The 57,671-nt window shown below is 41.0% G+C and carries 50 protein-coding genes and 1 pseudogene (2 of these 51 running past the window's edge); 26 read left to right on the forward strand and 25 right to left on the reverse strand.

Translation table 11 applies throughout. The features are described 5' to 3' along the window. Together ACYQ3L_RS20100 and ACYQ3L_RS20105 are read left to right on the forward strand one after the other, a co-directional pair. Positions 1-496: the 3' portion of a GNAT family N-acetyltransferase gene (locus ACYQ3L_RS20100; RefSeq protein ID WP_379999974.1), read on the forward strand. Its footprint begins 32 nt before the window's first position; 496 of the gene's 528 nt are visible here — the last part of the coding sequence; the start codon falls outside the window, past its left edge; the stop codon is at positions 494-496. Between the two features lie 15 nt (positions 497-511). After that, positions 512-1,093 (forward strand): DNA-3-methyladenine glycosylase I, encoded by a 582-nt coding sequence (locus tag ACYQ3L_RS20105; RefSeq protein WP_379999972.1) that lies wholly within the window; start codon positions 512-514, stop codon positions 1,091-1,093. 33 nt (positions 1,094-1,126) lie between these two features. Here ACYQ3L_RS20105 and ACYQ3L_RS20110 read toward each other — a convergent pair whose 3' ends face one another. Then, complete coding sequence (locus ACYQ3L_RS20110) at positions 1,127-1,999, reverse strand: pyridoxamine kinase (RefSeq protein WP_379999970.1); 873 nt, start codon at positions 1,997-1,999, stop codon at positions 1,127-1,129. A gap of 130 nt (positions 2,000-2,129) precedes the next feature. On the opposite strand from ACYQ3L_RS20110, the gene ACYQ3L_RS20115 reads away from it, so the two are divergent. Further along, positions 2,130-2,672, forward strand: coding sequence for a hypothetical protein (locus tag ACYQ3L_RS20115; protein WP_379999968.1), 543 nt, complete (start codon positions 2,130-2,132; stop codon positions 2,670-2,672). Here ACYQ3L_RS20115 and hypB read toward each other — a convergent pair. The 4 genes from hypB to ACYQ3L_RS20135 are packed head-to-tail and all read right to left on the reverse strand — an operon-like array spanning position 2,669 to position 6,570. After that, positions 2,669-3,349 (reverse strand): hydrogenase nickel incorporation protein HypB, encoded by a 681-nt coding sequence (gene hypB / locus ACYQ3L_RS20120; protein WP_379999966.1) that lies wholly within the window; start codon positions 3,347-3,349, stop codon positions 2,669-2,671. The two genes, ACYQ3L_RS20115 and hypB, sit on opposite strands and share 4 nt — an antisense overlap. A 1-nt stretch (position 3,350) precedes the next feature. After that, positions 3,351-3,707 carry a hydrogenase maturation nickel metallochaperone HypA gene (hypA, locus tag ACYQ3L_RS20125; RefSeq protein ID WP_380000107.1) on the reverse strand — a complete coding sequence of 119 codons (357 nt, stop codon included), beginning with the start codon at positions 3,705-3,707 and terminating at the stop codon, positions 3,351-3,353. Between the two features lie 58 nt (positions 3,708-3,765). Beyond that, positions 3,766-6,021 carry a carbamoyltransferase HypF gene (hypF, locus tag ACYQ3L_RS20130; RefSeq protein WP_380000105.1) on the reverse strand — a complete coding sequence of 752 codons (2,256 nt, stop codon included), beginning with the start codon at positions 6,019-6,021 and terminating at the stop codon, positions 3,766-3,768. A gap of 3 nt (positions 6,022-6,024) precedes the next feature. After that, positions 6,025-6,570, reverse strand: a complete 546-nt coding sequence (locus ACYQ3L_RS20135; RefSeq protein WP_379999964.1) for an FmdE family protein — start codon at positions 6,568-6,570, stop codon at positions 6,025-6,027. A gap of 266 nt (positions 6,571-6,836) precedes the next feature. Between ACYQ3L_RS20135 and ACYQ3L_RS20140 the strand changes: the two genes are divergently transcribed. From ACYQ3L_RS20140 to ACYQ3L_RS20170, 7 genes are all read left to right on the forward strand, one after another. Next, entirely contained in the window at positions 6,837-7,082 is a 246-nt protein-coding gene (locus ACYQ3L_RS20140; protein ID WP_379999962.1) for a HypC/HybG/HupF family hydrogenase formation chaperone, read from the forward strand. Further along, complete coding sequence (gene hypD / locus ACYQ3L_RS20145) at positions 7,079-8,170, forward strand: hydrogenase formation protein HypD (RefSeq protein ID WP_379999960.1); 1,092 nt, start codon at positions 7,079-7,081, stop codon at positions 8,168-8,170. The genes ACYQ3L_RS20140 and hypD overlap by 4 nt, the downstream gene beginning before the upstream one ends. Positions 8,171-8,245: 75 nt before the next feature. Further along, positions 8,246-9,283, forward strand: a complete 1,038-nt coding sequence (gene hypE / locus ACYQ3L_RS20150) for a hydrogenase expression/formation protein HypE (RefSeq protein WP_379999958.1) — start codon at positions 8,246-8,248, stop codon at positions 9,281-9,283. Between the two features lie 599 nt (positions 9,284-9,882). Next, complete coding sequence (locus ACYQ3L_RS20155) at positions 9,883-10,998, forward strand: hydrogenase small subunit (protein WP_379999956.1); 1,116 nt, start codon at positions 9,883-9,885, stop codon at positions 10,996-10,998. Between the two features lie 12 nt (positions 10,999-11,010). Next, the gene (locus ACYQ3L_RS20160) at positions 11,011-12,729 is read left to right on the forward strand and encodes a nickel-dependent hydrogenase large subunit (RefSeq protein WP_379999954.1); all 1,719 of its coding nucleotides are present in this window, start codon (positions 11,011-11,013) and stop codon (positions 12,727-12,729) included. A gap of 127 nt (positions 12,730-12,856) precedes the next feature. Further along, on the forward strand, positions 12,857-13,606 hold the full coding sequence (gene cybH / locus ACYQ3L_RS20165) for a Ni/Fe-hydrogenase, b-type cytochrome subunit (RefSeq protein WP_379999952.1): 750 nt from the start codon (positions 12,857-12,859) through the stop codon (positions 13,604-13,606). Beyond that, positions 13,603-14,049, forward strand: coding sequence for a HyaD/HybD family hydrogenase maturation endopeptidase (locus tag ACYQ3L_RS20170; protein ID WP_379999950.1), 447 nt, complete (start codon positions 13,603-13,605; stop codon positions 14,047-14,049). Before cybH ends, ACYQ3L_RS20170 begins: the two co-directional genes overlap by 4 nt. A 630-nt stretch (positions 14,050-14,679) precedes the next feature. Here the strand turns inward: ACYQ3L_RS20170 and ACYQ3L_RS20175 are convergent. After that, positions 14,680-15,153: a hypothetical protein gene (locus ACYQ3L_RS20175; RefSeq protein ID WP_379999948.1), complete on the reverse strand. Its 474-nt coding sequence runs from the start codon at positions 15,151-15,153 to the stop codon at positions 14,680-14,682. 305 nt (positions 15,154-15,458) lie between these two features. Between ACYQ3L_RS20175 and ACYQ3L_RS20180 the strand changes: the two genes are divergently transcribed. Further along, positions 15,459-15,896 carry a hypothetical protein gene (locus ACYQ3L_RS20180; protein ID WP_379999946.1) on the forward strand — a complete coding sequence of 146 codons (438 nt, stop codon included), beginning with the start codon at positions 15,459-15,461 and terminating at the stop codon, positions 15,894-15,896. 16 nt (positions 15,897-15,912) lie between these two features. Here ACYQ3L_RS20180 and ACYQ3L_RS20185 read toward each other — a convergent pair whose 3' ends face one another. Together ACYQ3L_RS20185 and ACYQ3L_RS20190 are read right to left on the reverse strand one after the other, a co-directional pair. Next, positions 15,913-18,546 (reverse strand): hypothetical protein, encoded by a 2,634-nt coding sequence (locus tag ACYQ3L_RS20185; RefSeq protein ID WP_379999944.1) that lies wholly within the window; start codon positions 18,544-18,546, stop codon positions 15,913-15,915. 151 nt (positions 18,547-18,697) lie between these two features. Further along, the gene (locus ACYQ3L_RS20190) at positions 18,698-19,867 is read right to left on the reverse strand and encodes a PBSX family phage terminase large subunit (protein WP_379999942.1); all 1,170 of its coding nucleotides are present in this window, start codon (positions 19,865-19,867) and stop codon (positions 18,698-18,700) included. 439 nt (positions 19,868-20,306) lie between these two features. Between ACYQ3L_RS20190 and ACYQ3L_RS20195 the strand changes: the two genes are divergently transcribed. Continuing rightward, positions 20,307-20,537: a winged helix-turn-helix domain-containing protein gene (locus tag ACYQ3L_RS20195; RefSeq protein ID WP_291110218.1), complete on the forward strand. Its 231-nt coding sequence runs from the start codon at positions 20,307-20,309 to the stop codon at positions 20,535-20,537. A gap of 89 nt (positions 20,538-20,626) precedes the next feature. On the opposite strand, the gene ACYQ3L_RS20200 is transcribed toward ACYQ3L_RS20195, so the two are convergent. Genes ACYQ3L_RS20200 through ACYQ3L_RS20210 form a run of 3 tightly spaced genes read right to left on the reverse strand, consistent with a single transcriptional unit; the run spans position 20,627 to position 24,789 of the window. Further along, positions 20,627-23,545 carry a hypothetical protein gene (locus ACYQ3L_RS20200; protein WP_379999939.1) on the reverse strand — a complete coding sequence of 973 codons (2,919 nt, stop codon included), beginning with the start codon at positions 23,543-23,545 and terminating at the stop codon, positions 20,627-20,629. Then, the gene (locus ACYQ3L_RS20205; protein WP_379999937.1) at positions 23,542-24,087 is read right to left on the reverse strand and encodes a hypothetical protein; all 546 of its coding nucleotides are present in this window, start codon (positions 24,085-24,087) and stop codon (positions 23,542-23,544) included. Before ACYQ3L_RS20205 ends, ACYQ3L_RS20200 begins: the two co-directional genes overlap by 4 nt. Positions 24,088-24,120: 33 nt before the next feature. After that, entirely contained in the window at positions 24,121-24,789 is a 669-nt protein-coding gene (locus ACYQ3L_RS20210) for a hypothetical protein (protein ID WP_379999935.1), read from the reverse strand. A 1,002-nt stretch (positions 24,790-25,791) separates the two neighbouring features. Between ACYQ3L_RS20210 and mutA the strand changes: the two genes are divergently transcribed. From mutA to ACYQ3L_RS20245, 7 genes are all read left to right on the forward strand, one after another. Continuing rightward, positions 25,792-27,678 (forward strand): methylmalonyl-CoA mutase small subunit, encoded by a 1,887-nt coding sequence (mutA, locus tag ACYQ3L_RS20215; protein ID WP_379999933.1) that lies wholly within the window; start codon positions 25,792-25,794, stop codon positions 27,676-27,678. An 88-nt stretch (positions 27,679-27,766) separates the two neighbouring features. Further along, positions 27,767-29,914: a methylmalonyl-CoA mutase gene (scpA, locus tag ACYQ3L_RS20220; protein WP_379999930.1), complete on the forward strand. Its 2,148-nt coding sequence runs from the start codon at positions 27,767-27,769 to the stop codon at positions 29,912-29,914. Positions 29,915-30,041: 127 nt separating this feature from the next. Further along, positions 30,042-30,476: a hypothetical protein gene (locus ACYQ3L_RS20225; RefSeq protein ID WP_379999927.1), complete on the forward strand. Its 435-nt coding sequence runs from the start codon at positions 30,042-30,044 to the stop codon at positions 30,474-30,476. A 306-nt stretch (positions 30,477-30,782) separates the two neighbouring features. Next, on the forward strand, positions 30,783-31,646 hold the full coding sequence (locus ACYQ3L_RS20230) for a helix-turn-helix domain-containing protein (RefSeq protein WP_379999925.1): 864 nt from the start codon (positions 30,783-30,785) through the stop codon (positions 31,644-31,646). 246 nt (positions 31,647-31,892) lie between these two features. Continuing rightward, positions 31,893-32,534 carry an HAD family hydrolase gene (locus tag ACYQ3L_RS20235; RefSeq protein WP_379999922.1) on the forward strand — a complete coding sequence of 214 codons (642 nt, stop codon included), beginning with the start codon at positions 31,893-31,895 and terminating at the stop codon, positions 32,532-32,534. A gap of 139 nt (positions 32,535-32,673) precedes the next feature. After that, positions 32,674-33,102, forward strand: a complete 429-nt coding sequence (locus tag ACYQ3L_RS20240) for a DUF2147 domain-containing protein (RefSeq protein ID WP_379999920.1) — start codon at positions 32,674-32,676, stop codon at positions 33,100-33,102. A gap of 233 nt (positions 33,103-33,335) precedes the next feature. Next, entirely contained in the window at positions 33,336-33,728 is a 393-nt protein-coding gene (locus tag ACYQ3L_RS20245; RefSeq protein WP_379999918.1) for a hypothetical protein, read from the forward strand. A 62-nt stretch (positions 33,729-33,790) separates the two neighbouring features. Here the strand turns inward: ACYQ3L_RS20245 and yidD are convergent, their stop codons facing one another. After that, a complete protein-coding gene (gene yidD / locus ACYQ3L_RS20250; protein WP_379999916.1) occupies positions 33,791-34,012 on the reverse strand; it encodes a membrane protein insertion efficiency factor YidD in 222 nt (73 codons plus the stop codon). Then, a complete protein-coding gene (gene rnpA, locus ACYQ3L_RS20255; RefSeq protein ID WP_379999914.1) occupies positions 34,009-34,428 on the reverse strand; it encodes a ribonuclease P protein component in 420 nt (139 codons plus the stop codon). The genes yidD and rnpA overlap by 4 nt, the downstream gene beginning before the upstream one ends. Positions 34,429-34,669: 241 nt before the next feature. Here rnpA and ACYQ3L_RS20260 point away from each other — a divergent pair, with 241 nt between their 5' ends. Next, complete coding sequence (locus ACYQ3L_RS20260; protein WP_379999911.1) at positions 34,670-36,991, forward strand: TonB-dependent receptor; 2,322 nt, start codon at positions 34,670-34,672, stop codon at positions 36,989-36,991. Between the two features lie 175 nt (positions 36,992-37,166). On the opposite strand, the gene ACYQ3L_RS20265 is transcribed toward ACYQ3L_RS20260, so the two are convergent. The 6 genes and pseudogenes from ACYQ3L_RS20265 to ACYQ3L_RS20290 all read right to left on the reverse strand — a co-directional run bounded on the left by ACYQ3L_RS20265 (position 37,167) and on the right by ACYQ3L_RS20290 (position 43,049). Further along, entirely contained in the window at positions 37,167-37,478 is a 312-nt protein-coding gene (locus ACYQ3L_RS20265; protein WP_379999909.1) for a hypothetical protein, read from the reverse strand. A gap of 154 nt (positions 37,479-37,632) precedes the next feature. Continuing rightward, positions 37,633-38,856: a CinA family nicotinamide mononucleotide deamidase-related protein gene (locus tag ACYQ3L_RS20270; RefSeq protein WP_379999907.1), complete on the reverse strand. Its 1,224-nt coding sequence runs from the start codon at positions 38,854-38,856 to the stop codon at positions 37,633-37,635. Between the two features lie 773 nt (positions 38,857-39,629). Further along, positions 39,630-40,175, reverse strand: a pseudogene (locus tag ACYQ3L_RS20275) (hypothetical protein); the annotation flags it as partial. Positions 40,176-40,265: 90 nt separating this feature from the next. Then, on the reverse strand, positions 40,266-41,507 hold the full coding sequence (locus ACYQ3L_RS20280; protein WP_379999905.1) for a M48 family metallopeptidase: 1,242 nt from the start codon (positions 41,505-41,507) through the stop codon (positions 40,266-40,268). Between the two features lie 124 nt (positions 41,508-41,631). Then, positions 41,632-42,648, reverse strand: coding sequence for a tRNA (adenosine(37)-N6)-threonylcarbamoyltransferase complex transferase subunit TsaD (gene tsaD, locus ACYQ3L_RS20285; protein WP_379999903.1), 1,017 nt, complete (start codon positions 42,646-42,648; stop codon positions 41,632-41,634). 53 nt (positions 42,649-42,701) lie between these two features. Continuing rightward, complete coding sequence (locus tag ACYQ3L_RS20290; RefSeq protein WP_379999901.1) at positions 42,702-43,049, reverse strand: hypothetical protein; 348 nt, start codon at positions 43,047-43,049, stop codon at positions 42,702-42,704. Positions 43,050-43,145: 96 nt separating this feature from the next. Between ACYQ3L_RS20290 and gldB the strand changes: the two genes are divergently transcribed. Beyond that, a complete protein-coding gene (gene gldB, locus ACYQ3L_RS20295) occupies positions 43,146-44,138 on the forward strand; it encodes a gliding motility lipoprotein GldB (RefSeq protein ID WP_379999899.1) in 993 nt (330 codons plus the stop codon). Positions 44,139-44,316: 178 nt separating this feature from the next. Beyond that, positions 44,317-45,843 (forward strand): replicative DNA helicase, encoded by a 1,527-nt coding sequence (gene dnaB / locus ACYQ3L_RS20300; RefSeq protein ID WP_379999897.1) that lies wholly within the window; start codon positions 44,317-44,319, stop codon positions 45,841-45,843. Positions 45,844-46,451: 608 nt separating this feature from the next. Here the strand turns inward: dnaB and secDF are convergent. The 4 genes from secDF to ACYQ3L_RS20320 form a co-directional block, all read right to left on the reverse strand. Beyond that, the gene (gene secDF / locus ACYQ3L_RS20305) at positions 46,452-49,421 is read right to left on the reverse strand and encodes a protein translocase subunit SecDF (RefSeq protein ID WP_379999895.1); all 2,970 of its coding nucleotides are present in this window, start codon (positions 49,419-49,421) and stop codon (positions 46,452-46,454) included. 360 nt (positions 49,422-49,781) lie between these two features. Continuing rightward, on the reverse strand, positions 49,782-51,428 hold the full coding sequence (locus tag ACYQ3L_RS20310; RefSeq protein WP_379999893.1) for an AMP-binding protein: 1,647 nt from the start codon (positions 51,426-51,428) through the stop codon (positions 49,782-49,784). Positions 51,429-51,528: 100 nt separating this feature from the next. Then, entirely contained in the window at positions 51,529-52,083 is a 555-nt protein-coding gene (locus ACYQ3L_RS20315) for a helix-turn-helix domain-containing protein (protein ID WP_379999891.1), read from the reverse strand. 126 nt (positions 52,084-52,209) lie between these two features. Beyond that, the gene (locus ACYQ3L_RS20320) at positions 52,210-53,160 is read right to left on the reverse strand and encodes an RluA family pseudouridine synthase (RefSeq protein WP_379999889.1); all 951 of its coding nucleotides are present in this window, start codon (positions 53,158-53,160) and stop codon (positions 52,210-52,212) included. Positions 53,161-53,376: 216 nt separating this feature from the next. Here ACYQ3L_RS20320 and fabD point away from each other — a divergent pair, with 216 nt between their 5' ends. The 3 genes from fabD to ACYQ3L_RS20335 all read left to right on the forward strand — a co-directional run bounded on the left by fabD (position 53,377) and on the right by ACYQ3L_RS20335 (position 55,895). Next, positions 53,377-54,258, forward strand: a complete 882-nt coding sequence (fabD, locus tag ACYQ3L_RS20325; RefSeq protein WP_379999887.1) for an ACP S-malonyltransferase — start codon at positions 53,377-53,379, stop codon at positions 54,256-54,258. Between the two features lie 154 nt (positions 54,259-54,412). Next, positions 54,413-55,303, forward strand: coding sequence for a dTDP-4-dehydrorhamnose reductase (gene rfbD / locus ACYQ3L_RS20330; RefSeq protein WP_380000103.1), 891 nt, complete (start codon positions 54,413-54,415; stop codon positions 55,301-55,303). 37 nt (positions 55,304-55,340) lie between these two features. Next, positions 55,341-55,895 carry a hypothetical protein gene (locus ACYQ3L_RS20335; RefSeq protein WP_379999885.1) on the forward strand — a complete coding sequence of 185 codons (555 nt, stop codon included), beginning with the start codon at positions 55,341-55,343 and terminating at the stop codon, positions 55,893-55,895. A gap of 300 nt (positions 55,896-56,195) precedes the next feature. On the opposite strand, the gene ACYQ3L_RS20340 is transcribed toward ACYQ3L_RS20335, so the two are convergent. After that, positions 56,196-56,345 (reverse strand): hypothetical protein, encoded by a 150-nt coding sequence (locus ACYQ3L_RS20340; protein ID WP_379999883.1) that lies wholly within the window; start codon positions 56,343-56,345, stop codon positions 56,196-56,198. Between the two features lie 70 nt (positions 56,346-56,415). Between ACYQ3L_RS20340 and ACYQ3L_RS20345 the strand changes: the two genes are divergently transcribed. Continuing rightward, entirely contained in the window at positions 56,416-56,844 is a 429-nt protein-coding gene (locus ACYQ3L_RS20345; RefSeq protein ID WP_379999881.1) for a DUF3788 family protein, read from the forward strand. Positions 56,845-56,933: 89 nt separating this feature from the next. Here the strand turns inward: ACYQ3L_RS20345 and ACYQ3L_RS20350 are convergent, their stop codons facing one another. Further along, positions 56,934-57,671 carry the end of a RecQ family ATP-dependent DNA helicase gene (locus tag ACYQ3L_RS20350; RefSeq protein WP_379999879.1) on the reverse strand. The gene runs 1,170 nt beyond the window's last position, so only the last 738 of its 1,908 coding nucleotides appear in the window; its start codon lies beyond the right edge, outside the window; it ends in the stop codon at positions 56,934-56,936.

Raw genomic sequence — 57,671 nt, forward strand, 5'->3', positions numbered from 1 at the left:
CGATGAAATTGATCAATTACAAAAAATCAGCAGACAAACTTTTTATGAAACATTTTCGGAAGTAAATACTGAAGAAAATATGGCCAAATATCTAACTGAGAAACTCTCATCAGAAACACTGTCCATTGAGCTTAACAACAAAAACTCAGAGTTTTATTTTGCCATATCCGGAGGAGAGATAATCGGCTACCTGAAGCTAAATTCAGGGCAATCGCAAACAGAACTCCATGATATTAAATCACTTGAAATAGAGCGAATTTATGTATTGAAAGAATTCCACGGAAAAGGTGTGGGACAATTACTCTATCAGAAAGCTATACAAAGAGCGCAGGAAACAGATGTCGACTCAGTATGGCTAGCTGTTTGGGAAGAGAATCCGAGAGCAATAAGTTTTTATAAGAAGAATGGCTTTGTCAGGTTTGATAAACACATTTTCACACTAGGCGATGACGAACAGACAGATATCATGATGAAACTGGAATTAAAAGATAAATAATAAACAATGAATCTTATGGACAACAATACAGAGATAACCCGCTGCGGATGGGTAGGAAATGATCCTTTATACATAAAGTATCATGACGACGAATGGGGTACGGAAGTGACAGATGACAAAACTATGTTCGAATTCCTTGTCCTCGAAAGTGCTCAGGCCGGACTGAGCTGGATAACGATCCTCCGGAAACGGGAGGGTTATAAAAAGGCCTTTGCCGGATTCGATGCCGGAAAAGTGGCAAAATTCACAGACGAAGATGTGGAACGGCTCATAAAGGATGAAGGTATTATCCGGAACAGACTGAAAGTAAAAGCGACAATATCCAATGCCCGACTTTTCCTTGATGTACAAAAAGAATTCGGTAGTTTCTGCAACTATATGAAATCGTTCCTGCCTGACGGAAAACCAATCATCAACCATTGGAAAACATTGGCCGAAGTACCTGCATCAACGCCACTCTCGGATGCCATCAGTAAGGATATGAAGAAACGGGGATTTAAGTTTTTCGGCACAACGATCTGTTACGCGCACCTGCAAGCCGTAGGCTATGTCAACGACCACTTGACCGGCTGTATATGCAGGACTAGTAAACAGTAAGCTATAACGAGTGACATCATGTTGAAATCTTAATTATATCAACTCATATGTGCTTACCTGAATCGGAATATGCAGATTATGCAAAACCTTTTCGAGCAGGATACCTTCGCGCGAATCGTATTCATAACCGAATGTAGCCCTTATACCCTGATAACAAAACTGGGTGGCACGGTCCAAAGCCATGGGTAGGCTGTCGCCCTGCATCATAGCTCCGGTGATAACGCTGGTAAATGTATCACCCACACCGGGATAATGGGCAGGCAGATAAGGACAGGTCACTTTCCAGAAACGGCCGCCATTGCGGTTATAAGCATATACGGATGTCTGATGCGGATCATCAGCCACAGGCACACTGGTAATAATGACTATGGAAGGCCCTTTACCGGAAAGGGCTAATAAGTATTCCTTGAGCCTTTCGTCCGTATATTCTTTTTCGTAAGGTATATCCAGCAAATAAAAGAGTTCGGTCAGATTAGGAGTCACTATATCAGCCACGGTTACCAACCGCCTCATCTCCTCTACGATAGTGAGATCGAAGCCTGTATATAGCTTACCATTATCCCCCAGTACAGGATCTACAACAACAAGGTTATTCTCTTTGCGAAATTCTTGTATGAAGTCCTTCACGATCTGTACCTGTTCGGGAGAACCCAGGTAACCGGAATAAAATGTATCGAATCCCAGATTCAGTTTTTTCCATTCGGTTATGATTTTCCGCATCTCATCTGTCAGATCGAGGAACGAAAAATGCGGATATTGTGTATGGCTCGACAAGATGGCCGTTGGTAAAGGACTTACATGAAATCCCATAGATGTAAGTATGGGAATTACAACTGTGAGCGATACCCTTCCTATACCCGAAAGGTCGTGTATGGCAACAATTTCTTTTGTCTTACTGAAATACATATTGTTATATAATTTATACCGGTAATAAGGAAAATGCAAATATAGCTTATTGAGATGGAGAATTACTTCTTTATTTGTAAAAAGAATTATACCTTTGCTTTATAAACACACACCTGTAAAACTGACATAAATGAGACGGAACTTTTGCCTTTTCTTCTGTGCGATCTTCATAATAAGCATTTTTTCTTCTTGTTCATTACCCGAACCAGATATCGCGCTTCGCTTAAAAAACCGGAAGCAGGCTATTGACAGCATTATAGCCAAAGGTGAATGCCCATCCCATTTTGTCGCAGTACTAACTGAAAGCCAAGAAATTAACTGCTACTATCAATTATTCCACGATGATTCTAATGGTTTGGCCAGAGCTTCGGAAACATACACACGGAATAATAAGACGAGCGACACCACCTTCGTTTATTACTTCGACGAGCATGAAAACACCATCGCTTTCCAGGTAAAAATAGCCGCAAACAATGACAGTATTTTCAATTCGGTAACAGCATTCTACAACAGAGATATGGACGTGATAAGAAAAGAGTATGCTACCATCGACAATTGCGATATCCCTGTAAATGGCACGGATTCATTATCCATCGATCTTACTGCATATAAGATCCCGCCTAATGTAAGCACTTTTGCGCAACGGAAAAAGATAATATTGCAAAACGACTAATCATTGCGACTTAACAGCCAGCGGCACCATTTGTCCATGCCTTGTCCGCGTAATGCCGACAATTCGAAGAACTGGAGGTTATGGTTCACTTTCAGAGCATTGTCCCGTAATATGGCTATATCTGTATTCAGGTAAGGAGCCAGATCCACTTTATTGATGATACAGACATCCGCCTCCTGGAACATATAAGGATACTTCAAGGGTTTATCATCTCCCTCGGTAGTACTCACAATAACCACTTTCTTAGCTTCACCGAGGTCATACATAGCCGGACAGACCAGATTCCCTACATTCTCAATAAAAACAATGGCTCCGTTTTCAGGATCCAGTTGAAGCAGGGCTTTGCTTATCATATCAGCTTCGAGATGGCATCCCATACCGGTATTCACCTGATAGGCTCCCACTTCTAACGCCGCAATACGGTCGGCGTCATTCGAAGTTTGCTGGTCACCTTCTATTACATAAACGGGAATTTGTCCCTTTATCCTGCGAATGGTTTCTTCCAGCAGGGTGGTTTTACCCGAACCGGGGGAACTCATCAGATTGAGACAGAGTATATTCTTCGATTCAAAATATGTCTTGTTCTGGTCGGCAATCGCATTATTCCGTGAAAAAATATCTTCCTCCACAGCTATAATCATCTTTTCGTCCACAATGTATTTATCCTTTCCGTCCATCCTATTCTTTATTTTTCGATTTAACGACTATTGACTTCACTTTCAGTTCCTTTCCCCTCACAATCTTTACATAGTATGAGCCACATTGCGGACAAGGTGAAAATAATGTTTCTACCGGGAATACCGCTTCACAATCACCGCACCTCGCCTCTCCGGCTATATCGTGACGTACTATACGCGCTCTTTCCAGCATAGTACCCTTTACGGAACTTTCGAGAGCAAACATGAGAGTCTGTAATTCTACTCCGGCAAGGCTTCCAATTTCGAGTTCCAGCTCTTCTATTTCGCTCGCCTGATGCTTGCGGGCTTGTTGCTCGGCAAGTTGTACTATACTTTGTGCAATGGATAATTCGTGCATGGTATTAATGTGCCAGTTATTTGATGTGCCGGTATGCCAACAATAAAACATTGGCATATTACTTTATTAATTTATTAGTTGCAGCTATTGCCATTTGCCCTACTGCTATACCTCCGTCATTACATGGAATTCTTGAAGGAATGTACAATGGTATTCCTTCCTGCGAAAATAACGATTGCAAATGTTCTGTCAAACGTTTATTCTGAAAACATCCACCTGAAACGACAATCTTTTTCACACCGGTTTGTTCGAGCAACCGCTTCGACTCCTCCAATATAATAAATGCCAGCGAGTTATGAATTTTTGCTGAAATAAGAGTAATATCCATTCTATTATCCATATCCCTCAATACACCTTCGAATATCGTTTGGGTAGAAATCACGTCAGAACCGGTATGGATATCATAACAGGCCGTATTATCATCCGATGCCGCCTGTTCCAGTAACACAGGTGCTTCTGCCTGTCTTGTCGCCACATCACAAAGCCCCAATAAGGAAGCAAAAGCATCGAATAAACGCCCCGCGCCTGATGATAAAGGTGAGTTGATCCCCTTATCAATTAGCTGTTTTAATGCTTCAATCCTATCCATCCCTACCCTATCGGCAAAAGAGCGGGGAAAAGGTAAACCATAATGGTTCAGATAAGCGACAGCCATACGCCACGGCTCATCAGATACCTTATCGCCGCCCGGCATCGGTATATAATCGAGATGCGAAAGGCGGATATAACCCTTCCTGTCGCAAAGAAAAAACTCCCCACCCCAGATATTCCCATCATCACCCAACCCCGTACCATCCCACACTGCGGCGATAACCTCTTCGTGTATCCCGTATTCGAGCATACAGGCGGCGGCATGCGCATGATGATGTTGTACTTTGAACAAAGGTAAACTATTTTTAGCCGCAGTCTCCTCCGCTTCACGGGTCGACATATAGTCGGGATGCAGGTCACATACCAATTGTTTGGGAGTAAAGCGGAAAAGATGTTGAAAACGATCCAGTGATTCTTTATAAAAGCTAAAAGTCTCCCAATTCTTCAAATCACCGATATACTGGCTTTGTATAACTGTATCAGCTTTTCCTAAAGCGAATGTATTTACCTTTTCTGCACCGAAAGCAAGTATCCCTTCCACATCCACATCAGCAAACAAAGGCTCGGGAACGTACCCGCGTGAACGGCGTATCATACAGGGCTGATTATCAAAAATATGCATCACTGAATCATCGACACGATTGTGTATCGGACGGTTATGGTGCAGAATCAATTCTACTTTATCCCCGAACTGTCCGGTAACCTCTTCCTGTGAGATAGTTATAGGTAAATCGCTCAGATTCCCGCTGGTCATCACTAAAACGGGCGTATCTATATGCTGGAACCAGTCGTAATGTACCGGCATGTATGGCAGCATACAGCCTAATGTTTTCATTCCGGGATTCACTCCGGATGCCAAACCTCTGTACTGTTTCAATAAAACAACCGGCCTGCGCCACGATGTAAGGCTATCTCTCTCTGCATCATTCAGGTTAGCGTATTCCCGGATACTTTCCTCATCACGGAACATGACAGCGAAAGGCTTGGTATCCCTGTGTTTTATTTCACGTAAATGCTTCACGGCGTCTTCATTCGTGGCATCGCAAACCAAATGATAACCACCGGTGCCTTTTACGGCTATTACTTTACCGTCATTGAGCAGTTTCGATGTCAAGACCAGTAAAACACTATAATCTGTCTGTTTCACCCCCAGATATTCCGTATAATATACCGGCCCGCAATGATTACACGCGATGGGTTGGGCATGGAAACGGCGGTCGTGTATATCCGAATATTCTTTCTCACAATCGGTACACATTATAAATCCCGTCATTGTTGTATTTATCCTGTCGTACGGCAAATCTCTGATAATAGAAAAACGTGGGCCGCAGTGAGTACAATTAATAAACGGATAGCCGGTACGATGCGCCTGCGCTTGCCTGTCGCGGAGACATTCATCACAGACCGCTATATCAGGAGCGACCTGTGTTACCACATCTGATGAAGACCGGCCGGAGATAATTGCAAAGTCAGTATAGTTTTTTTCCGATTCTGTCTCATGGACTTCAATCTTATGTATGCCAGCTGCTCCGGGACATTCATCCTGTATTCTGCGTATAAATAAATCCCGCTGAGATTGCGACAGCTCAGCCTCGACAACCACCCCGTTCGTATGATTTGCGACCGTACCTTTTATTCCCATCTTCTTTGCCAGCAGATAGATAAAAGGGCGGAAACCAACGCCTTGCACAAGACCGTATATCGTTAACCGGGTTATCAAAATCACTTATATTTTTACAGGTTCAACCTCGAAAATCTCTTTCCTGTCCAAATCGGACCAATACCGGACAGCCAGTTTCCGCACGTGTCCCCAATAACCGGGAGCATGCCCCCAGCGTTCAGCGGCGCTTTCTATTTCGTTCCCTATCCTATTCGATATCCTGTCTTTGACCTTTATCCTTATAGCATTGTCATGCGTTGAGAATACAGCTGCCGCCAGTGGGTACTCAGCCGGAGGAGAGTATATAAGACCATGCCCCAATGTAGCGCCCGTACTCACCTGCAATCCGTCATTCATACAGCTTAGCGGAGGATTAAGCCCCGCAAAGGATGTTATACATAGATCTCCGGCCGCTACACCTAACTGTTCGAGCGCGAAAAGCCCCATCTTAACCCCTATCACGGCATATATGCCCAAATGTCCGTGCAATTCATTTGTTAATACAGCAGCCCGCCACTCGCTCAATCCGTATTTCCGGATAGTTGCGGTTACCATTGGACGCATATCGGGAGAATAAAACTCAGGATTCTGAGGAAATTCGTTGAACACCATATGTATAAATTTTGTTTATCAGTTATAGTTATTAGTTATAAGTAATGACGGCTTGGATTATGCCTGCAAGCCATTTATAATTCAGGTTAACTAGCCGATTCACTGATATATATTATCAAAATACTAGAAAACAGCATCTTATAAAAATAAGATCAGGAAATAACAAAGGTAAAAAAATATTCTATATTGTAATAAATGAGACTGTTTAGTTAAAAAATAATCTTTATATTTGAAGATAGTAACCGTAATCTAAAACCCTTAACCCTATGTGTCTGGCAGTACCGGGAAAAATAATCAGCATAGACGATAGCATTCCTGAATTAAGAATGGCAAAAGTCGATTTTGGCGGTATGATGAAAAATGTCTGCATCCAATGGGTAGAAGCCAATGAAGGGGATTATATCCTGGCTCACGCCGGAATGGCAATATCACTGATAGACGCCGGAGAAGCTGAAAAAACGCTTGCCGACTTCAAAACCATAGCACGCTCCCTCGAAAACCCCGCGATATGAAATACCTCGATGAATACAGGGACAATAAGCAAGTGCAGATGCTTGCAAGCGCAATACGGAGATCCGTTACGCGACAGTGGCATATCATGGAAATATGCGGCGGGCAAACCCATTCGATCGCGCGTTACCGTATAGAGGAAATGTTGCCTGATAGCGTAAGGCTTCTGCATGGTCCCGGATGCCCTGTCTGCGTTACTCCTGCCTATATAATCGACCATGCCCTGGAAATAGCCGGCCGGCCGGATGTTATATTCACCTCTTTCGGCGACATGATGCGGGTTCCCGGTACAAAAGAGGATTTACTAAGGGTAAAAGCCAGAGGCGCTGATATACGTATGCTATATTCCCCTGTGGATGCGTTGGAACTGGCTCTGAAAAATCCTGATAAGGAAATTGTATTCTTTGCTGTCGGATTTGAAACGACTATCCCTGTTCACCTGACAGCATTGAAAGAAGCGCAAAGAAAAGGCCTGGAAAACTTTTCCCTACTCACTTCCTTATTTACCGTCCCCCCTGCCATAGATGCCATCCTATCCGATAGAGACAATAAGGCGGACGGATTTCTCGCGGCAGGCCATGTTTGCTCCATTATGGGATGTAAGGAATATTATCCGCTGGCGGAAAGATACAATAAACCTATCGTGGTCACAGGTTTTGAGCCGATAGATATATTATATGGCGTCTACAAATGTATCCTGCAATTGGAAACAGGTGAAGCCTATGTAGAGAATGCATATAAAAGGGCGGTAACAGAAGATGGCAACATGAAAGCACAAACCTTAATGAACGAAGTGCTGGAACCTTTTACCCTGCAATGGCGTGGAATCGGGCTAATTCCATTGAGCGGATTACGCCTGAGAAAAGAATACGAACTATATGATGCTGCACAAAAATTCCCATACAAAGGAAATACCGGAGCAGCCGGAGATAAACCCGGAATGGAATGCATTGCCGGAGATATTATGAAAGGAAACAAGCAGGCTGCCGATTGTCCTTACTTCGGGTCGGATTGCAGCCCTGAACATCCTCTTGGCGCACCTATGGTATCTGCCGAAGGTGTCTGCGCGGCATATTATAATTACAAATGAGCCTTTAGTTATTAGCAAATGGCTTTAGGAAAACTAAAAAGAAGCTGAAAGCTATCAGCTAACAGCTAAGTAAATATGGAAATGAACTGCCCCGTACCTTTTACCGATTCAGACCGTATCCTTCTGGGACATGGCAGTGGCGGACGGCTTACGCATCGCCTGATAGAGCATATATTCTACCCTGCATTCCGCAACCCGTTGCTGGAACAAGGCCATGACGGCAGTGTATTCGCCGTGGAAAAAGGCCTGCTGGCAATATCAACCGACTCGTTCGTCGTCGATCCTGTTTTCTTTCCCGGCGGTAATATTGGTGACCTTGCAGTAAACGGTACTGTAAATGACCTGGCCTGTTGCGGAGCAAGGCCCTTATATCTGACTGCCGGATTTATTATAGAAGAAGGCTTACCTCTTTCAGACCTGCAAAAGATAGTGAACTCGATGAAAGAGGCTGCCGACAACGCCGGAGTATATATTGTAACAGGAGATACAAAGGTGGTGGAACGAGGCAAATGTGATAAAATATTTATAAATACAAGTGGTATTGGCATCGTTGCGGAAAATATAAATATTTCGCCCAAAAACGCGAGGGAAGGTGACGTAATTATTTGTAGCGGCCCGATCGGGATACATGGTATAACCGTACTTTCTACCCGTGAAAGCCTTGGTTTCGAGACCTCATTAACAAGTGACACCGCAGCCCTGAACGGCATGATTACTAAACTATACACAACCGTGAACGAAATACATGTCCTGCGTGACCCTACAAGGGGAGGGCTAAGCAGTGCCCTGAACGAAATAGCACAGGCTGCGAAAGTGGATATTGAGCTTAACGAAGCCTCTATCCTTATCCCCGATACTGTACGTGCCGCGTCCGAAATATTAGGTCTTGATCCGCTGTATATTGCCAATGAAGGGGTAGTTATTGTTATCCTGCCCGAAAAATATGCGGATAAAGCGCTGGAAATCATGCACCGGTTCGATGAAGGAAAGGATGCAGCAGTTATAGGGCGCATATCCTCAACGGGTAATGGTCTGGTGAAGATGAAAACAGCATATGGAGGACACCGGGTTATCAGTATGTTGAACAGCGACCAGTTGCCACGGATTTGTTGAAGAAAAACGAATAGATTTATCTATAATGTACCGCTCCCAACTCCCAAAAGGGAGATGACAGAGTGAGGAGAAAGAAGCCAACGGGTAACAGTATGAAAAGTATGCAGAGGCGTTACTTTTGTTACCTTTTAACAGTTACAAGTTACTTCGCCCTAGGGCAGTTACGAGTTACAAGTAGACGAGATACGAGATACGAGTTGTTAACTGATAACTGATAAGATGCTTCGCTCCGCTCAGCATGACAACGTACAGCACTGTTAACTGATGACTGCTAACTGTTTACTGTAAATAGTGTTACCTTTGTTACCTTTTAACAGTTACGAGCTACTTCGCCCTACGGGCAGTTACGAGTTACGAGTAGACAAGATACGAGATACGAGTTGTTAACTGCTGACTGCTGACTGTTTACTGTTTACTGTTAACTGAAATAAGTGTTACCTTTTAACAGTTACGAGCTACTTCGCCCTTCCGGCAGTTACGAGTAACAAGTTGGTTTACTGTTTACTGCTAACTGTTTACTGATATACCTGTTACTTTTTAACCGTAAAGAAACAACAATAATAGAACAATAAGATCAACTAATTAAATACTTTATAAATATGGAAAAGAAAAGACCATCCGTTTATGAAGAGAGCCGTAAGAAAGGAGTTACACGCCGCGACTTCCTTAAATTCTGTACCATGATGGGTGCTTTGATGGGACTTGAAGCTACGGGAGTAGCCCAGGTAGTAAAGGCCCTGGAAACAAAATCGCGCCTGCCGATAATCTGGCTGCATTTGCAGGAGTGTACATGTTGCAGCGAATCGTTTATCCGTACTGCCCACCCTATCCTTGCCGATCTGCTGTTCAACCAGATCTCACTCGACTATACGGAAACGCTGATGGCCGCATCGGGCGATCAGGCCGAGAAATGCATGCACGATACAATGGAAAAATTCAAAGGTGAATATATCCTGATGATCGAAGGCTCTATCCCCACTAAAGACGAAGCCTATTGCTGTATAGGCGGACGCAGTGCCAAACAGATAGTGGAAGAAGCCTCAGCTGGAGCCAAAGCCGTAGTAGCATGGGGCAACTGCGCATCGGCAGGCTGTGTGCAGGCTGCAAATCCGAATCCGACGGGAGCACGGCCTGCCCACCGGATAGTAAGCGGAAAGACCGTTATCAATGTACAGGGTTGCCCCCCTATCGCAGAAGTAATGGCCGGGGTAGTGGTTCATCTGCTTACATTCGGGACTATACCTCAACTGGATAGCCTGGGCCGTCCTAAAGCATTTTATTCGCATCGTGTACACGACACCTGTTACCGCCGCGCTAATTTCGATGCGGGGCTGTTCGTGGAAAGTTTCGACGATGAAAATGCAAAACGTGGTTATTGCTTATACAAAGTAGGTTGTAAGGGACCAAGCACCTATAATTCGTGCGGTATTATAAAGTGGAACGAAGGCGTAAGCTATCCTATCCAGAGCGGGCATCCGTGTATAGGATGCAGCGAAGAAGGTTTCTGGGATAAAAGCCCGTTCTACAAACGCAATCCGACAACCCATGGTTTCGGTATAGAAGCCACTGCCGACGACATAGGACTTGCTCTGGGTGCCGCTACCGTAGCGGGAATAGCCGCCCACGCCGTAGCAACCAATATCCGTAAAAAGAAATTGATTGAAAACGAAGTACCTCACGAGGAAGAAGTAAAGGAAGAAAGTAATAACCTGTAAACTTAAAAAACTATGTCAGAAAGAATAGTCGTCGACCCGATTACCCGTATCGAAGGTCACTTAAGAATAGAAGCCGAAATAGAGAACGGAATTATCAAAGATGCTTACAGCTCGGGTACAATGGTGCGTGGCATTGAAACCATTGTAAAAGACCGTGATCCTCGCGATGTATGGGCATTTGTAGGCCGTGTTTGCGGTGTATGTACATCTACACATTCGCTATGCTCGGTACGCGCCGTGGAGGATGCCCTGAATATTGTAATCCCCCCGAATGCTGAGATGGTGCGTAATATTATGGCTAATGTGCTGTATATGCACGACCATGTTGTACACTTCTATCATCTGCATGCCCTCGACTGGGTAGATGTAGTCTCCGCCCTGAAAGCCGATCCTGTGGCTGCATCGGCCGCGGCACAACAATTATCGGCATGGGCGAAGAGTTCTGCCGGCTATTTCAAAGGCATACAGGACAGAGTAAAAAAATTCGTGGAGAGCGGCCAGTTGGGCATATTTGCCAATGGTTACTGGGGGCATCCCGCTTATAAGCTTACGCCCGAACAGAACCTGATCGCCGTAGCACATTATCTGGAGGCACTGGAATGGCAAAAAGAAATAGTGAAAGTACATGCCGTATTCGGAGGTAAGAATCCTCATCCGAACTATCTGGTAGGCGGTATGCCTGCAAGTATCAACATCAACGACGCCAATGCAATCAATGCCGAAAGGCTTGCCTTTGTAAAGGAAAAGCTGGAAGAAGCCAAAACCTTTATCAATCAGGTTTATATCCCCGACATTCTTTTGATAGGCAGTGTATATAAAGACGACTGGGGTAAAATCGGCGGCGGAATACACAACTATCTGGCATATGGCGATTTCCCGATGGAGGGCTCAGACCCGGGCAGTTATAAGATGCCCCGTGGTATTGTCCTTGACAGGGATTTATCGAAAGTACACCCCGTAGATGCCAATTCTCCCGACGAAATACAGGAATATATCTACCATTCATGGTACAAATACAGCAAAGGAGACAACACAGGCCTGCATCCTTACGAAGGAGAAACAGAACTGCATTACACCGGTCCCCGTCCACCATACAGGCATCTGGATATAAACGATAAATACAGTTGGATAAAAACACCGCGATGGAAAGAGAAACCGATGGAAGTAGGTCCTCTGGCCAGAATGCTGGTCGCATATGCCTCCGGTAAAGAACCTCAGAAATCACTGATTGACGATACTTTAAAAGCATTGGACCTTCCGGCAGAAGCGCTTTTCTCTACGCTTGGCCGAACCGCTGCACGCGCATTGGAATCGAAACTGAATGCCGATTGGGCACTGGAATGCTATGATAAGCTGATAGCCAATATTAAAGGTGGGGATAGCCGCATGGCAAATCAGGAGAAGTGGAAAGAAGATTCATGGCCGAAAGAAGCGAAAGGCGTGGGCCTTACGGAAGCTCCCCGCGGAGCACTGGCTCACTTTGTTGTTATAGAAAACAACAGGGTAAAAAATTACCAGTTGGTAGTACCCACAACATGGAATGCCTCGCCGCGGGATGAAAAAGGCGTACTTTCCGCTTATGAATCCTCTTTGATAGGAACACCTGTTCACGACCCGAATCTGCCACTCGAAATCTTGCGCACAATACACTCATTCGACCCATGTCTGGCCTGTGCAGTCCACCTGTACGACGAGGAAGGGAAATATGTACATCAGATGGATACATTTTGAGAAACGAAAAGTGAAGGATAATTATCAGATTCGAATATCAGCATATTAGCAAATGATATTGCAGCTTGCGCTCCATTTACTAATCTTCAGATATGCTAATTATCTACTCATAACTAAATATTACAATATGAAAAGTCGTAAAGAAAAAGTAAGGGAAGTCTACGTATGGGAACTGCCCGTGCGCTTTTACCACTGGGTGAATGCATTATGCATTGTAATCCTCTGCGTAACGGGGTTCCTCATCGCCGACCCTCCGGCAATTATGAGCGATACGGAAGCTACATTCCGGTACTGGTTCGGAATAGTGCGCTTCATCCATTTTGTAACAGCCTTTGTCTTCTTCTTCAATTTTGTATTCCGGATTTACTGGGGATTTGCAGGTAATAAATATGCCCGGTGGAGCAACTTCATTCCCCTGAAAAAATCCCAGTGGAAGGAACTTGTTGAAGTTATCAAAGTGGATGTACTGATGATAAAGAATAAGCCGGTAGACAGTATCGGGCACAATCAGGTCGCCAGTTGTACTTATTTCATTATGTTTTTGGCATTCCTGCTTCAATGCATTACCGGGTTCGGGCTGTATGCCCAGATGAGTAAGGCCGCTTTGCCTAAGTTGTTTGCATGGATGGTACCGGTTATGGGCGGCGACCTGATGGTGCGCCATATACATCATTACCTGATGTGGTTTTTCATTCTTTTTGCAATCGGCCATGTCTATCTTGTATTCTATCATGACTACATCGAGCGTCGTGGGGTAACATCCTCTATGATCGGCGGATGGAAGTTTGTGGAAGAAAATGTTGCCGAAGCCGAGGAAAAAGCCGATGCAAAAGACAGAGCCACGAATAACCCTGTAAATGTCGCTATAGAAAAATGAAAACCCTTATTCTGGGAATAGGAAATATATTGCTGAAAGACGAGGGCGTGGGTATACACACTATCCATGCTCTTGAAAAAATAAAACTACCTTCCGGTGTCGACCTGATGGACGGAGGTACCGGGGGTTTTCACTTGCTGAGCTGGCTGGAAAGCTATGACCATATCATAATGATAGATGCCACGCTGGACAATAATCCTCCGGGAACAGTAAGATTGCTTCACCCGCGATATGCTTCGGACTTCCCGCCATTGATGAGCGCGCATGAGATTGGGCTCAGGGATATGATGGCGGTCATGGAACTCACGGAAAGTATGCCTAAAGTAGACCTGATCGTGGTTTCTGCTGCGGATATCAGTGAGGTAGGAATGGATTTGTCACCTGAGGTTGAAAAAGCTATACCGGATGTGATAAAGATCATAAAGGATATATTGCATGAGTAGGTATCATGATGCTCAAATAAAGCCACGCGAACCTCACAGCTCACATGGCTCCACACTTCACAAACTACACAAAACTTGCGGTTCTTCCTTAAATCTTAAAAAAATCTAATTTCGTGCTAATTAAAATTTATAAAACAATATTCATATTGGGTATTTATGCTCAACTAAACAACTACAATTTATATAAATCCATATATTAAATGAGTTCGGTATCCAGGCTGTTATTTTTCAGGCTATAAATATTATATTCATCTTACATAGGTAAAAGTAGTATAATCCGATGTGATAAACAGTTCTATTTATGAGTATTTTAAGATCAGGTTGTTTCTTATTTAAGAGATGGAAGTATTAACCATTTCGAATCCTGGAATATTAAAAATATAAAAGCATCAATTTATCGTTTTCAGATAAATCTAACAAATGCAGTTTCGATTATCGAAAAACACACTATATATCAACAATATAGCCAAAACGATATATTTTCTTCTAAAAAAGGAAGAAAAACAAGATAATCCCGGTTTCTTTATAAGAGGATTTACATAAAAGACAAAGAGAATACAGAACTTGTATTTTAAGTTAAAATACTCATAATCTGCGTTTAAAACCAGACTATTTATTTCATAATAAGGACTAAACTATCATGGCGTTCTTCTTCTCCTTCACCCCCTCAACATACCCCGCAAAGAAAAACGGGATATTGTCTTCACTGCCATTCTCGAAACGTCCCTTTACCTTCTCGTATGCAAGTAATGACATTTCAAATTCGGGCTGTCCGGTAACTAACACTGGCTGATCCAGTTTATCGTACCAATAATACCGCCCTCCAAAATTCTGGCGGGCAACTTCAAATATATACGCGCCTATCTTTATTATCATTATTCGCTTTGTCTCATCATTACCCTGTTTATAAAACGGCGTGTTCTCTTCCATTATCTCATCCAGCAACTGAAGGCTATCCACGCTGAAATCAAGCAGAGCAACGTCCTTAAATTGATTAACCAAAGCATTTGCATTTGCCTGCATATCTTCAGCAAACTGCCTGCGATCTTCATCTGTCACTTCTGTCACTTGTTTTTTCTTCCTGAGGAAATCAAATAGTCCCATACTTATGTACTGATTACAAATTTAGAGTTGCAAGTTACAAATTTTCGCTTAGTAATCGGTCGCCTTATCAATATTATAAACAAGCGGGTAGTTCGATCCGTGCTGCCTCTTAAAGATTATTTACTAAAACCTGACAAACCTGACACTTTTTACACATTTTTCCATCTGTCATTTTTGTTGCTCATATTTTCTGCCCTTTTCGGAGAACATCGTATTTCCATAATATATAAATTTTTCGTTTTCAATTGTTAATTCTCGATCAATTTAACTATCTTTGCCTTTAACAAAACTATATCCTAAAAGCGATGAAGAAACTCCTGTATTTTTTATTTATTTGCTCGTTGTGCATGGGATTCGTTTCCTGTGGCGGGGATGATGAACCGGAGCCGGAACCCGAAAAATTTGTATGGAATGGTGACTGGAATGACCCGAACGATAAGAATTATAAGCCGGAGGGATATAATCCGATAGAGGGATTGTGGAGAGGTGACAATAATGATGAATATGGATTATATTTTTCTAAGGACTTTAAAACTTACATTGTTACTTTTTTCCCTAATGGACAATATCTGACCTCTGGCACAGGTATGACATACACAATAAATGATAAGGCTTATAGAAATGGTTATATACCTATATACAGATATGAAATAAAAGATAATAAATTATATTTAGTAAATCAAGCTCTTGGTGGCATTTTAGTTACAGAAGGCTGGAGTGTATATATTAAAGTAAAAGAATAAAAGGGGTTTCCCCCTTTTATATTATTTTCCTTATTAATTTGAGGATACCTTTTTTCTTGCATAGAGGATCATAACCATCTATTTCAGCAATATTGTATAAATCACCGTTAAATTTCACCAAAAATGTTTTCAGGTTATTATATTCCTCGGGTGTAAGCAGGCAATCTACAACAGTATAACTATTCGCCGAGTTCAATAGCAATAAGAAATACTCATTGAGAATAGAATCCGTTTCGTTTCCGTAATCAAGTACCAGCTTCTTATCTCCATTGGTATAGGAGTTTGATACAAGGGCAAACTTTAAAGGTGTTCCTTCTATGGATATATCAAACAATCCCGATTTATACCAAAAACGTTGTGCTTTATCAGAATAATACTTATCCATCATATCTGCATAATCATAATCTTTTTCCCATGCTTCATGTTCCATTATAACAGGTATGCTGACAATTGGATTTATTCCCTGCTTAGCATTCTCCTCGTTGGCAAACAAGTCTTTGTACCAGCAGTAAGAAAAATTGGATGTCTGTGTAATGGCTGTAGTTTCCGAACTTCCGGTATAATATTTTCCACCTCCACCCATGCCCGAATTGATCGCTTTTTCATCCGTTTCATTCCCATCTTCATCTTTTACATATTCCTTCAATGTATTGTAATAGCCTTCTTCGTTCGTGTCTATTGTAAAGCCAATATCGTACAGGTAGGGCAGTTTTAATGATTCGTTCGACCTTTGATTTACATTGGCACATTTGTCGAGGTCTATAATATTTGTAGCACGGGTTATAATATTTCTGTTTTTTACATTTAACTCAAAATTAGTTTCTCCTGTATTTACGATATTAAGATTGAACGCTTTACAAAAGTTATCGATCCAGTCATTGACTTTTATCGCGCTTGGCAGCAATTTTATAAGGTTCATTTTCCCAACATCGAAAACTGTTTTATCAGTCCAGTGCATTGCATCGGTACTCGACCCATCATCACCCATTTTCAGCCAGCTGCGGTAAGGAGTAAAAGGTTCTAATGTCAATTCGAAGTCTATTTCATGGTTGTACCATGCATCGGTTTTTCCTTTTAGTGCAGCCAGCCTTGATGTGGATACGATAGTTATACATTCACCTTTCTCCAGCCAGATTATTTGGGAAACCTGCCCTGTTCCATTCCAGTCGTCTGTCCTCGTGGTATGAGTCCGCATTTCTGCAGGAATATCTTCCAGTTCGACAACAAATTTCCGGGGCGTATCCAAATTATTTGGAGAAAAATAGCCTTCACTTTTTACCGCAGAATAAAACCTATCTTTTACACCACCTTCCTTATTACCATAACTCCATGAGAGCCCTCCGCTTATGGCTATCGGATTATGGAATTTTCCATTGCCAACCAGCAGATTATCATAAGGAGTTATAATCTCTATGGAAGTATCTTCTCCTCCCCAGGACAGACCGCAAATGAGATGGGGGTTTTGCTTTGGATCTACAAAATTTACCGCATGAGCTTTAGGGTAGATCTTATTTGCATCGCCTAGATTCTGATCTATATTATTATAGCAATAGATATTATCAATCATCTGGCTATCTAATACATCACTATCTGTGTATCTCAACACCTTTGCTTCATAGATCGGATTTGCCAAACTTCCCTGAAATATACTCATACCCGCCGGGTCTTCCAAACCCTCTGTTTTACCACGATAAACAGCTTTGAAAAACAATTTATATAAGCCTGTTTGTGGTATTTTAAAAACTGTATTAGTAGTATCACCCTCTTTGGATATTGAAATATTTGTTCCTGATTCGCTTTTTTTCAGATTTCTTATATTTTTTGAATTGAAAAAATTTCCGGTTATATAACCCCGAGGAATGCCTGGTATTTCAGCATTGTTAATGTGATAATTGTCTATCACACCGTTCATATAATTACCCCATGTCCCTGAAATTTTCAAACTTCCTATACCCCAGAGTTTTTCATAATTTTCAGGGTTTTTATATGATACATACAGATTTTTCAGCCTTTCGTCTGTCATTGCACTGCCTGTAAGTGAATAGCCTGAATTTTTAAATATTTGTTCCAGCATTTGCAGGCAATTAACAGACGGCGGAAAATTTTCCAAACCAAATACAACAGATGCGTCATAAACGTTTTTCGGAGTATAAGTTTTATTTGTATCTCTTTTCGGCATCAAGTTATAAAGGACAAACGGAAATATACATTCCGAATTTTCTTTTGTGTTATATGTTGTAACGTCCTCTATTTTCGTGAAATCCACTAACCACTTCCCAGCCTGATTCATCTTCATCTCCCCGAAAATATCCTTCACTGTCTTCGCCACCGGAATCCCAAGGTTCCCCTTGTAATAATCTTTTCCTATCTCACTGATTTTAAACTTGCCGTCAAAAATCTTTGTCCCGCTTGCCACCAACTGCGCATCGTACAGCTGCGAGAATTTCCCTTTCACCTCCTCGGTGTTCGTATAGCCGAAGATAGCGTTGTTGGTAGCCGTGGCGGGCAGGCTGACGTCGTATGAGCGTTGCGCGTCTTTAGTGCTCAGTTCCGCCGGATTCAGTAATTGACGCTTGAGATAGATCGAAAAGTCCTTCGGGTTTTCTATCTCACATAATTGATTGTTGATGTAGAGTTCTAAACTTGCCATAATACCTTGTTTAATATGCTAATAAATTTAATATGCCGATGTGCCAATTGTTTATTCTATCGTCTATTTAATATGCCAATGAGATATTTTAAAAATCTTATTTGTGAATTTTATTGGCACATCGGCACATTATCACATCGGCACATTAAAATTATTTTCCCTTTATCACCGAATAATTCAATCCGCCATTCTTCTCCAATAGCTTATTCAGGCACACATAACGCTGTGCATCAATAGAGTGGTTATACTTGTCTACAGGCGTATTTGTCACATTACCGGATTCATCCGTTTTCCAGCAATAGTTGCGGTATTCAGTTATGATATTCACGCTCCGGTTGGTCACATGCTTTCTGTACCTGTTCAGAACAGAAATACCTGAATTAATACTGTCTTTCCCCTTTTGTGCCGCTTCCACTTTCCAGCCTTTCGCACTTATCTCCCTGATACTCTTAGGCTCCGCGCTATCGGCAATAACGGGTGTATCGCGTGGGATACCCGACATATTCAGATGACCGGCGATCATCAGGTTGTCATACCCTTTGGCATACAACAGTTCGTCTATCCACAGTTCACCGTTCGCAAGGCGTATATCCACTATCGCCGTAGGGTCGTTGGTAAAGCCGAAATCGATTCCCAGCCAACGTTTCTTATACACTTCGGGCATAGACTGCACGATATCCCAGTTGCGGACAATCACGCCCTGCCGGACTCCGGTCTGCCCTTCACCGTAGACCCGCCACCAGTCTTCGTCACCCCGGTTCGATTCTATTTCCCTGACCTGCGCACATGAGAGAAATTCATTGTCGCGATAAGTAGAGTGTATCAGTTTGGCTTCGGGCAGGACAAGCACCTTTTCATCGAGCCAGAATTCGAAGCAGGGATTGCAGTCGAGAATAATATATTCGGTCGTGCGGATCGCCAGTTGGCGGTACACCTCATACTCGATATTAATGCACTCGTTTATATATAATATATCACGGGACGGACCATGCACTTTTCCCGGATTATCGGCGGAGAAAAATTCAATAATGGAATTATTCACCTTGTAAATTTTATCCGTGGCATTCCAGTTTTTCTGTTCCCACATACTTTCCCGCTGAAGCATATCCATAAAATCACGGATACAGCCCCTTTTCAGATGGGGCATAGATTCGGAAACCACCGAGATAATCCTCGGTGCTTCGGAATGTAAAGCGATGGCATGCAGCAGTTGCAGGATACTGTAAGTCTTCGACGAACGGGTCGAACCCTTGTTTACGATATAGCGGTTCCTTTCGTTTATTCCTTCAAGGTTGCGCTTAAATACGGAAGTAGTTTTCATACGATAATTTTATTTTTTATGGATGTATGGAAACTCGCATGGCAAAATTATCATGTAGTTTGGTGAGTTGTTATTCATGCTCGTTTTCATATAAGTAAAATTGGTTTTTTACTTATAGATAAAGTTTTTGGAAATTGATAATGACATGCGACGGAATAATTGCATTTATCGCTATCCGCTATGCTAAAAAACATGGAATGATATGAAATATAATAAATTATCTATAAATTTCAATTAAATTTATTGGAATTACACGAAAATGTTCTTAACTTTAAGGGTAGAAGGAAACGCGCATGTCCGCCATATCCGGCAACGGGTAACGGACAAATTCTTATACTTGTATTTAAAGGCCCTTGTAACGGATCGTTTATCCGGAATACTACTTACTCCTCTATTTCAATATAGAGTTTTTCTACTTATTTTTAATCATTTTAAATTTATGGCTATGACGGATAATGCTATTGGAACAAACGCCGGTAATATCTGGCGTCTCCTGTCAACAAAAGGTAGTCTTTCGGTAAGACAAATCGGGGATTATACGCATTACAAAGATTCGTTGATACTCCTTGCTATCGGATGGCTGTCCCGGGAGAATAAAGTTCACATCAGTGATAGAGACGGGTCTATATATATTGAACTTAGTGCCATATTTCCTGAAAATTATTATTGATATTCCGCTATACCCCGTTGATAAGTAACAAAGGAGGGGGAACTTGTTGCAAGTTCCCCCTCCTTTTCTGTATTTATTCCCGAGATATATTATCTATTCCCTGCCCGTGTCCTGATATTCGGATTCACAAGGATATAACAGGCTTTTACATTTAGTGTTACCAGATTGTAGGTTGTGCCACAGGTAGTATCTGCAGTCACTCGCCTATAATAATATGTCCCCGATTTTATCTGAACAACCGGTCCATAGGAAGCACTCGTTGCCCCCGCAATATTGGACCATGATGTACCGTTGGTACTCGACTGCCACTGGTAAGTATAAAAACCATCCCCACCTGTCACATCTGCCGTTAAGGTTGTTTGTTCACGTACACATACCTCTACCGTCTGGTTTTCTGTATTCGGAGTCGGCACCAAAGGTGGTGTCACTGTAACGTATACACTATCCAGTTTCTCTATACCGCAATACTCCGGCGTAACCGATACTTTGTACCAACCCGTCATATTAGTCTGTACATTGCTAATAGTCGGATTTTGCTTATCAGATGTAAATCCGGCGGGTCCAGTCCAGGTATAATCGGTTTTTCCCAAAGTAATACATTTAAGTTGTATCGTGCCACCTGTGCAAACAGGGTTCGTACTCGCATATACTATTTTTGCCGTCTCAAGATTAGATATAGTTATCTCCTGCTTAAATGCGTTCCCACACTGGTCGCTGATACGAACAGTATAAGTCTCATCGGCAAGTCCATAGGTGAAATGGGCAATATCGCTGGTCGTAATATCTGTGATACCCGGTATTTTTACAGTATTATCTGCATTCCACAACTGGTATGTATAAGGTGCAACTCCGTTCATAGCCTTCACCGAAATGTTCCCGGTGGTTCCTCCCACGCATACATATGCTGAAGTAGCATTAGGATCGAGGTCTAAAGGCGGAGCAGTATAAACAATTGTAGTACTACCAATAACACAGGCAGTAGAACTATTATCCGTCAATATACCTAATACATAAGTTCCCGGTCCGGAAAAAGTGAAAGATCCTCCCGGGGCAATTACAGTTTTATCATATCCCGTAGGGCCACTGGTCAAGCGGTAATATGTAGTCGTTGGATTGCCTTTATATGTTATACTGCCGGTCGGGGTTATCTTCATTCCCGAACAAGTTAATTGCTCATTATAGCCAAGGTCTTTGTAACTATATATACCCGGGTTATTAAAGGTCGCAGTAACAGGATTTCCGCAGCCGTGATTAGCTGTAAGCGTATAAGTACCCGGAGGCAAACTTGTTGTAGACAGATAATAACCGGAAGAGGTTGATGTGGTTGTTACCGATTGTGAAACATATCCTGCCGGTCCCGTTATTGTCAAAGTAGTTCCTATAGGCCAACTTGCATTTGCCGATATATATAGGCCTCCTCTATTTACAGTACATTTATCGTCATATCCACTATACGTACTCAAAGTATAGGTTGTTGGTAATGTGGATGCTACATTACGTGTAGTTGATGTAACTGTGCCATCAGGGAATTCTCTGGTTATTGTATATGTCTTACCATATTCTAAAGCCGGAGTTTGCTTTGAAGTGGTATTAACAAGTGATTCCTGTTGAACGATATTTCCATCGGGATCTGTTATAGTAACTTTTACCGGCCAGTCCCAGCAGCTAACGGGTTTTCCCGATATCGATACATAATAAGTGAAATAATAGCTATCGCAGGCCAGGACATTACTATTAAGATAGAAAGTCCGGCTACTGCTGGCCTGTATATTAACTGTTATTTGTGTATTATTCTGATCTACAAATGTCGCTACATAAGGAACGCCGTAGTCGAACGTCAATACATCGCTTCTATTTGCATTGTATAACCAATTAGGCTCACTATAAATAATATTACCCGTATTCGAATTTTTTACAGTAAAGGTTAAAGGATAACAAACTAAACCGTCATAGTCTGTCCACGGATATATGGTCCTGGTAAAGTTATCACAATTATATGTAGTGGAACCAGTTGTAGATGGCCTTTTAATGTTAGTAGTAAAACTTTTGTATACAGTTTCACAACCCTTCAGACGTATATAAATCGCAATACTGTTTGATGTGTAAAAATCAGCTATGGTATTAGGAGATATATTCAATAGTATTCCACCGGTAGCAGTGCTGTTCCAGTCTGACCAGTAAGTTGGCATCTGTCCGGCCGGAGCAGCTCCTATTTCATACATCCTATCGTCGTAATATCTTTTATAATCGGGGTTGGTAGAAATTTCATTTGAAGATGCAGTCCATTTTACATAACCGCATGAACCCTGTGTATTATCTACATCCGGACGAAAAGCAGAATTAGTCTGATTGGAAAAAGTAGGAAATTCAGAAATAGCTCCCAAAGTAAAATCCCTGACCGATGTATAACATCCATCACTTACCTGTACCGTATAATCCCCTGCCGGATAATTTTGAGTAGGAAAAGTGTAAACATTCCCACTCTTGGTAGGAGTAACAACCTGAGGTATCGTTACACCTGCCGGCGCCGAAGTAATAGTAAACGTAAAAGTCCCGCTACCATTAGTAACATTCAGGGCAATAATACCGGTATTGCATGTTTGATATGATTTTCGGGAAACATCTGAGTTGAGCGATACTTCCGGCACCTTATAAGTACCTCCGACAACCAGATTGGAAATACTCTTAACGGTACTGTATTCGCTGTCCACTGTACAGAAAGCCCGTACTGTCAATTCGTATGTGCCAGGCGGTATATTCCTTAATACATTATCACTTTGAGGATTGATAGAGAATCCCCCTTCGGAACTGAGTCCGTATTGTACATTAAATATGTTAGTAAGATCTCCCCCTAATGTTACCGTAATTTCTCCATTGGACAGACAAGTGGAATTTTTGATCTGAGTGTTCACTGTGAAATTAGTACTACAAGTCTGTGCTCCGATTTGTGGTGAGAGGAGTAAACTTATGCACAAACAGGAGAATATATAAATGATTTGTTTTGTCATAATGTGTCTTTATAAGGTTCGTCTCTAACTAAAATAATAGTAAATGTACCCTCCAGTGTGAAATTATATTGACTGTTACCATAAATTTCGGGGAAAGTAAAAGTAGCTGTATTTCCCTCTATAGTCAAGGTGTACAGAGGAGACAGGGAATATGACGGTGAAAACATGTCCTCTTCGGACTTCGCATTCGAATCCGTATCAGATTCTTTGGCTGGCAATAGTAATCTACCCTCATCTATTACATTATATTCCTTCAGATTATTCCATAGAGTACAAGCAGACAGCATCCCCGACTGTATATATACCGACAAAAATACCGGCTGAACAGGAAATGGCAATCCTTTCATTTCCTTCAGGGAAATAGTATCATTAAAAGCATGGGTAAACACCTCGGCTTTAGTCTCATAATTACGAACACTAATCGCAGCACTACGAAATGAATAGCTTCCGCTGGTTTCCTGTTTAGCATCTTTAACCCCAGAGGTCTGTGTATATGCAGAAATTGTGCATAGGCAAAATATCACTATATAAAATATTTTCATAATTTACTAATCTTTATTTTTTACAAACAATTGTCATTTAACTTTAAAAACAATGTTCATAAACGTTTTTTCGGAATAAGTAAATTGTGCAAACAGTTTATATTTCAAAACTCCGGTATTACTTAATGCAATATTCTGGAAAACCGTATTATCATAATAGGTAATAAAATACTCCATAGCATTACTTGCTAACACAGGCAAGGTTGTTGCCCCCGCACCTTTGACAGAGGAAGCCGAATTGGTCAGGCCGAACTGCTCTCCGTAGAGCGCATACAAATCAATGGTGAATTCCTGCGTTCCTGAGTTATAAGAAGGATCAGCCGTATCTGTAGGTAGTACAACTGACGGCATATAAAAAAACTTAGGTGTCACAGATGATACTTCAGGAAAAAGTTTTACCCATTTAGCTCCATCATTATAATAATGTCCGGGCGTCACATCGCCTGTTGAAGCGGTGTTGTAAACGGTCATACCGGCTACATGAGCCGATAATGGGCTCGCCAATGCTGTTGAGGTCAGTGAAACACGAGGCAGCAGGAGGCCTTTATTTGATACCCCTGCACTGGTTTCCTTAAGGTCCAATAATGCATCTATATTAGGACTTTCTCCCGAACCTATTGTAACCTGCGCTTGCGAAATTTTGCAAAAACATATTACGATGCAAAGTAATAGCAGTTTGTTTAAAGTTGTTGTTGTTTTCATAAAAATAGTTGTTTTCTTAATTTTGTGTTATGTTTACGATATAGTATCGAAGTTTTTCCGGGAATATTTATTAAACAAGAAATCCGGTGCATTAAGAATATCAAGTGGTAAAGATCTTGCACCTGCTACTTTCGCAAGCAACATGAAATGCAGCGAAGACAATATATTTAAAGACATAGACCATTGATGACAGATACAATTTAACAGGGTATCTGCGGTAAATCTCTTTCCACACCGGATTAGTTTCAGTTGATATATTTTTGAAAAGTAAAAATTTGCCATTAAAAGTCGAAATGCTAAATAAATTGAATTTATTTATAAAAACTAGTATGCAATAAACGAGGTTTGGACAATACCCAAAGGATTGTAAAAGTCTTATTGTCTATTTATCTTATTTATCTTGTTAGCAAAGATATGTTCTATATAATGAATTTAATGTATATATTTCTGTCATAAGTAAAATATTATTGGCAGCACAAACGTCACGAACACCAACAAAACACACATAATATGACACACTTTTTCTAAATAAATAAAATAAGCACAACAGCATATATACAAAACAGCACATACGGGACATTTTATGACATACAACAATATCCTGAAATATCTAAATAATAAAAAGATCCCTCCCCTCTTAAGATAATCTCTTGATATCATATATCTTGGATTCCTCTGTAATAATATTCATCATACATTTATTTAACCTGCTCATCTCTTGTATTCTGAAACAGGACAGTTTTAATCTTATATTGACACTTTAACACCCCATTTAACCAATTACACCAATTTATACATTACTCCTTAGATTTTTTAGCCTTTAAAACTTTACTAACCAAACAAAATACTTTACTTTTGTACTGCATTTTTAAAAAGTATAACTATTTGAATTTAAGCACATATAAATATTATTTATGCGAATATAGATAGGCGATATATAATCAACTAAGAATCAATGCAATTACAATAAAACCTATATACATTAAACAATAAAAATTAATCATGGCTAATCAAAAAGAAAAGCTTTTCTCAGACTTTCCAGCGGTATCTACCGAAGAATGGATGGCTAAGATTACGGCTGACCTGAAAGGGGCCGACTTTGAGAAAAAACTTGTTTGGAGAACAAATGAAGGGTTCAACGTAAACCCTTTCTACAGAAGTGAGAATACTGAAGGCCTGGCAACGGCCCGTTCTCTTCCGGGTGAGTTTCCATATGTACGTGGCACCAAGAAAGACAATGACTGGTATACACGGCAGGATATCTGCGTTAACAACTTCAAGGCTGCCAATGCGAAAGCACTTGACGTATTAAACAAAGGTATCACATCACTTGGCTTCTCTATCGATGGGGATGATGTGAATGCCGAAAACATCAGGACCCTGTTGAAAAACATTTTGCCGGAAGCTGTAGAGCTTAACTTCAGCACATGCTATCACAAATCGCTCGAATTAACTAAAATCCTTGTAGAATATTACAAAGAATCGGGCGCAGACCTGCTGAAATGTTTCGGTTCGGTAAACTACGATCCATTCAAACCACTTCTGAAAAAAGGCCGTGACGCGGAAGGATGGGTAGAAAAAGCTGCCGAAATAGTAAAAGCTGCTGCCCCACTGCCACGTTTCCGGGTACTGGCTGTTAATGCACATGCTACAAATGATGGTGGTGCATATATCTATCAGGAACTCGGATATGCACTGGCTAATGGTAACCAGCTGTTAAGCGCTCTTGTTGAGGCTGGTCTGGATGCTACATTAGTAGCAAAGAAAATCAAATTCAATTTCGGTATCGGAGGAAACTATTTCATGGAAATAGCAAAATTCCGTGCAGCACGCTGGTTGTGGGCCGAGATTGTAGAAGCATACAAACCGATCTGTCAGAACGATTGCCCTAACAAATCGCCTGAGGGAATCTGCCTTTGCGCTGCAAAAATATACGCACATGCACAGACATCTATTTTCAATAAGACAATATACGACGCACACGTAAACCTGCTTCGTACCCAAACAGAAGCGATGTCCGCTACTATTGCAGGTGTTAATTCACTCACAATACGTCCGTTCGATGAAACATACAAAACATCGGACGATTTTTCTGAAAGGATTGCCCGCAATCAACAATTATTGTTAAAAGAGGAATGTCACTTCGATAAGATCACCGATCCTTCTTCAGGTTCATATTATATAGAAAACCTGACTAAGTCTATCGCAGAACAGGCATGGAAACTGTTCCTCGAAACAGACGAAAAAGGATTCTATGAGGCATTGAAGGCCGGAACAGTACAGACCGCAGTGAAAGCTTCGGCCGATGCACGCTTCAAAGGTCTGGCTACCCGCCGCGAAATACTTTTAGGTACTAACCAGTTCCCTAATTTCACAGAAAAAGCAGACGGTAAGATTGTTGAAAAGGAAAGTCACGATTGCGGATGCCCGAAAGACGCTCCTTACCTGGCATTACCTACCGATCGTCTGGCAACGGCTTTTGAAAGCATGCGTTTAGCTACCGAAAAACACGGCGCACCGACTGTGTTTATGCTTACTATCGGTAATCTGGGTATGCGCCTTGCACGCGCTCAATTCTCAAGTAACTTCTTCGCTTGTGCAGGGTACAAGGTAATTGACAACTTAGGTTTCGAAACTGTTGAAGCCGGAGTGAAAGCCGCACGCGAAAAGAAAGCCGACATTATCGTTCTTTGTTCCAGTGATGACGAATATGCAACACTTGCACCGGAAGCTTATAAGCTAATCGCGGGTAAAGAGCATTTCGTAGTAGCAGGAGCTCCTGCTTGCATGGATGAGCTGAAAGCTCTGGGGATCGAGCACTTCGTTAACGTGAAGAGCAATGTCCTTGAAACATTAAAAATGTTCAATGCTAAACTGGGAATCAATTAAATAAACCAGCCGTTAGCCATTAGCCATTAGCTATTAACCTTTTTACTAATAGCTATCAGCTAAAAGCTATCAGCTAAAAGCTAGAAAAATGAAACCAAATTTTAAAGATATAAACATTAACAAAGCAGGTTTTGCAGCTACAGATGCTGCAAAATGGGCTGCTGATAATGGTATAGAAGCTAACTGGATGACTCCTGAACTGATCCCGGTTAAGCCTGTTTATACAAAAGAAGACCTTGAAGGCATGGAGCATCTCAACTATGCTTCGGGGCTTCCTCCATTCCTACGCGGACCATACTCCGGTATGTATGCTATGCGTCCCTGGACAATACGTCAGTATGCAGGATTCTCTACTGCAGCCGAATCAAATGCATTTTACCGCCGTAACCTTGCATCGGGACAGAAAGGTCTGTCCGTAGCGTTTGACCTTGCCACTCACCGTGGATACGATGCCGACCACCCGCGTGTAGTCGGTGACGTAGGTAAAGCCGGGGTATCTATCTGCTCGGTAGAAGATATGAAAGTGTTGTTTGATGGTATTCCTTTGAACCAGATGTCCGTTTCGATGACAATGAACGGTGCCGTGCTTCCTGTACTTGCATTCTACATCAATGCAGGTCTCGAACAAGGTGCTAAACTGGAAGAAATGGCCGGAACAATCCAGAATGATATCCTTAAAGAATTCATGGTGCGTAATACATATATCTATCCGCCTGAATTCTCAATGAAGATCATTGCTGATATCTTCGAATATACATCACAGAAGATGCCTAAGTTCAACTCAATCTCTATCTCGGGTTACCACATGCAGGAAGCCGGAGCAACAGCGGATATCGAGTTGGCTTATACGCTGGCCGACGGTATGGAATACCTGAAAGCAGGTATCGACGCAGGTATCGATGTGGACGCATTCGCTCCGCGTCTGTCGTTCTTCTGGGCTATCGGGATGAATCACTTCATGGAAATAGCTAAGATGCGTGCCGGACGTCTGTTGTGGGCTAAAATAGTGAAAAGTTTCGGCGCAAAAAACCCGAAATCGCTTGCACTCCGTACCCACTCTCAAACATCCGGATGGTCGCTGACTGAACAGGACCCTTTCAACAACGTAGGCCGTACATGTATCGAAGCAATGGCTTCTGCTCTTGGTCACACTCAGTCATTGCACACCAACGCGCTGGATGAGGCCATTGCATTACCAACTGACTTCTCTGCCCGTATCGCGCGTAATACCCAGATATATATCCAGGAAGAAACATATATTACTAAAGAAATCGACCCTTGGGCTGGTTCTTATTATGTGGAAACTCTGACTAATGAGTTGGTTCACAAAGCATGGGAACATATCCAGGAGATACAGAAACTTGGAGGTATGGCTAAAGCTATCGAAACCGGCCTTCCTAAAATGCGTATCGAAGAAGCTGCTGCCCGCACACAAGCAAGAATTGACTCGGGTAGCCAGACCATCATCGGTATCAACAAATACCGTTTGGAAAAAGAAGACCCGATCGATATTCTCGATGTGGACAACACTGAGGTTCGCCGTCAGCAAATCGAGCGTTTGAACGACCTGAAAGCGAAACGAGACAATGAAGCAGTGAAGAAAGCTCTTGCTGCAATCACTGAATGTGTGAAAACAAAGAAAGGCAACCTATTGGAACTTGCAGTTGAAGCTGCTCGCCTTCGTGCAACATTGGGAGAGATCTCCGATGCCTGCGAAGAAGTAGTAGGTCGCTATAAAGCAATAATCAGAACAATATCAGGCGTGTATTCATCAGAAACTAAGAAAGACCCTACATTCCAACAAGCACAGGCTCTTGTGGAAGATTTTGCGAAGAAGGAAGGTCGTCAGCCACGTATCATGATTGCCAAAATGGGCCAGGACGGACACGACCGCGGAGCCAAAGTTGTAGCAACAGGTTATGCCGACTGCGGATTCGATGTGGATATGGGGCCATTGTTCCAGACTCCGGAAGAAGCTGCCCGTCAGGCTGTGGAAAACGATGTGAACGTACTTGGAGTTTCTTCTCTTGCTGCCGGTCACAAAACACTTGTGCCTCAGGTTATAGCCGAGTTGAAAAAACTTGGACGTGAGGATATCATCGTTATTGCAGGTGGTGTGATTCCTGCACAGGATTACGACTTCCTGTACAAATCGGGTGTTGCTGCCATTTTCGGCCCTGGTACTTCGGTAACTAAGGCTGCTGTGCAGATAATGGAAATATTGCTGGCTGAGTAACTCCAGACGGAAAAGATAGTATTAAAACTCCTGCTTATATTTGAGCGGGAGTTTTTTTGTTTTAATTGCAACTTTTCCTCCTTTCATTACATCATATAATTAATAACCCAGCAAAAAGAAAATAACTATGAAAACTAAAATTATCTTTTTATCCATTATTATAATATCCCTATTTTCTTGTTCCGGAGATGAAAGTGGAAAGGAAACTAAATATGAACTTTATGATGTGTGGCAATTGGTCGGATTTGGAAATAAGAATTCATATAAAGAACTAACAACAGAAATTTGTAAAGATTGCTTTACAATCGGATTTAATGAATCTGAAATTTTTGGTAAATCTGGGAATAACAATTATTGGGGTAATTTTACCACCAAATATCCTTATGCTTCTATCACTCTCGCCGGGTCCAATTATATGGATGAAAAAGCAATAGATGGACATTACTTTTTACAATGCATATCAGACATTAATAAATTTGCTTATGAAAATGGATATCTTAAATTGTATTATGGTAATGAGGGAGAATATATGTTACTATATCATAAGATGGCTATTAATTAAATAAATAGTCCAAAACATCTCCCGCAACTTCACAAATAAAGCATCTATGCGCGAACGTGTAGTAAACAAAACCTATTGTGAACCGCTAACCTGAATACAGTACCAAACACATCTACAACATACTAATTAACAGAAAACTACACGCTAAAAACATCATCCCTTCATCTTGCTCTAAACAAGACTGTCTCCATATGTGTTAACTGATAGAAATACCAGATTTCGGAAATATTACACCAAATATCCACAAATCCGGTGATATAAAAAATGATAATATATATTTGCACCCGAAAAAGACAACAGACATAAATGATGAAGGATATAATGAAGAATAATCCGCCTCTAGAAGCAGATTTCAAAATATTCAGAGATGCGAAGCATTTGCCCATCACTTCACGCCAATCTTCCATTCAGTTTGGAATTGTTGCTTTCTGTACTAAAGGATATGCGGAAATAACAGTATATACGAACAAATATTCTCTGGCTGAAAACGAACTGGTCATACTTCTTCCTTGTCAGTTAGTGGCTATTAATAAAACGAGTAAAGATTTTAAAGTAAATTATTTCATTGTCTCACAAGCGCTATTTAATGACACATTGAGTGGTATTTCCCGTTTCTCCCCTCAATTTTTCATTTACATGAGAAATAAGCTTCATTATGAATTAAAAGGGGAAGATGTAGATAATTATATGAGATTCTTCAATGTGCTCTATAAAAGGGGCGGGGCGAATGATTACCTGTTCCGGAGAGAGTATGTAATCAATCTATTGAGGTTACTTTACCTGGATCTCTATAACAATTATAAAACGAGCCTGCTATCGGGCAAATCCAAAATGGACACGCGGAAAGAGGAGCTGGCATACGACTATTTCATGCTGGTAATGAAGCACTATAAAGAATATAAAGATGTGGCTTTTTATGCTGAAAAACTCTGTATTACACCAAAATACCTGACATCTGTAATAAAAGAAGTCAGTGGCAGGCCCGCTAAAGACTGGATTACTGAATATGTCGTATTGGATATAAAATCATACTTAAAAAATTCATCACTCAATATTCAGCAAATCGCTTCTCAAACCAATTTTTCAAATCAGGCATCTTTAGGTAGATTCTTTAAACAACATACAGGGATGACTCCGACCAGATACCGGGCAGATAAACAAGAATTATAAAAAATTCATATGACTGAATTAAATTATTGAAAAAATATCCTAAGTATATACAACCGGATAAGGTTGTAAATGTAGTTTTGTAAAGTTTGTGTAAAAATTCATCCTGTGAGTCGTGAGATTCGCAGGATTTTTTTGGTATATATAACGTTTGACAAAATTATTTGCGGAAAATATTAAATCAGTAAATAAACTTACTGAATTAATAATCTGTTTTATAATAATATTCACCTATAAATCCATACTAAAATGAAAAATAAATTTTGCGTATTATTCGGACTTGATGGGGTACTGATAGACAGCGAATCCCAGAACATAAGCATATGGAAATACCTTGGAGACAAATATGGCTCGGAAACAGCAAAGCCGGAGCAGCTTGTAAACGAGAAAAGCCTGCACGACATTCTTACCAAATACTTCTCTCACCTTTCCGAGAAAGAAAAGCATGAATTAATAAATGACCTGAAAGCACATGAAGCCAACTTAAAGATTCACGAAGCAAAGGGAGTTAAGCAATTCATTGAAGGCTTAAAAAAGAATGGAATAAAAACAGGACTGGTAACAAATTCCAGTCAGACAAAGCTTGATAATGTATATAAACAGACGGATTTAAATAATACAATGGATACGATCGTATCTATCGAAAACTTATCCAAATTTAAATCTTCCATATCCGGTTTTCAGTTGGCTGCAAAGGAATTAGGTTTCGATCCAAAGGATTGCTTTGTCTTTGAAAACTCCTTAAGCGCGATAGAAACCGCTCATCTGAATGGGATGAAAGTTATAGCAGTGAACGACAGCTCACTTTTTAAAGAGGCGCTATTCAATATTACAGTAAAAGTCATCCCAGATTTCACCGGAATTTCCATCGAAGAATTACAGGCATTATAAACAATTGATTATAAACAAAAAACGAATAATCTATTCGGTCAATTACTAAAGAAATTAAATTTTAATAGTTTCAAAAGAAACTATTACTATTATTTTCATTATTTTCGTGACCGAATAATAACTTAAAATAAATAAAAAGATGAAATTGAAATTTATATTATTAGCCGGACTATTTATCTCCATACTATCAGCCAATGCACAAAGCGTTACAGGTAAATGGAAAACATTCGATGACGAGACCAAAGAAGCAAAGTCGATAGTTGAAATAACCGAACGTGATGGTAAGATATATGGTAAAGTAATTGAAATACTTAACCCTGCAAAAAAGAATATAAAATGTACAAACTGTTCTGGAACTGATAAAGACAAGCCCGTTCTAGGTCTGGAAATCCTGAAAGGATTGTCTAAGGACGGAAAGGAGTATAGTGATGGTAAGATCCTTGACCCCTCGAATGGAAAACTTTATAAATGTATTGTCTCTCTTGATGGAAGCGATAAACTCAAAGTCCGGGGCTATATAGGTATTTCCGCTTTCGGGCGTACACAAAATTGGGTGAGAGTTAAGTAATCATAAAGCTAGAAGAAGAATTCTGTCAAATGGCAATTTTACGTCTCATCTATTTCTGCTTTTAATCTTCCCGTGATCCCATTCCGGGGAGAAGCATATAAAAAATCGAAAAAATTGAATAAACAATGTAACTTTTTGATTATAGATCGCCTTATATTATATATATTCACACAATTAATTTTTGGAAAAGATTTTTATAACACCAACAAACTACAATCTTAACATATAAATTTATGAAAAAGTTATTTATAAGCCTGTTTTCGTTAACAGTTATGGCTATCTCGACATCATTGTATAGCCAGGATATTACAATCAGTCAAAAAACTACGGCTTCGATAGAAAGCGTCAAAGCCAAAGCTGCGCAAGCTGAGGCTGAAGCAGAGAAAAAAATGCAGAAAGAAATAGAAAAAGCCAGAAAACAAGTAGAAAAGGATATTGTGAATTCTGAAAAAAAGGCAAAGCAAGATGCTGAGAAAAACAGACAGAAAGGTGAAGAGAAAGCTAGAAAAAACGGAGAAAAAGCCATAGAAAAAGCCAAAGCTAAAGAGAAAGCAAGAGCTAAAGCTCTGGAAAAAGCTGAAAAGGAAATAGCCAAAATAAAGGAAAAAGAGGCGTTAACGCAATAAGCTCTTAAAAAACCAGAAAAGCTAAAACCCTTGTTATAATTTATATAGCAAGGGTATTTTTTTCAAGGCACAGGGTCATAACCATGCCCCCCCCAGGGATTGCATCGCGCAATTCGTTTTATAGCCAACCAAAAGCCTTTGAATGGCCCGTATTTCTTTATTGCCTGTATGGCATACTCGGAGCAGGTAGGTGTATAGCGGCACGACGGCGGAAGCATCGGGGATATACTGTATTTATAGAAATAGACCGGAAGCAGAAGAATCCATGACAATATTTTCTTCATGGCTTACCTCCTTTCAACCTTTCGGATAATACTGCTGCCGTTTTTAATATTGCTTTCTCTATTTCAGCATATACCGGTAATTCATTTTTAAGGTATAGGAAAGCAATACCTATCCGCTTACCTCCGGAGTGTAATAAATCCTGATATACTCCCTTATTCAGTCTGTATGCCTCTTTCACCAAACGCTTTACACGGTTCCGTTTTACAGCCCGTTTAAACTTTTTCTTGGATACACTGACCAGAATAGAAACAATCTGCTTATCAATACAGGTTTCATCTTCTATCAGGTACACTATTCGCAGAGGATAAGCAACAAACGACTCTCCCGAAGAAAAAAGCTTGTCTATGGATTTTGTACTGTACAATCTTTCTTCTTTAGCTAACGTATTCTTCTTAAGAGACGCTTCCGTATTCATCTATATAATTAAATCTGAGCGCAAAGGTATGAAGATTTCCTTCTTAAAGCGGAGTTTTAACAGACTTATTTAAACAGATTGGCATACAGCCTGCTTTTAGCAAGAGTATAAACAATTTACTTATAACACTTTACAAATTAATTTCGGATTAATTCATTTTTATCTGTAACCTTTTCCCATTTGTATCCGTCATATCAATAAACAAAATCAATATTAGTAAAATAAGTAAAACAATGATATTATGAAACGTTTATTAACCCTGCTCACTCTTTTTGCTATTATAACTTCAATATCGACAGCACAAATAAAAATATCGGGTACAATAGTAGATACTGATACACATGATGCGTTGGAATTTGTAAATATTGCCTTGCTTAAACAAGACTCAACATTCGTAGCCGGAGCATCATCCGATACAAAAGGACTTTTTGCCTTCAACGATATACCCACCGGAAACTATATATTATCCGCCGCATTTGTCGGCTACAGGAAAGCATATATTCCCGTTAATGATGTCAATAAAAATACAGATATAGGTAGTATTCCGCTGGAAGCCTCGGATGTGGCACTCAAAGATGTGACCGTCACGGCAAATGCTGTCATTCAAAAGGCAGACAGGAAAATAATAGTTCCTTCCGACGCACAAATTAAGGCATCCAACAGCGGTGTAACTTTGCTCCGAAACCTGCAATTGTCACGTATTATTATCAATCCTATAAACAATACGGTAACAGTGCCCGGAGGTGACGCTGTTCAACTGCGAATCAATGGCGTTGAAGTTACTATTGCCGAGGTCGTTGCACTCCAGCCTGCTGATATTATCCGTATCGAATACCACGATGATCCCGGTATGAGATACAACAATGCGGCAGCTGTAATCGATTATATTACCCGTCGCAGGGAATCGGGAGGGAACGTTTCTGCAAACCTCGCAAATGTACCGCCATCCATCATGGGATGGGGAGAGAACTTCGCCTCAGCTAAAGTCAATAACAAGAAATCGGAATTTGGAGTCAACGCGTACTGGTCGCGCCGTGGTATAGACTGGACGCGCGAAAATCAGGAGACATTTGTATTACCCGATAAAACACTGCAACGTATAGAAGAGGGACAACCTACCAAGTTCAATGATGACCGCCTGAATATGGCTCTGAACTATAACCTGAATGAACCTGATAAATACTTGTTTAACGCCGCTTTAAGGTATAACTATCAGAAGACCCCGAATCAGTTTTCGGACAGGAATGGTATTATACGCTCGTCTGACAACAGTACTCCATTAACCATATCGGACCACTCTACATGGGATAATAACACACCATCTTTAGACTTGTATTATCAGCGTAACCTGAAGAATGACCAGCTGGTCATATTCAATGCCGTAGGTACATATATAGATTCCAAATCGACCCGCCGGTACGAAGAACACAGGGATGATGACCTGACTACAGATATCTTTTCATCGGTAACCGGAGACAAATACTCGTTCATAATGGAAGGTATATATGAGAAGAAACTGGAGACAGGGAAGCTATCAGGAGGAATAAAGCATACACAGAGCTATACCAGCAATATATACGATGGGAATGTATCGACAAACATAGGCCTCAACTTTGCCGAAACTTATGGCTATGGCGAGTTCCAATGGAGGAAAAACAAGTTCAACTATACCTTCGGACTAGGAGTGATGCGGTCATACAACAGCCAGGGGGATAGCAAAAACGAGAAGTATATATTCCGTCCTACTTTGCGTGTGGCATACAACATAAACGATAATGCCTACATACGCTACAACGGATACATATCGGGATATTCCCCGTCTCTGTCCGATCTGAATAATGTAGAGCAGGAGATAGATTCATTGCAAATCCGCAGAGGTAATCCTAACCTGCAGACTGTGTGGTTCTATTCCAATACATTAAACGCCGGATTTAACAAAGGCATATTCGGAGCCGAGTTCTACATGAGATATAGCTACGATCACAAACCTATTATGGAACAGATAACATTCGAAGACGGTAAATTCGTCCGCTCAAATGTGAACCACAAAGGCTTCCACCGCATAAATATGGAAACAACATTCAAGTTGAAACCGTGGAAAGACTATATCACATTCAGCATATCACCGGGACTGAACCGCTTTATCAGTCTTGGAAACGACTATACCCATACATATACCAACTTGCGGGTACGCACATCACTAACGGCCAATTACAAACGGTGGATGCTCAATTTTGAACTGATGACCCGATGGAACAACTACTGGGCTGAGACACAGGAAATAGGCGAAAGATTCCATGTTCTGATGGCGGGATATAATGCTGAGAAATGGAGCGTAGCCGTAGGTATGTTCAATCCGTTCGCGAAAGACTATACGCAAGGGAGCAAAAACTATTCCCGGCTTGCACCGAATGTATCAAACGTATACACCGGCAATCTGGGACAGATACTAATGGTAAACTTCACGCTCAACCTGAACTTCGGACGCCAGTATAAGGCTGCGAACAAACGGTTGAACAACGATGATACAGACGCCGGCATCATGTCGGGTACTAAGAAATAAGGGTTCTTCACAAGAAGTAATATTAGGGTTAAACTTAATATTGATTGTGTTTACAATGTAGCCTCCACAGACGGGATGTCATGCGGAGGCTACGCTTTTTATCATAAAGAGACTTCCGGCCTCAACAACGGACCATCAGTAACTACTATCGAATAGAATTGAAATTACCTAAGCATTAATTTTCATCATCTTCTGTAAATGAACTATTCCGGCTACTTTTCCGCTTGATTGTTTGCCAGGGTGCGTCGGCATCACTTCTTTCGGCTGCCTGTCCCGGCTTCAGGTCGAGCTCATTAAGGCTTTCATCCAGTTCCAACATTTGTTTTACAGAAACTACACAGGCATCACTTTCCGTAATATCGTCATCACTAAAAAACTGCCATTCGCCGTCTTCATCATATACCACATATGTGATCAGGGTATTGGCATCCAAAACATAGCGCGTGGTTATTACAGCTTTATTATCCGATTCGTCGTTAAGTTTCATAGACTGTATATATTATTGGTTGCAAGTATTGTATAATCATATAAATATAATATGGTTATAAGTTAATAGCACCATATTGCTTCATAAATTTATTAAACAAAAGCTAAAACCAGTTCTTTTATTAAAAAATAACGCAAAACTCATTAATTTGCTGTTATTCCAGCATTTCCAACAACTGCAACATCCCGATATTAGTCGCACGCACAATATTTGCTTCACGGAACCTCCCCAACTGATACTTCTTGGCAACGCATCTGTCTTTGCAGGTAGTACAAATCCAGACAGTACCCACCGGCTTCTCTTCTGTGCCGCCATCAGGGCCGGCAATGCCGGTGGTCGCTATAGAACAATCCACATGGAGAACATCTTGTGCTCCTCTGGCCATCTCAACAGCTACGGCTTCACTCACGGCGCCAAAACGATCTAAAGAATCCTGTGACACACGTAATATATTTACTTTTTCTTCATTGGCATATGATATGACCGAACCTTTGAAATAACGGGACGAACCGGGGATAGAAGTTATGGTATGAGCAATATTACCCCCTGTACAACTCTCGGCTGTACCCAGGCTTAATCCTCTTTCGAAGAGACGTTCTCCCAGCAGTTTCTCCGCTGTAATATCTTTCTCGGCCAAGATCGCGTCTCCCAATATATTCTGAAGTTTTCTCACCTGCTCATCCAACTCCGGCAAACGATGCTCACCCCTTACAAACAGGCGTAATTTCATCAATCCGGGAGAAGGCAGATATGCCAACCCGAAACCTTCGGGCAGATTATCCTCAAAATCGGCAATATACATCGCAAGTGCCGATTCGGTATACCCCTTTACAATGAATACACGCTTGAGGTAAGCATCCGGATCATATTTTGCCTGTAAGCGGGGGATTATCTCATTATCCATCACATACCGCATTTCGTGGGGAACACCCGGCATAGACACCAGGACTTTACCTATGTAATCGAACCAGGTAACCGGAGCCGTCCCTACCCTATTCTGTATCACGGTACAATCCTTCGGTACATAAGCCTGGTTACGGGTCAGTTCATTTAAAGTTGTAAAACTCGATATTACATTTTGTATATTCTCAAGAACAGTGTCATCAAAGACCAGCGTTGTAGCAAAATAGTCGCAAAGCGTTTTCTTTGTTATATCGTCTTTCGTCGGGCCTAATCCACCTGTCATCAGTATAACGTCTACGCGGGAAAAAACCTCGTCTATAGTGACCTTTATCTGCTGAGCGTCGTCTCCTATCGATTGCATTTCTTCTACTTCAAATCCTGCGAGTGTAAGTTTCTGCGCTATCCATGCCGAATTGGTGTCGACAATCTGACCGATGAGGATTTCATCGCCGATTGTAATTATTGCTGCTTTCATTTCTATTCTATCTGTTATTACGAATACAAGTTTTGTTTGATTTACTGTTAAAAAGTAACAAAGGTAACAGGAATTAATTAAGAATGAATAATTAAGAATTAAGAATCGGTTTACTTGTTATATGCAATTTTTATAAAAGATTATATTTCCTCTTTTTCCCCTGTTATCCCTTTCCACTTAACTTTTCCTATTCTTTACCCTTACAGGGCACAATATTTGACACAGTTATTTGAAAGCAAAAAATAACAAATGCAATACTATTATCAATATCAACAGAGTAATATGCTCAAATCCGATAAACAAAAACACATTTATTTGAACAGATAACGTTGTATGAGATCCATAAATACTTTTTTATCTGAGCTATGTTTGCATATCTTATTCCAGAAATTCTGCGGATATATCATTGTATTTCCTTTGGTGTCTTCATAAACCATCTCATCAAAAATATTTTTCGATAATGATGCCCTTTCATTGTGGTTATTGCTGAATTGAAGGTGGCCGAAAACATCAACTTTATATTCTTCTCTGTAGTCCGCCAATCCCCGGCACATATCCATCAGCCAGAAAAAGGCCTCTTCTTCATCACCCCTGAAATCACGCTGAATATCGGCCCAGAACTCCTGAGAATATTTTATTTCATTGTTATTATCATCAGTGAAAATCCATGCATCAAAAATATCTTTTTTCAGATATGCTTTCCTTCTATTGTTTTCCTCATATTGAAGATAACCGAATATATCACGGCCTATTTTGACTTTTCTCCGGTTTGTTTCAGCAACCATATTATCAAAAATGTCTTTTCCTATCTTTGTACGGTTTCCTTTATTGTCTTCGATTATGGTATTATCAAAAATGTCTTTCTTTATCGTTTTTCTATAACCCTTATTATCCTCTATTACTTTATCGCCAAAGATATCTTCTCTGATAGTCGTTTTATTTCCTTTATTATCTTCAATGATAGTATTCCCGAAGATATCCTCCCTAACTGTTTTCTTATTTCCTTTATTATCTTCGATTACTGTATTTCCGTGAATATCTTCTTTAATAGTTTTTTTATTCCCCTTGTTATCTTCTATCACTGTATTTCCAAAAATATCTTTCTTTATAGTCTTCTTATAGCCCTTATTGTCTTCAATTACAGTATTCCCGAAGATATCTTTCTTTATGGTTGTCTTATTACCGTCCTCATCTTCAATAATTGTATTACCGAAAATATCTTTACTGACCTTTTCTTTCTTTCCGCCTTGGGCATATATATTTACCGGCAGTAATACCAGACACGAAATGAAGATTATATAAAAGCGTTTCATAGGCATTATTTTTTAGATTATGAATAGCTGCTTTTCAGCTCTGTTTATATTATGAATATAATAAAACTGAAAGGTTTAATGATACTGCATAAAAATCTACTTTTTATTATCAATTTTCAGCAACGCACCCATCCTTTGCAATAAAGTCGGATGTGAATAATAGAAAAACACATATAGCGGATCAGGATTCAAATTGCTCAGCGATTTTACTGATAGTTTCTTCAATCCGCCGATCAAAGAGTCTGCTAAACCGAAACCTGCGGCGTAGGCATCCGCCTGATATTCGTTCTTACGGCTATGCATATTCGAAAACAAACCGATAATCATCGACACGGGAGTAAACAATATGGAGAAGGCAATCAGCCCCAGATGAAATGAAGCCTCTTTTCCTCCCAATGCCACAGCAATGGATTCATTATCGAGGAACCATGATAACAAAAACAAAATAATTCCTGTATAAAAAATGGATATAAACATACCCTGCAATGTGTGTTTCTTTTTGTAATGGCCTATTTCGTGCGCCAACACAGCGACTATTTCACTTGTAGTAAGGTCATTAATTAAGGTATCGAACAATACGATACGTTTCTTTGCTCCAAAACCTGTAAAATAGGCATTCGCCTTACTGGAACGTTTCGATGCATCCATCACATAGATATTCTTTACGGCAAAGCCTGCTTTCAGGGAAAAAGCCCCTATTGCATCCCTAAGCTCCCCATCCTCCAACGGGGTCTGCTTATTGAATAAAGGCACTATAATATTGGAATAAAACAAGGTCATAAATAAAGAAAATACGGTCACTGCACCCCATGCGTACAACCACGCGTATGTACCCAAAGTTTCATAAAACCATACCAGAAGAGCAAGGATGATACCACCTAAAACAGCAGTCAAAAGTAAACCTTTCAACTGGTCGAGCCAGAAAATAGCTTTAGTGGATTTATTGAACCCGAAACGTTCTTCAATCACAAAGGTGGCATAATAGCCGAAAGGCAGGGTAATAATATCGTTCACGATATATACTATACCAAAGAAAGCCAGGGTAAGAACGACTTCATTATCTATATATTGTCTCAATAACCCGTCGAGCCAGCCGAAAATACCGGACAATAAGACCACCAGCATAACGATAAAAGAGAAAAGGCTTGTGTACAATCCAAAGCGGCTGTTCACTTTCTGATAAGCTTGCTGCCTGGCATATTCGTCCTTATCATAAATACCTTCCAGCTGAGGTGGTATCACGGGACTCATACGTTTACGGTTCAGATATGCCAGATATTGCGTCCAGAAGAAATCAAGGACAACTATAAGGAGGATAATGGTTAAATATATGGACATAGTCGAATTATAAGTTTAAATAAATGGCCGATGGCATAACGCGGCAAAAGCTAATAGCGGATAATTCATAATTCCCCACTTAGAACATTGGCATATTGGCACATTATCTCATTGTCACATTAAATCACATCACCACCCTTGAAAACGGAGCGGCTTCCATCGGACAAAAATCTTTATCTTCATATTTGAAATAGCCTGTCATGGCTATCATGGCGGCATTATCCGTCGTATAGCCAAACGGAGGAATATGTATTTTCCATCCGAAACGCTTCGCATGATCTTCAAAAGCGGCACGAAGGCCTGAGTTCGCCGAGACCCCACCGGCTACGGCAACTTCTTTAATTCCCAGATCTTTCGCCGCCTTACGTAATTGCTCCATCAATACATCGATAATCGTTTTTTGAAGGGAAGCACAAAGGCCGGCCTTATTCTTCTCTATAAAATCAGTATCCTTTTTCAGTTCATCGCGGAGCAAATACAGGAAAGAAGTTTTCAAACCACTGAAGCTGTAATCATAACCCGGAATGTGCGGTTTATTGAATTTAAATTTAGTAGCGTCACCTTCTTTAGCCAAACGGTCTACAATAGGTCCGCCCGGATACCCCAGTCCCATCACTTTGGCGCATTTGTCGAAGGCTTCACCTGCCGCATCATCTATAGTCTGGCCTATAATCTCCATATCTTTATATGATTTCACCAGGATAATCTGGGAATTTCCACCCGATACCAACAGGCACAGGAAAGGATATTGAGGCTGACTGTTATCGTCTTTGTCCTCTTTAATAAAATGAGCCAATACATGGGCATGCAGGTGATTTACATCTATCATCGGAATATTCAACGCAGAAGATAATCCTTTAGCGAAAGAAGTACCCACCAGCAGGGAACCCATCAGACCGGGGCCGCGCGTGAAAGCTATCGCCGTCAGTTCGTCCTTGTTTACCCCCGCTTTTTTCAATGCCTGGTCCACAACCGGTATTATATTCTGCTGATGTGCCCGTGAAGCCAGTTCGGGAACTACCCCCCCGTAACTTTCATGCACTTTCTGACTTGAAATTATATTCGATAGAAGTACACCGTCCCTGATAACTGCTGCCGCAGTATCATCACAAGACGACTCTATGCCTAGTATGGTTATCATTCAAATATTATATTTATATATTATAAATCCAAAGACTTATAACATCATTTTAATTATATTGTTTGGAATGCCCGGGACAATTTATAGAATTCGTTTTTCACCTGATTCACTCCAATTGCTCCTCCCGACAATCCTGTCGTATCTTTCGACACCGTCACTTTCACCTCGCCGTTGCCATAGTCTTCTATATGCACCCTGAACTTAAAATATTTGCAAAATGCCCCGAACAGCAAGCGCATCGCCCGGCTTCCCTTTTCGAATAATCCCTGCCCCAAATGTTTATAACCCAATGACAGCATCAGCATTTCCACTTCGTTCTGCATCTGAACCACTGTTATACCTCTATAAATGTAAATCAACTTACTCTCCTTATTGGGGATATCTTCTTTAAAATAAAGCATAATAATGTGCGTTTTTAATTATATGGTTTGTAAAAGTGCTACAAAATTAAGAAATATAAATTACCTTCGCAAAGAAGAATTCATAAAAGGGAATAAATGAAAAATATAGCATATCTGTTGACTTTCATCATCCTGTCTTTCATCGGATGCTCGGGTACAACACAGAAAAACAGCGGGCTATCGCAGCAGGAGAAAGTAACCATCATACGTTTCGATAAAGATGTGTATAACTACCTCCAGCAGCCCGATGCCGTAAAAGAATCCGGATTGAAAGATAAATATCCGCTCTTGCTTCCTGCTTTCGGACGTATAGCCATGGATAATAGCGACCCCGCGACTTTCTTCCCTGCTCTCAGGGATTATTTCTCCCATCCCGCGCTGATGCAAATATACAAGGATGCGCTAAATACGTTCGATAATGTCACTCTATACGAAGAAGAGCTATCCAATGTATCTTCACTCGTATCCGAAAATCTGCCGGAGAAAAAATTACCCGGATTCGCCATGCATGTATCAGGCTTCAGAGAAAATACCATTATAGTGAACAACCTTATATCTATATCTATAGATAAATATCTGGGGAATAATTACACTGCTTACCAAGAGTTTTTCCAACCATTCGAGCGCCAGCATATGCAGCCTGAATATATAGTCAGGGACTATCTGAAAGCATGGCTGATGAGCGATATAGTAAAATCTGACGCTGAAGGACAGACGCTTTTATCCGCAATGGTATATGAAGGGAAAATACTATATGCATTGTCCCTGTTACTGCCGGAGAAGAAACCAGAGGATATCATTGGATATACCAAAGGCCAGTCTGACTGGTGCAAACAGAATGAAAAATCAATCTGGCAGAATATTGTCAAACAGAATTATCTCTATTCTACCGATCACATGGTTATTACCCGCTTTATAAATGATGGTGCATATACGGCCGTTGTATCAAAAGATTCCCCCGGTAGGATCGGAGCCTGGACAGGCTGGCAAATAGTAAATCAATATGCAAAAAAGAAGGATGCCTCTCTCCGGAATATTATAGATACAGATGCTCAGACAATATTAAAAGAAGCCAAATATAATCCTTAAACACTAATAACAGTACCGTTTTCAATCAATTATCAACAGCATCAATGACTTAAAACAACGAACAGGAAATAATTACCTCTTAAATCCCCGTACTTATTAACATCATGTTCAAAACTTAACTCATCTTTGAACGTTATTTCTGTTATCTTTGAATAAAAAACTGAAGGGATAACAAAAAATGGCTGACGCAAATAATAAGAATCAGGGGAGACGAAAACCTAAAGAAACAAATTTATTACCTGATATAGGCAAAATACAGCCTCAGGCGAGGGAACTGGAAGAAGCCATACTCGGAGCTTTAATGCTCGAGAAAGACGCATATTCGCTCGTTAGTGATATCTTAAAGCCTGATAGTTTCTACGACACCATACATCAGATAATATACAGGGCAATAGTTGACCTTGCTGTCCGCCAGGCACCTATCGACATGCTCACGGTTGTGGAGCAACTAAAAAAAGACGGTGAACTGGAAACAGTTGGCGGGCCGGTCTATATAGCCCAACTGACCGAGAAAGTAGCATCGGCGGCACACATCGAATTCCATGCGCGAATTATTGCCCAGAAATATCTGGCAAGGGAACTTATCGCCTTCTCATCCACGATCACAAATAAAGCATTTGATGAAACATCCGATGTAGACGACCTGATGCAGGAAGCCGAAAGCAAGCTTTTCGAAATCTCCCAGGGCAATGTAAAGAAGGACGTGACCCAGATCAACCCGGTAATAAAAGAGGCTTTAAACCTGCTTGAAATAGCGGCTAACCGTCCCGAGGGACTTAGTGGCCTGCAAACCGGATTTACACCTCTGGATAAAATAACATCTGGCTGGCAGAATTCCGACCTTGTTATTATAGCCGCCCGTCCCGCTATGGGTAAAACTGCATTTGTGCTGTCCATGGCAAAAAACATGGCGGTAAGCTATGGCTATCCTGTGGCTTTGTTCTCTCTTGAAATGTCAAACGTACAGCTGGTTAACCGTCTGATCGTAAACACCTGCGAAATCCCAGGTGAGAAGATAAAGAACGGCCAGCTATTGCCTTACGAATGGGAGCAGCTCGACTTTAAGATAAAAGAACTATACGATGCCCCTTTATACATCGATGATACCCCCAGCTTATCCGTTTTTGAATTAAGGACTAAGGCCCGCCGTCTGGTTCGCGAACACGGCATTAAGATGATAATCATCGACTACCTTCAGCTTATGAATGCCAGCGGGATGAACTATGGAAGCCGTGAACAGGAGGTGAGTATGATTTCCCGTTCATTGAAAGGACTGGCCAAAGAACTAAATATCCCTATCATTGCCCTGTCGCAGCTCAACCGTGGTGTTGAAGGCCGTGCAGGCGCTGAAGGAAAGCGCCCTCAATTGTCCGACCTCCGTGAATCGGGGGCCATCGAGCAGGATGCCGATATGGTTTGCTTTATCCACCGTCCCGAGTATTACAAGATACTGGAAGACGACAAAGGCAACTCATTGATTGGCCTGGCTGAGATCATCATAGCCAAACACCGTAACGGAGCAACCGGTGATGTACTGCTACGCTTTAAAAGTGAATTTGCCCGTTTCCAAAATATCGACGATGATTACAACTTCGGGGCAGGACAGAATTTCTCTTCCAAGATTAACACTGATGCTTCAGCACCAAGTTCGGGACAGGACTTTCAACCGATGCAAGGAGCGGGAAATGATTTCGTGCCATTCTGATTAGATCTCCTGTATAAGGTAACAGATACCAATGTGCCGGTTAGTAAGTTTGCTAATGTGCCAATTGAATTGCAAAGCGACTATACGATCAACAGGATTCCCGCGCAGATGATGCTAAGACGCACTGTCGATCATCCGCTTTGTCATTTTCACTTTATTTAACTACATTTAGTTAAAACCTGACAGATCTGACATATTTTCCAGTATTTTTTACCTGCTATTTTTACATTAATTAATAATATATAATTAAAAAGTAACAGATATATCAGTTAACAGTAAACAGTCAGCAGTTAACAACTCGTATCTCGTATCTTGTCTACTTGTAACTCGTAACTGCCCGAAGGGCGAAGTAACTTGTAACTGTTAAAAGGTAACAAAGGTAACACTTATATCAGTTAACAGTAAACAGTCAGCAGTTAACAACTCATATCTCGTATCTTGTCTACTTGCAACTTGTAACTGCTTTAATCAATACTTCAAAGAACTGATATCTATAAGCTGACAGCTGTCAGTTCCAACTATATAGATAAATTTTAAGAAATTTCATCAATAAAAAAGAGGTTAGCCATAAGGCCAACCTCTTTGATATATTTAAAGACGTCTATGTTTTATTTAGCCTCTTTCAGCTGAGCCTCTTTCTTTTTGCCTTCTTTCCTGAATACAGCCCAGGCAATTGGAGTTGCTACGAATACAGATGAATAAGTACCGATTACAATACCGATAAATATAGCAAACGTAAAGCTACGGATAGTATCACCACCCAAGAGGAAGATACAGAACACAACCAGCATCGTACTTATCGAAGTATTCAACGTACGGCCTAATGTAGAGTTCAGGGCTTCATTTATCGTTTCGGTTATATTACGTTTCGGATACATATTCCTGATTTCACGGATACGGTCGAAGATTACAACCTTGTCATTGATAGAGTAACCTACCACTGTCAGTACAGCTGCAATAAAAGACTGGTCTATTTCCATTGAGAACGGCATGATCTTATACAACAATGAGTACAGGAAGATAACCATCACGGCGTCATGCGCCACAGCTATCAGCGTACCCAAAGAAAAGGCGATGTCACGGAAACGCAATAAGATATACAAAGCCATACAGACAACCGCGATCAATACTGCTATGGTCGCAGCTGTTTTCAGGTCGTCAGCCACACTTGGGCCTACACGCTGAGAACTTTGAACATAATCATCTATTGTTTTACCATCAGCAATGAATCCGGCTGCAGTAAGAGCATGAGTCATTTTTGCCCTTATTTCATCCTCAACCTCATCTGTAGCTTCTTCAATCTTATAGTTTGTAGTAATACGCACCTGGCTTGTCGTAGATGACTGACTTGCAGATCCACTGGTAAGAACAAGTACTGTGGAACCATCGAATTCAGGAACCAATACTTTTTCAATAGCATCCGCATCTACATTCTTATCGAAACGAACCAGATAGTTACGTCCTCCTGTAAAGTCAATACCGCCATTCAAACCATTGATAAACAGAGAGCCTACACCGGCTACTAATATTACGGCTGAGAAAATCACTATTTTCTTAGTCATGCCCAAGAAGTTGATTTTTGTATCAACAAATAATTTTCTTGAGATAGCGGTAGTAAATGTCTGATTTCTGAAATGACCTTTATCAAGCATATATTCATAGAATATACGTGTAAGGAATACGTTGGTAATGAATGATGCAACGATACCGATAATCAATGTGGTAGCAAAACCCTGTATAGGGCCTGTACCGAAATATGCCAATATAATAGCCGTAATTACCTGAGATGCGTGCCCGTCGAAGATAGCCGAGAATGCATGCCTGTAACCGTCTACTACGGCAACTTTCGTATTCTTTCCTGCCCTCAGCTCTTCTTTAGTACGCTCATATATTAATACATTCGCATCCACCGCCAAGGCCAGGGCAAGCACAAGTCCCGTTATACCGGGCAGTGTCATTACCGCCCCGAAGGCCGCCAATATACCGATCGTAAAAAATAAGTTCACTAATAGTGCCGTATTGGCAATCAGACCCGGAATAAAACCGTAAACCAAACAGATGTATGTCATAAGAAGCACCAATGCTAGGACGAAAGATATAACTCCGGCTTTAATAGCTTCCTGGCCCAATGAAGGACCAACAATATCTTCCTGCACAATGTGTACCCCGGCTTTCATCTTACCCGATTTCAGCACGTTCTCCAAGTCTTTTGCATCTTCCGGTGTAAAGTTACCTGTGATTTGAGATTGTCCTCCTTCGATCTTATCATTTACATTAGGCGCTGAATATACAGAACCATCGAGTACGATAGCTATGCTTCTGCCTTTCTCAGCTCCGGTAATAGTAGCCCAACGTTGTGTACCTACAGAGTTCATCTGCATGCTTACTTCCCATGTTGCACCATGTTGAGACTGGTCAGCCTTTGCTGAAATAACCACATCCCCGTCCAATGCAGGGCCTTTTTTAAGACCGTCGCCACGCAAAGCATATAATGTAATCTGAGTTTCTCTTATATCTTCAGCCTTGAATCCCCATGCAAATCTCAGGTCAGGAGGATATGCATCCTGGAATCTTCTAAGGATCGCATTAACCGCTGCCGTATCATTTTTATGAACAATACCGACAATAGCACCCATACCACCACTGATAAAATTTTCAATAAATGGTTTGGTGAATCCCAGGTTTCCAACTTCCTGAACTTTCAAAGAATCGCTTACAGCGGTTGTATCTGTTACATTCTGAGCAGCCAAAGCTTCTCTCGAACGTTCTGTCAGGGCGCTTATATATCCCTGTATTTCGTTCAGATTGTATGTTTTCCAAAATTCAAGATTTGCACTACCCTGCAATAGTTTTCTTACACGGTCCGGTTCCTTGATACCCGGAAGCTCGATCATAATACGTTCCGCTCGGTTGTCCAGCTTTTGTATATTAGGAGCGACAACCCCGAAACGGTCGATACGTGTACGAAGTACGTTGAACGAGTTATCGGCTACACTCTGAAGTTCTGTTCTCAGTGCCGAAATAACTTTATCATCTTTATCGGTAGGTCCTACCTGATCTCTAAGTTTGGTGCTGAATACCCCGGCCAGTTTATCATTGCCGTTCGCAGCTTTAAACTTATCTACAAAAATAGTGATATAGTCACGGTTGCTACCTTTTTTATTTTCAGCGGAAGCCTCTGTCAAAGCTGTATTGAACGCTTCGTTCTCAGGGTCGCCCAGTGAACGGAGTACAGCCGCCGCATCTACTTCCACGATAACACTCATACCACCTTTCAGGTCAAGTCCCAGCCCGATTTCTTTTTCGCGGCATTGTTTAAGGGTGTAACCCATATCGTCGGTACCAAAGGTTAACCAAACTCTTTCGGTAGACATTGAATCAAGATAGTGAGTGTATTGTTTGTTGTACAACTCGTCTTGCAGTAGTTGATCACCTTTAGCATTCGCGACCGCGTAGGCTGTGGCAAATTCTTCCGCTTTACTGTCATAACTTCTGGTTACGAATGTAAAAGACAGGTAAAATAAGCATACCAACGTAAGGAGAATGGAAAATGTGATTACAAATCCTTTGTTTTGCATTTTAGATTTTACTTTTTGTTATTTACTTATATTATTTCTATTTCATTCAAAATAAATAAGGTCACAGACCTTTTATTGCTTTCATATCTGCAACAGCAATGATCCGTTACGATTAAATTAATGCTGCATTAATACTTTCTTTCACTCAAAATACGCATACATCCAGACCTCTCTCCCCGCGAAACGAGGCTAAACTTAGACATATACACACTTTCAGGCGTGCAAATATAATCTTTTATTCTTTACATATCATAATAAAATATAAAGAAAATGTGCCTATTGATTAATGTGCCAATATGCCAATATACTAATATGTCAATAATAGAAAACACTGGCACATTGGCATATCATCACATTAAATCATTGTTTCCTGATCTCCGCTCTCTTTATCTTTCCGCTGATCGTTTTCGGCAATTCGTCAACAAATTCGATAATGCGGGGATATTTATATGGAGCGGTAACCTGTTTCACATGATCTTGAATCTCATGCTTCAGATGATCGTTCGCTTTATCTTTATAATCCTGCGCCAGTACGACAGTGGCTTTTACCACCTGCCCCCTGACCTCGTCCGGAACACCTGTAATGGCACATTCAACAACAGCAGGATGCGTCATCAAAGCGCTCTCTACTTCAAACGGCCCTATGCGATAACCTGAACTTTTGATAACGTCGTCGCTACGGCCTACAAACCAATAATATCCGTCCTCGTCGCGCCAGGCCATATCTCCTGTATGGTAAACATCATCATAATACACCTGCTTTGTAAGAGCTTCGTCACGATAATATCCCATAAACAGCCCCAGAGGCTTCCACTTATCCGTTTTAATTACGACCTCTCCCACTTCACCATCTTCGACGGAACGCCCGTCAATTGCAATCAGGTCCATATCGTAAGCCGGATTAGGCACTCCCATCGCGCCGGGCTTCGGCTCCATCCACGGGAATGTTATTATGGTAGGGGTAGTTTCCGTTTGTCCGAATGCTTCCATCATTTTAATACCTGTACCTTCAAGGAATGCGTTATAGACCGAAGGGTTCAACGCTTCGCCCGCAGTAGTGGCATACCGCAGCGAAGACAGGTCGTAATGAGAGAGATCTTCCCTTATCATAAACCTGAAAACGGTTGGCGGAGCACAAAATGAGGTCACTTTATAATCCTGTATCATATGCAGCATAGCCTGCGGAGTAAACTTTTCGTGGTCATACACCATCACGGCGGCGCCTGCAATCCACTGTCCGTACAATTTTCCCCAGACAGCCTTAGCCCAGCCAGTATCGGCCACGGTAAGATGCAGACTGTTTTCATCCAGATTATGCCAGTATTTGGCGGTCACAATATGCCCGAGCGGATATATAAAGTTATGGATCACCATCTTTGGTTCACCGGTCGTCCCTGAAGTAAAATACAGCAGGGAAATATCTTCGTTTGTATTTACATGTTCAGGTCTGACAAATGGTTTTGCTTCAATTAAACCCTGATGGAAATCAAGCCAGCCGGACGGTATATTTTGACCACAGGCAATACGGAATTTCACGGTCGGGGAATCGGCCATCGCATCATTTACATGCTGAATAACAACATCGTCATCCACGCTTATAATCGCCTTTATATCAGCTGCATTATTACGGTAAATAAAATCCTTCTTAGTCAGCAGATGTGTAGCCGGAATGGCCACTGCCCCTATCTTGTGAAGGGCAATTACGGCAAACCAGAATTCGTAACGCCGCTTTAGCACAAGCATCACCATATCTCCCTTACCGATACCTAACGACCGGAGATAAGATGCGGCGCGGTCGCTTTGCTCTTTTATATCCGCGAATGTAAAATCAACATGCTCCCCCTGGTCGTTTACCCAGCAAATAGCCCTTTTGGTGGGAGCTGTCTTTGCCCATTCATCTACGACATCGTATCCGAAATTGAAATTCTCAGGTATCTGAACATGGTAATTCTCTGCAAAATCCTGAGTTGAAGCAAAATGAGTTTGTTTTAAAAATCGCTCTAACATAACTATATATTTTATTTCAAGATTTCAGATCTCAAGATTTCAAAATTGTTGTTTTGGACTCTTTAATCTTGAAATTTTGAAATTATAAATTTTGAAATCCTTATAAAACAACAACGATAAATCTGACTTTCTTTCCATCAAGAGCCTTCATTCCGTGCGGCAGACTGGAGTCGAAATAAATACTGTCCCCCTCTTCCATTACCAGGTCTTTCCCATTTATCTGCAACAGCATACGGCCTTCCAGCACCATATTAAACTCTTGCCCGGTATGTATGCTATGATGAATTTCTACGTCATCGGCTTTAGGTTCGACTGTTACTTCAAATACTTCAGCCTTCCGGTTATTAAATCCTCCGGCCAAAGTCTGGTAATTATAGGCTTCTACCCTGTTCACTGCCAGCCCTTTGCCCTTACGGGTAAGAAAATAGCTGCTCATACGGGGTTCGTCGGCGAACATTAATACCGAAACATCTACATTGTGAGCAGATGCTATGCCTTTCAGTACACTGATGGTCAGGTCTTTTTCACCTGACTCATAGTTGATATACTCCTCTAAAGGTATGTTACAAGATGCTGCAAATTGCTCTTGTGTCATATCCAAAGCCTCACGTAAACCTTTGAGACGTTGACCTATTTCTTTAATATCTATATTCATAAAACATTTAAGGTCACAGACCTATTTATTGCTTTAACATGTAAAAACAGTCAAAACTTGTTATAATTAAAAACATATCATCAGATACTTTCAGTTACCCGCTTCAAGGTTCGAAAAATTCAAGCTTTATTGTTCCTTAATATCGGACCCGGCCGATACCTCTTTCTTAGGCAGGGCAGTCACCAATTGCTGCATTGCCTTCGGTATCGGGCTTTTAAATTCCAATACCTCTCCTGTAACCGGATGTTTTAGCACCAGTTCACGTACATGGAGAGCAATGCGTTTAATCGGATTATTCGAAGCGCCGTATTTCTTATCACCCACTACAGAATGGCCGATTGTTTGCATATGGATACGCAATTGATTTTTGCGCTTGGTTTCAAGGTCGAAGTCTAGCAAAGAATAGCGCCCTGTCGATTTGATTACTTTATAATGTGTAACCGATTTCAACCCTCCATTATCGTAGGGAGACGACATCATTACATAATTCTTATTTTCGGTAAGCCATGAAGTAACCGTACCTTCTTCCTGTTCCGGCCTTCCGTCTACGACTGCAGTATATATATATTCCTTTACAAGATTATTCCAGTTTTTCTGAAATATCTCCTGCATTTCCGCGCTTCTGGCAAACACCATCAATCCTGAAGCTTCCCTGTCGAGACGCTGAAGGACAAATACGCGGTCGGCCTTATTCTTTCCTTTTTTCTTTACATATTCGTTCAGTGCTCCGTAGACAGTACGCAGCTTCTCTTTATCCGTTGATACGGATAAGAACCCGGCCTCTTTGTCTATAACTATAATTTCATCATCTTCGAATACGATCTTCAAACCTTTCAGCTTCTTTTCTTTCCGGGACTGGTCGAATTTCATTACCGAAACCCTGTCCCCGGCTTTGAGCTCATGGTCGAATTGAGTGACAAGTTTACCATTTATCTTTATCTGCTTGTGTGCCAGCAGTGATTTTATTGCATTACGGCTCTTACGGACTTGTTGGTTTATCAGAAAATCCAATAATTCGCAAGGTTGCGACGCTTTTAGTTCTTGTAGCGGAATATCTCTTCTTGAAGTATTTCTCATTTAGTAATAAAATGTATATATGAGGCAAAGGTAAGTGTTTTATAATTTTTTAATAGCTTTAATGTGTATTAAATAATAATAAAATTAAATCATTGTAATGGGATAGTTTAATCCTGTACTTTTTTATTTTAGTCTATTTTGCCATATCATATTCTATTTTTTACTAATTTTGCAGGCTGAAATTTAACCGCTTATTCTAACTATTAAATATTGAAAATGAAAGCATTTGTATTTCCAGGGCAAGGAGCTCAATTTGTAGGAATGGGTAAAGATTTGTACGAAACATCTCCAGTTGCTAAAGAAATGTTTGAAAAAGCAAACGAGATTCTGGGATTCCGCATTACAGATCTGATGTTTGCAGGCACAGATGAAGACCTTCGCCAGACCAGAGTAACCCAGCCTGCCATCTTCCTCCATTCTGTGATATTAGCTAAGACAATGGGAGCAGACTTTGCGCCGGATATGGTTGCAGGGCACTCTTTAGGCGAGTTTTCCGCATTAGTTTCCGCAAACGCATTATCGTTCGAGGATGGATTGAAACTTGTATATAAACGTGCGCTTGCCATGCAGAAAGCGTGTGAACTGAACCCATCAACTATGGCTGCCGTACTGGGATTACCCGATGCTAAAGTTGAAGAAATATGTGCATCTATCACCGATGAGGTAGTGGTACCGGCAAACTATAACTGCCCGGGACAAATCGTTATATCCGGCTCTAATGCAGGTATAGAAAAAGCTTGCGAGCTATTGCTTGCTGCAGGTGCAAAACGTGCATTAAAACTAAAAGTAGGCGGAGCATTCCATTCTCCGCTGATGGAACCGGCTAAGATAGAATTATCCGAAGCTATCAATACAACAACAATCAGCGAACCGGCGTGCGCTGTATATCAGAATGTATCCACTGTCGGCGAAACCGATCCGGCTACAATCAAAGCAAACCTCATTGCCCAGTTGACAGCTCCTGTAAAATGGACTCAATCGGTGGAACATATGGTGGCCGACGGAGCGACTGAATTTATTGAACTGGGACCGGGTAATGTATTGCAAGGCCTCGTAAAAAAAATCGCTTCGGATGTAACAACCAGCGGCAAACAATAAGTTTATAATAATTATAAGTTATGAGTTATAAATTATGAGTTTTTACTCTGTATTTATAGCTCATAATTCATAACTCATAATTGAGATAAATATGGCATTCTTTTCAGGAAATAAGCAAGCTGACGACCAGGATGAAACTGCAAAGAACATCTTCATGTTTGAATTGGTGCAAAAGAATATTCTTATTACCGGTTCGAATGGACAGTTAGGGAATGAAATAAAGCGTATAGCCGCCTTACATGAAAACAATTTCCAATTCTTTTTTACTGATGTTGCGGAGCTTGACATTACTGACCAGCAGGCCATAGAAGACTTTATTAGAGAAAACAATATAAAGTATATTGTCAATTGTGCGGCCTACACAGCTGTAGATAAAGCCGAAGACGACGTTGCATTATGTTACAGGATCAATCGGGATGCTGTAGCGAACCTGGGAGCCGCCGCCACAAATAACGGCGCTAAAATAATCCACATATCTACCGATTATGTATATGACGGTACTGCTTCAAGACCTTATACCGAAACGGATGCAGTGAATCCGCAATCAATATACGGGAAATCGAAACAAGAAGGAGAGGCCGCCCTGAAAAAAGCATGCCCTGACAGTATCATCATCCGTACAGCCTGGCTGTATTCCATATTTGGAAACAACTTTGTGAAAACGATGATAAAATACGGGAAAGAGCGCGATACACTCAACGTAGTTGCCGACCAAACCGGAACACCGACCAATGCTGCCGATCTGGCCAATGCAATCATAAAAATACTGGACTATAGTGAAGCGAATAGTTTCAAGCCGGGGATTTTCCACTATTCCAATGAAGGTGTTACCACCTGGTACGATTTTACATTAGCCATACACAAAAATGCCGGAATAACAAACTGTACGGTAAACCCAATTACCACAGACCAATATCCGACAAAAGCGACAAGGCCTAAATACAGTGTACTGGATAAAGCTAAAATCAGAAACACATTTAATATCACGATTCCCAGATGGGAAGATAGTTTAAACATTTGCATTAAAGAATTGTTATCTATATAGGTATAATAATTCACAATACATATCTACCATAACCAAAATGAAAAAGATTTATCTTTTTGGGCTCATATTTACGGTTATATCTGTTTCTTGTCAGAAAAAGCAAATAAACTTATACGAAACACAGCTTAACCCCCTAAAGGTCGATTTGGCCGAAATCTCATTAAACAGCAGTTCCAGCACTATCGATTTAACCAAGATAAAAAGACTTACCCCGGAACAATACAACAGCCTGCAACTCGAAAAAGTAAAGGGACTGGATGGGTACGAACTCAGCGACCTGTGCCTGGGGCAGATTTTACTGGAGAATAAAAACGGGAAAATCCTGACAATACAAGTAGTAACAGACGGTGAAATCACGGAATATCTCCTCAGCTATGACAAAAACGGCAATCTGATAGATAATCTGATAGTTGCATATGAAGACATGGTCGAATATTACAGTGAAGTATCGTCCAGGATAAAATCAAACGAAATAATCGTTCAAACCATCAATTATACCTACGATGAGATTAACAGCGATTCGGGAGGCACGGCCGATACTGCAATAACAAAATATCAGATAAGCCCCGAATTTAAGTTTATCTCCAACTAGAACAAACCAACGGCAGGACTTTGCGACGGGATATCCGGACAGGAACAATCCATCTGTGATTATTACTAATACCAGTCAGTAGTTGAAGGGATTCATATTAAGGAGGACTTATTTACCCGTAACTCATATAATTTTCCACTTAATCTGTTCTCGATGTATATCCGGGCGGAAGAAACGGATAGGGATTCGGCCTGGCTTTTATACCGGGGCGACAGGCGGTTGTATGACAGGCGACTGTTCCTGTTTTTCTACCTGCTCGCTTTTCGTTTTTCGTTATTCTCTTTTCACTTTGTTTTCCTCTTACAGTTCATTATCCACGACCACCACTACCCCGGGATTGAGCGAGCCGTCCGGACGGAAGCCATTCTCCTCTAACATCATCATTCCATAGATAAATATTCTGAATTTTGATAAAATAGAGATGTAGTATACATATTCACGTACTGGCACTAGTCAGTATTGTGAAAGTCAGAAAAGAATGTATCTTTGTTAACAATAATAATTAACCCATCACGAAACCATGGAAGCAGAAATGTTGTTGAGAGATCCGGATATTTTTCCGTCCGAAAAAGTGCTGCAGAACGCGCTGGGAGAAAGTGTGCACAATGTACTGGCTTCTTTTCTTGAAACGATTACGAATGAAGAATACGCGCTGGCTATTGAATGGCGGTACTATAATGATGGGAAAGCATGGCTGGGCAAAGTGCTTTATAAGAAGAAAACGATACTGTGGCTTTCGGTCTGGGAGGAATTTTTCAAAACAAGTTTCTATTTCACGGAAAAGCACCTTGAAAAGATTGCAACACTGGATATCGCCGACACTATTAAAGATGAATTTGCCGGGGCAAAACCGGTGGGTCGCCTACTCCCGATGATTTTTAATGTAAGTAGTCAGGAACAAGTAAAAGATCTGCTAACAGTCGTTCGTTTTAAAAAGAGCCTGGTCTGACTCCGCGTCAAAACACTTTTCATTTTGTCCTATGGACAGTTACAGGTAGACGAGATACGAGATACGAGATACAAGTAAACAAGTTATTCTTAATTCTTAATTCTTAATTTTATCTTCCCCGATTGCATTTCAAGAACTCCCCTATCCGTCATAAAACGGATGGCTCCGGTTACATCCTGCAACCGGTAATCAGGCAATGCACCTGTTATATCATCTACGGATCGCTCCCCGTCCTTGAGCAACGCTTTTATATCCAATGATATCTTATTGAACTTTGCATTCGTCATTCCCGAATCGTTCTTTGCCAGGCAAACATCACATTGCCCGCAATCACTGATATCTTTCTCATTGAAGTAAGATAACAAAATACGGCTGCGACACATCTCATCCTGCTCTGCATAATGGCTCATCGCCAATATCCGCTTTTCGAAACGATCCTTACGGTCTTCGTTTACAAGACGTGGTATAATCAGGTATTTCTTATCCACCCGCTGACGGGTGTATGCTATCAGAGGCGTCTTTTTATGCGGGATATAATCGATGACATTGCGCTTATCCAGCATTTTCAGCATTTCATAGACAGCTTTCCGGTTTTTGTCTGTCTTCAGGCCTATTTCGGCCTCGTTAATGGTTACATAATTGGTAAATAAGCCTGTGTAAAGGCGGAGGATAGTATTTACGAGTTGCTCATATTCCCGCTCGAAATCGTAATGATACAGATCATCCCTGTAAACTGTAAACATCAGCCGCGAACGGTTATCTATCTCGTCGGTGTACTCGATATAGCCCGCCAGATCCAATATCCTGAGTGCATTATGAGTAGGCAG

This window comes from Dysgonomonas termitidis, from assembly GCF_054657735.1.

Bases quoted from the DNA above. Each gene is read 5' to 3' on its own strand.
- ACYQ3L_RS20105 (WP_379999972.1), top strand. From the start codon at position 512: ATGGACAACAATACAGAGATAACCCGCTGCGGATGGGTAGGAAATGAT.
- ACYQ3L_RS20110 (WP_379999970.1), bottom strand. From the start codon at position 1,999: ATGTATTTCAGTAAGACAAAAGAAATTGTTGCCATACACGACCTTTCG.
- ACYQ3L_RS20115 (WP_379999968.1), top strand. From the start codon at position 2,130: ATGAGACGGAACTTTTGCCTTTTCTTCTGTGCGATCTTCATAATAAGC.
- hypB (WP_379999966.1), bottom strand. From the start codon at position 3,349: ATGGACGGAAAGGATAAATACATTGTGGACGAAAAGATGATTATAGCT.
- hypA (WP_380000107.1), bottom strand. From the start codon at position 3,707: ATGCACGAATTATCCATTGCACAAAGTATAGTACAACTTGCCGAGCAA.
- ACYQ3L_RS20135 (WP_379999964.1), bottom strand. From the start codon at position 6,570: ATGGTGTTCAACGAATTTCCTCAGAATCCTGAGTTTTATTCTCCCGAT.
- ACYQ3L_RS20140 (WP_379999962.1), top strand. From the start codon at position 6,837: ATGTGTCTGGCAGTACCGGGAAAAATAATCAGCATAGACGATAGCATT.
- hypD (WP_379999960.1), top strand. From the start codon at position 7,079: ATGAAATACCTCGATGAATACAGGGACAATAAGCAAGTGCAGATGCTT.
- hypE (WP_379999958.1), top strand. From the start codon at position 8,246: ATGGAAATGAACTGCCCCGTACCTTTTACCGATTCAGACCGTATCCTT.
- ACYQ3L_RS20155 (WP_379999956.1), top strand. From the start codon at position 9,883: ATGGAAAAGAAAAGACCATCCGTTTATGAAGAGAGCCGTAAGAAAGGA.
- ACYQ3L_RS20160 (WP_379999954.1), top strand. From the start codon at position 11,011: ATGTCAGAAAGAATAGTCGTCGACCCGATTACCCGTATCGAAGGTCAC.
- cybH (WP_379999952.1), top strand. From the start codon at position 12,857: ATGAAAAGTCGTAAAGAAAAAGTAAGGGAAGTCTACGTATGGGAACTG.
- ACYQ3L_RS20170 (WP_379999950.1), top strand. From the start codon at position 13,603: ATGAAAACCCTTATTCTGGGAATAGGAAATATATTGCTGAAAGACGAG.
- ACYQ3L_RS20175 (WP_379999948.1), bottom strand. From the start codon at position 15,153: ATGGGACTATTTGATTTCCTCAGGAAGAAAAAACAAGTGACAGAAGTG.
- ACYQ3L_RS20180 (WP_379999946.1), top strand. From the start codon at position 15,459: ATGAAGAAACTCCTGTATTTTTTATTTATTTGCTCGTTGTGCATGGGA.
- ACYQ3L_RS20185 (WP_379999944.1), bottom strand. From the start codon at position 18,546: ATGGCAAGTTTAGAACTCTACATCAACAATCAATTATGTGAGATAGAA.
- ACYQ3L_RS20190 (WP_379999942.1), bottom strand. From the start codon at position 19,867: ATGAAAACTACTTCCGTATTTAAGCGCAACCTTGAAGGAATAAACGAA.
- ACYQ3L_RS20195 (WP_291110218.1), top strand. From the start codon at position 20,307: ATGGCTATGACGGATAATGCTATTGGAACAAACGCCGGTAATATCTGG.
- ACYQ3L_RS20200 (WP_379999939.1), bottom strand. From the start codon at position 23,545: ATGACAAAACAAATCATTTATATATTCTCCTGTTTGTGCATAAGTTTA.
- ACYQ3L_RS20205 (WP_379999937.1), bottom strand. From the start codon at position 24,087: ATGAAAATATTTTATATAGTGATATTTTGCCTATGCACAATTTCTGCA.
- ACYQ3L_RS20210 (WP_379999935.1), bottom strand. From the start codon at position 24,789: ATGAAAACAACAACAACTTTAAACAAACTGCTATTACTTTGCATCGTA.
- mutA (WP_379999933.1), top strand. From the start codon at position 25,792: ATGGCTAATCAAAAAGAAAAGCTTTTCTCAGACTTTCCAGCGGTATCT.
- scpA (WP_379999930.1), top strand. From the start codon at position 27,767: ATGAAACCAAATTTTAAAGATATAAACATTAACAAAGCAGGTTTTGCA.
- ACYQ3L_RS20225 (WP_379999927.1), top strand. From the start codon at position 30,042: ATGAAAACTAAAATTATCTTTTTATCCATTATTATAATATCCCTATTT.
- ACYQ3L_RS20230 (WP_379999925.1), top strand. From the start codon at position 30,783: ATGATGAAGGATATAATGAAGAATAATCCGCCTCTAGAAGCAGATTTC.
- ACYQ3L_RS20235 (WP_379999922.1), top strand. From the start codon at position 31,893: ATGAAAAATAAATTTTGCGTATTATTCGGACTTGATGGGGTACTGATA.
- ACYQ3L_RS20240 (WP_379999920.1), top strand. From the start codon at position 32,674: ATGAAATTGAAATTTATATTATTAGCCGGACTATTTATCTCCATACTA.
- ACYQ3L_RS20245 (WP_379999918.1), top strand. From the start codon at position 33,336: ATGAAAAAGTTATTTATAAGCCTGTTTTCGTTAACAGTTATGGCTATC.
- yidD (WP_379999916.1), bottom strand. From the start codon at position 34,012: ATGAAGAAAATATTGTCATGGATTCTTCTGCTTCCGGTCTATTTCTAT.
- rnpA (WP_379999914.1), bottom strand. From the start codon at position 34,428: ATGAATACGGAAGCGTCTCTTAAGAAGAATACGTTAGCTAAAGAAGAA.
- ACYQ3L_RS20260 (WP_379999911.1), top strand. From the start codon at position 34,670: ATGAAACGTTTATTAACCCTGCTCACTCTTTTTGCTATTATAACTTCA.
- ACYQ3L_RS20265 (WP_379999909.1), bottom strand. From the start codon at position 37,478: ATGAAACTTAACGACGAATCGGATAATAAAGCTGTAATAACCACGCGC.
- ACYQ3L_RS20270 (WP_379999907.1), bottom strand. From the start codon at position 38,856: ATGAAAGCAGCAATAATTACAATCGGCGATGAAATCCTCATCGGTCAG.
- ACYQ3L_RS20280 (WP_379999905.1), bottom strand. From the start codon at position 41,507: ATGTCCATATATTTAACCATTATCCTCCTTATAGTTGTCCTTGATTTC.
- tsaD (WP_379999903.1), bottom strand. From the start codon at position 42,648: ATGATAACCATACTAGGCATAGAGTCGTCTTGTGATGATACTGCGGCA.
- ACYQ3L_RS20290 (WP_379999901.1), bottom strand. From the start codon at position 43,049: ATGCTTTATTTTAAAGAAGATATCCCCAATAAGGAGAGTAAGTTGATT.
- gldB (WP_379999899.1), top strand. From the start codon at position 43,146: ATGAAAAATATAGCATATCTGTTGACTTTCATCATCCTGTCTTTCATC.
- dnaB (WP_379999897.1), top strand. From the start codon at position 44,317: ATGGCTGACGCAAATAATAAGAATCAGGGGAGACGAAAACCTAAAGAA.
- secDF (WP_379999895.1), bottom strand. From the start codon at position 49,421: ATGCAAAACAAAGGATTTGTAATCACATTTTCCATTCTCCTTACGTTG.
- ACYQ3L_RS20310 (WP_379999893.1), bottom strand. From the start codon at position 51,428: ATGTTAGAGCGATTTTTAAAACAAACTCATTTTGCTTCAACTCAGGAT.
- ACYQ3L_RS20315 (WP_379999891.1), bottom strand. From the start codon at position 52,083: ATGAATATAGATATTAAAGAAATAGGTCAACGTCTCAAAGGTTTACGT.
- ACYQ3L_RS20320 (WP_379999889.1), bottom strand. From the start codon at position 53,160: ATGAGAAATACTTCAAGAAGAGATATTCCGCTACAAGAACTAAAAGCG.
- fabD (WP_379999887.1), top strand. From the start codon at position 53,377: ATGAAAGCATTTGTATTTCCAGGGCAAGGAGCTCAATTTGTAGGAATG.
- rfbD (WP_380000103.1), top strand. From the start codon at position 54,413: ATGTTTGAATTGGTGCAAAAGAATATTCTTATTACCGGTTCGAATGGA.
- ACYQ3L_RS20335 (WP_379999885.1), top strand. From the start codon at position 55,341: ATGAAAAAGATTTATCTTTTTGGGCTCATATTTACGGTTATATCTGTT.
- ACYQ3L_RS20345 (WP_379999881.1), top strand. From the start codon at position 56,416: ATGGAAGCAGAAATGTTGTTGAGAGATCCGGATATTTTTCCGTCCGAA.